Source organism: Streptomyces yangpuensis (assembly GCF_001005295.1).
Taxonomy (GTDB): Bacteria; Actinomycetota; Actinomycetes; order Streptomycetales; family Streptomycetaceae; genus Streptomyces; species Streptomyces yangpuensis.
In genome coordinates, this window is the sequence record NZ_LBMK01000002.1 from 938,026 (window position 1) to 980,186 (window position 42,161).

Here is a 42,161-nt window from a genome sequence, read left to right on the forward strand (position 1 = left end):
CCTCGCCGAGACCAGCCGCGTCATCAACTCCGCCGCCATCATCATGATCTCCGTCTTCCTTGCCTTCGTGCTCAGCGGCGACCGGATCATCGCGATGTTCGGCATCGCACTCGCCGCGGCCGTGGCCCTCGATGCCTTCGTCCTGCGCACCCTCCTCGTCCCGGCCCTGATGCACATGCTCGGCGGCGCCAACTGGTGGCTGCCGGCCTGGCTCGACCGGCGGCTCCCCCGGATCAGCATCGAGCCCCCCGAACGCCGTTCGCATGCGAAACTTCCGGCACAGCGGTCCGGCACCGTCCCCACCACGAGCGAGGACGAGGCCGAGCCCGCCACAGCCTCCCGGTGATCCGGCGAACCGCCGCACGAGACCCAAGGAAGAAGCCGCATGTTCTCGATAGACCTCGCCGAAGGCGCCCAGCTGTTCCCGCTGGAGGCCCGGCACGCCGAGGAGTTCTTCGCGCACATCGAGCGCGGCCGCGAGTACATCGGCCAGTACGTCGGCTTCCCGGACCGGTCCCCGGACGTCGACTCCGCCAGGGCCTTCCTGGCCAAGTACGCCGTGAAGGCCGGTGAGGACGGCGCCCGTTTCTTCGGCATCCGCCTCGACGGCACCCTCGTGGGCGGCGTCCTCTTCCCCAACTTCGACGCCGACGGCGGGAACTGCGAGATCGGCTGCTGGCTGGAGCCCGCCGCGGCCGGCCGCGGCCTGGTGACCAAGGCATGCCGGATCCTGATCGACTACGCCTTCGGCGAGCGCGGCATGCACCGCGTCGAATGGCACGCCGCCACCGGCAACAAGAAGAGCCTCGCCGTCGCCGAACGCCTCGGCATGACCCGCGAGGGCGTCATGCGGGAGAACTACTTCCACCGGGGCGTCCGCCAGGACACCGAGGTCTGGTCGATCCTCGCCCACGAGTGGGCCGCCACCCGCTCCTCCTGAGGCACGCCGCCCGGGCCCCGCCGACCGCGGGGCCCGATACGGCCACGACCACCGGATTCTCAGAGAACTCTCAGACACGGCCCCTACGGTGCCCCGCATGGACACCACGAAGACCCCCGCCCCGAACGCCGCCGAGGCGGACACCACACCGGTCGACCTCGAGAAGACCGGGACCGCCCAGGACGCCGCGACCGAGGCCACGGCCGACGCCAACCTCGACGCCGCGACCGGCACCGGCTCCGCCCTCGCCGACGCCGACCTCGACGACGACTTCGCCGAGGACCCCGCGGACTACGAGCAGCCGAGCCACGTGGGCTCCGCGGCCTTCGCGATCGTCTCCGCCGGTCTCTCCGTCGTCGCCCTCAGCGGAAGCTGGGTCGCCGGCATCGTGTCCGAGCGCGCGAGCGTCGCCGCCCGTCTGGAGCTGAGCCAGGCCGCCGACGCCAACGCGCAGATCGCCGCCCAGTTCGTCAATCCGTGGCACACCACCGCGATGGTCAACGGTGTCTTCTCCGCCCTCGCCCTCATCATCGCCACCTTCGTGCTCGCCCTCCCGGCCTTCAGCACCCCCGAGCGCACCCTCCCCACCTGGGTGCGGTCCGTCTCCTGGGCCGGCATCGGCCTGGGCGCCCTCGGCGTACTGCTCTTCGTCCTCATGTACTTCGACCTCCTCCTGGCCGTCCCGAAGGCAGGAGCCGTCTAAAGGGCTGCCTCGCCCCTGCGGTGGGCGCCCGTGCCCCGTCCCGGGCAGCCCGCGCCGGCGACTGAGGCCCCCGGCCCCCGCCGGATGCGGCATGCGACCGATGCGCCGGTACCCCCTGGGAGGCGAATCTCGGATCACACCGAACGAGGTGCCGAGAACCGCAACCAGGGAGTACGAGATGTTCGAGCACGAGATCGCCGCGGCCGCCCGCACCAGCCACCCCGGCCGGCCCGCCCGGTACGGGGCCGGTCAGTGACGGTCGGCGGACTCCTCGTCCAGGCGTATGAGCACCCTGCCGGAGTCGAGGTCTATCGGGCCCCGTCCCGGATCGTTGTCGCCCACATCGGTCCGGGACAGCTCCAGCCGCTTCTTCTCGTCGTTCGTGTGCTTGCGTCCCGGGTTGAAAAGCTCCTCGATCATGTTGAACACCGTGTCCACGCACCCCTCGCCCCCGCCCGGGGGCACGCCGGTCACCGCACCGTCAGTGTCAGGATCCTGTCGTCGCCCGCCTCCGGCGACCCGCGCCCGTCCGTTTCGCTCGTGACCAGCAGCAGCCGGTCACCCCCGAGAGCGATCACCGACCGCAGCCGGCCGTACTTGCCCGTCAGGAAGGCCTCGGGCTCGGCCACCGGCGCCGTCCCGGACAGCGGGATCCGCCACAGCCGCGCGCCCCTCAGCCCGGCCATCCATATCGACCCCTCCGCCCAGGCGATACCGCTCGGCGAGGCCTCGTCCGTCTTCCACACCGCCACCGGATCCCGCATGCCAGGCCTGCCGGCCTTCCCCTCGGCCTCGGGCCAGCCGTAGTTCGCACCGGGCTCGATCAGATTCAGCTCGTCCCAGGTGTTCTGGCCGAACTCGGCCGCCCACAGCCGTTTTTCCTTGTCCCAGGCGAGGCCCTGCACATTGCGGTGCCCGTAGGAATAGACGACCGAATCCGCCTCCGGATTGCCGTGGACCGGATCTCCGTCCGGAGTCATCCGCAGGATCTTGCCGCCGAGCGACTTCCTGTCCTGCGCGAGCCCGGTGACACCCGTCTCTCCCGTCCCCGCATACAGCATCCTGTCCGGGCCGAAGGCGATCCGTCCGCCGTTGTGGATCAGCCCCTTGGGGATCCCCCGGAACACGGTGTCCGGCGCGCCCAGTTGCTGCCCGGGAGGTCTCTGCTCGTCATAGCGCAGCCGTGCTATCCGGTTGTCGGACGCGGTCGTGAAGTAGACATACACCAGACGGTCCGAGGCGAAGTCCGGCGACAGCGCGAGGCCCAGCAGTCCGCCCTCGCCGCCCGGCTCCACGCCGGGCACCTCGCCGATCTGCGTCACCGTGCCCGACCCGGCGGCGACCCGGCTGATCGTCCCCTTGTCCCGGGAGGCGACCAGCAGGTCGCCCCCCGGCAGCGGGGCCACGCCCCAGGGCGACTCCAGGCCCTTGGCGACCTCGCCGGTGACCGTCACCGCCCCCTGCGCGGGCGGCCCGGACGCCGACGGCGAGGCGGCGCCGCTCCCGGAGGGGCCCGGTGACCCCGTCCCCGCCGATGTCGCTCCCGGTGGGGAACCCCCGCGCCCGGCATCGGGGGCGCCCTCCGGGGAGCACCCCGTCACCAGCAGCGCACCGCACCCGGCCAGTGCCACCGCCGCCAGCACGCTCCGGCGCCGCCCGTCGGGACCCTCGCACCCCGCCTGCCCGGGAGAACTTCCGTATCGCATCGCCCTGCTCCCTTCCGGTCCTCCGATCCTGCCCTTCACCCGTCTCAACAGCCGGGGCAGTGCCCGAAGTTCCACCACTCGTACACCCGATCGAGTGGTTGTGGGCGGTCAGTCCCAGGCTCCCACGTCCACCGGAAGGTCCGCGATCTCGGCCAGGTCCGCAGCCGTGAGTCGCAGCTGGGCCGCCCGCGCGTTCTCCACCGCCCAGTGCGCACGGTCCGCGCCGGGCACCGGCACCACCTGCGGCCCCTGCGCCAGCACCCAGGCCAGGGCCACCTGCCCGACCGTGACCTCGGGCCCATGCCGCAGCGCCACCCGCCGCAGCCCCGCCACCAGCACCTGGTTCGAGGCCATCGCCTCCGCCGTGAACCGCGGGTGCCGGGCCCGGACGTCCTCCGGCTCGAAGCCCTCGCCCGGCCTGAGGGTCCCGGTCAGGAACCCGCTGCCCAGCGGCATCGCCGCCAGCAACCCCACCCCGCGCGCCGCGCACCACGGCAGCAGCTGCCGCGCCGCCTCCGGCGACCACACCGACAGCTCCGCCTGCACCGCGCTCACCGGGAACACCTGCTGCATCCGCTCCAGGTGCCGCAGTGTCGTCCGGTACCCGCGATCACCGCGCCGCCCCGCCCCCGGCCCGGCCCCGGCCCCCAGCGCGCAGAAACCGAGCGCCCGCACCTTCCCGGCGCCCACCAGCTCCGCCATGGCCCCCCAGGTCTCCTCCACCGGGACCTCCGGGTCCACCCGGTGCAGCTGGTAGAGGTCTATGACGTCGGTGCGCAGCCGCCGAAGCGAGGCGTCGCAGGCCCGCCGCAGATAGCCGGGCCGCCCGTCCGCCACCACGTGCTGGTCGCCCGCCCGCAGCCCGACCTTGGCCGACACGAACGCGTCGGACCGCCGCTCCCGCAGCACCCGCCCCAGCAGCAGCTCGTTGGTGAACGGCCCGTACACATCGGCCGTGTCCAGCAGGTTCGACCCCAGGTCCAGCGCCGCGTGCACGGCGGCCAGCGACTCATGCCCCCGTCGCCGCGAAGGCGTGTACGCCCAGCTCATCGGCATACAGCCGAGGCCGACGGCGCCCACGCTCAGCGTCCCCGCCCCGATCGACCTGCGCTCCACCCCTGCGTCCCCCTCCGCTCCGGCAACCAAACTAACGGCTTGATCAAGACGGCTTGGCATAGCCTCGTGATCATGACTGCAACGCCCGGGGACGTCTGGCTCCCCTTCCCCGCCGAAGAGGTCGCCGGCCTCCCCGACTCCTTCCGGTACCGCCAGTGGGACGGTGAGGACGCCTTCCCGGCCGATCCGGCCGACTGCGTCTTCTACGTGGCCCCCTACATGAAGTCCGCCGAGGTCACCGTGCGCCCGCTCGCCGCGATGCCGGCCGTCCGGGTCGTCCAGACCCTGACGGCCGGCATCGACCACATGCTGGGCGGCCTCGGAGACCTGTGCCCCGGCGTACGGCTGTGCAACGCCGTGGGGGTCCACACGGCCAGCACCGCCGAGCTGGCCCTCGCGCTGACCCTCGCCTCCCTGCGCGGCATCCCCGGCATGGTCCGCGGGCAGGACCGCGAGGAATGGCGCTCCGGCTTCTACGACGCCCTCGCCGACAAGTCAGTTCTGATCATCGGCTACGGATCCATCGGCTCGGCCATCGAGGACCGCCTCGTGCCGTTCGAGTGCGAGCGGATCGAACGGGTGGCCCGCTCTGCGCGGACCACCGAACGGGGGCCGGTGCACGCCATGGCCGCGCTGCCCCAGCTCCTGCCGCAGGCCGACGTGGTGATCCTCGTGACGCCCCTGACCGACGCCACCCGAGGGCTCGTGGGCGCCGAGTTCCTCGCCCGGATGAAGGACGGTGCCCTGCTGGTGAACGTCTCGCGCGGCCCTGTCGTCGAGACCAAGTCCCTGCTGGCGGAAGTGGAGTCGGGCCGGCTGCGCGCGGCCCTCGACGTCACCGACCCGGAACCGCTGCCCGCCGGCCACCCGCTCTGGCACGCTCCGAACGTCCTGATCACGCCTCATGTCGGCGGCAGCAGCTCGGCGTTCGAGCCGCGGGCCAAGCGCCTGCTGGTGCGCCAGCTCACCCGCTTCGCCGCCGGAGAGCCCGTGGAGCACACCGTGCTGATCACCGAATGACACCCACGGAATGACACCCGTGATGTGTACGCTCCGCAGTCGTCCGAACGCGAGCAGTCGCCACAACTCCCTGATTGGTAACGGAGCGTAGGCCAACTATGTCCCTGAGTGACGAAAGTGGTGTATCGTCCGGAAGAAGGGGCTGCGCCAGGAACGTCTGGCGCTGGGGAGTGATCGGACACTTGGGGGGCGACGGGCGATGCACGGCCAATGGACGAAGGATCCGACGCGGCTCGGCCGCAGAAGGCGACGCTGCCGGGACTGGGCCGCGCCGGAACCGGCCGGCGAGGGGGACCGGTGAGCACCCCGGGGGCGGCGCTCCTGGACCGGCCGTCCGTATCGGGCGGGGGCAGGTGCCGGGCGATGCAGGTGATCCTCGCGGTCGTCTGCGGCGGGTATGCCGTCGGTGCCGCCCTCAACTGGGGGTCCGAGGAAGTCGCAGAGATCATGGGCGACTTCGGACTGAGCGCGGCCGGACTGCTGGCAGCAGTCTCCTGCTACACCTACTCGCGGACGATCGACAACCGGGAGCGCCCCGCCTGGCTGCTCTTCGCCTTCTCCTCCCTCATGGGCGCCTGCGGCAACGCCGTCTGGGGCTGGTACGAGGTGGTCCTCGGCCAGGACGTGCCGAAGCCCTCGCTCGCCGACTTCGCCTTCCTCTGCTTCGCCCCGCCCGCCATCGTGGGCCTGCTCGTCCTCGCCAAACGCCCGGTCACCCGCGCCGGCTGGGTCTGCCTCGGACTCGACTCCTGGCTCATCGGCGGCTCACTGCTCACGCTGTCCTGGAGCCTCGCCCTGGCCCATGCCGCGCGCACCGCGCAGTCCGGCGCCCCGGGCAGCGTCCCGCGCGCCGCGCTCTCCCTCGCCTACCCCCTGCTGGACATCGCGCTCGTCTCGATGGTCCTCGTCCTGCACTTCCGGCGGAGCGAGACCAACCGCTCCGCCGTGAACACCGCCATCGCGGCGCTGGCCCTGACCGTCCTCAGCGACGCCCTGTTCACCTCGCCCCTGCTCAGCGCCGAGTACGAGTCCGGGCAGCTGCTCGACGCCGGCTGGTTCGCCGGCTCGCTGCTGCTCGCGTACGCGCCCTGGGGCGCCCGGCGCATCCACCACGGCCCGGTGCCGGCCGGCCCCCCGCGCCGGGACCGCCCGCACAGCCGCCCGATCACCGGGTCGCTGCCCGCCCTCACGCCGTACCTCGCGGCCGCCGTGTGCACCCTCGGCATCCTCTACAACGTCGTGGACGGCCGGAAGGTTGACCGGATGGTCGTCTTCACCGGTTGCACGGTCGTGCTCGCCCTCGTCATCCGGCAGGGCATCATGCTCCTCGACAACATCGCGCTGACCCAGGAACTGGCCCAGAAGGAGAACCACTTCCGCTCCCTGGTCCAGGGCTCCAGCGACGTGATCATGATCGCCGCACCCACCGGGACCCTGCGCTACGTCAGCCCGGCCGCCGCCGGGGTCTACGGCCGCGAGGCGGAGGAGCTGGTCGGCACGGAACTGGCCGCCCTGATCCACCCCGACGACCTCGGCAGGGTGGTCCACGAGGTACGCCGCTTCCTCGCCGCACCGCCCACCGAGGAACCCACCACCCGCATCGAATGCCGCTTCAAGTCGGGCGGCGGCGAATGGCTGAACGTGGAGTCCACCGTCAACCGCCACCAGGGCGGACTCATCCTCAACAGCCGGGACGTCACCGAGCGCGTCCGGCTCCAGGCCCAGCTGCAGCACAGCGCCGAGCACGACCCCCTGACCGACCTGCCCAACCGGGCCCTCTTCACCCGGCGCGTACGCCAGGCCCTGACGGGCCGCCGCGCCGGCGACCACAGCACCGCCGTCCTCTTCATCGACCTCGACGGCTTCAAAGCGGTCAACGACACCATCGGCCACCAGGCCGGCGACGAACTGCTCGTCGAGGCCGCCCGCAGGCTCCAGGACTCGGTCCGGGCCGGGGACACCGCCGCCCGGCTCGGCGGCGACGAGTTCGCCGCGCTGATCCTCGGCGACGGCAGCCGCGACCGCAGCGCCCGCGAGTACCAGGCCCGCGAGATCGCCGACCGGCTGCGCGCCCGGCTCTCCCAGCCGTACCGGATCAGCGGCAACGAGGTACGGGTGGCCGCCAGCATCGGCGTGGCCTTCGCCGACCCCGGGATCACCCCTTCGGACCTGATGCGCAACGCGGACCTCGCGATGTACCGGGCCAAGGCCGGAGGCAAGGACCGGGTCGAGGTGTACGCCCCCCAGATGGAGGCCGAGGTGGTGCGCAAGGCCGAGCTGGCGGGCCGGCTGCGCACCGCACTGCACGAGGGCGAGTTCGCTCTGCTCCACCAGCCCGTGGTATCGCTGGCCACCGGAGAGATCGCGGCCGTCGCCGCGCAGGCACGGTGGCGGTCGGCCCAGGGGATCCTCTTCACCCCGGCGGAGTTCCTCCGGGTGGCCGAATACAGCGAGGGCGTGGCGGGCGGCGCGGCCGGCACCGGCCCGGACGCCTCGCGCACCGCCGAGCTGGGCCGCTGGCTGCTGGAGGAGGCCGTCGAGCAGGCCGCCGACCGGCACCGCGCCGGACACGACGTGCCGGTGGCCGTGCGGATGACCGCCCAGCGGCTCCTGGACAGCGCCATGCCGCTCGGCTCCGTGGAAGCCCTCCTGACCCGGCACGGCCTGCCCTCCGGGGCCCTGGTGCTGGAGCTCGCGGTGTCCGACCCCAGGGTCCCCTTCGACGACCTGGAGCGCCGCCTCGCCGCCCTGCACCGGCTCGGGGTGGGGATCGCCCTGGACGGCTTCGGCAGCGGCTACGCCGCCATCAGCGCCCTGCGCCGGCTCCCCGTGGACATGCTCAAGCTGGACCGGGGGCTGGTGGAGGGGGTGGTCGAGTCGGCCCGCCTGCACAAGATCACAGCAGGCCTCTTGCGCATCGCAAGCGACCTCGGCATGCGGTCGGTGGCCGACGGTGTGGACCTGCCGGAGCAGGTGGCCGCCCTGCGCGCCATGGGGTGCACACACGGCCAGGGGATGGCCTTTTCCGGCCCCCTCGACGAGTACAGGCTGCGGCGCGCGCTGGTGCGCGGTACGTTCCCAGTACCGGGCGGAGCGGCCCAGCCTGCACTGGCGGTCGGTTCCTCCGGGGGCTCCATGGTCATCCGCAGAGGCTCACATAATGAGACGCCCGTCCCACCTACTTGACATCACCCTCCCGCCGGAGGGAGGGTCAGTGCCATGCGCACCCGAATTCTCGTACTTGGAAAGCGCGTCGGCTGAAGCTGGGGCCTGCATGTCCCCGCTCAACACACCCGACGCGCTCCCCTCGCTTGCCTCCTGGCACGAGGGGTTTTTTGTTGCACTGGCACAGAGTCGAATCCGCGTAAAACCCTCAGCTTCGAGAAGAGAATGCCGATGACCGAGCAGGCCACCGGGGCCCACCATCCGCAGCCGCGGCCCCGTTCCGGCGGACAGCAGTCCGCCGCAGTTGAGCACGTCACGGGTGCGCAGTCCCTCATCCGCTCTCTCGAAGAGGTGGGGTGCGACACCGTCTTCGGGATTCCGGGAGGCGCCATCCTCCCCGCGTACGACCCGATGATGGACTCCAAGAAGGTCCGTCACATCCTGGTCCGCCACGAGCAGGGGGCCGGCCACGCCGCCACCGGCTACGCCCAGGCCACCGGCAAGGTCGGCGTCTGTATGGCCACGTCCGGCCCGGGCGCCACCAACCTGGTCACCCCGATCGCCGACGCGCACATGGACTCCGTCCCGCTCGTCGCGATCACCGGCCAGGTCTCCTCCAAGGCGATCGGCACCGACGCCTTCCAGGAGGCGGACATCGTCGGCATCACCATGCCGATCACGAAGCACAACTTCCTGGTCACCAAGGCCGAGGACATCCCGAGGACGATCGCCGAGGCGTTCCACATCGCCGCCACCGGCCGCCCGGGCCCGGTCCTCGTCGACATCGCCAAGGACGCCCTGCAGGCGAAGACCACCTTCGCGTGGCCGCCCTCCCAGGACCTCCCCGGCTACCGGCCGGTCACCAAGCCGCACGCCAAGCAGATCCGCGAGGCCGCCAAGCTCATCTGCCAGGCCAAGCGCCCGGTGCTGTACGTCGGCGGCGGCGTCATGAAGTCCGGCGCCACCGCAGAGCTGAAGGTCCTCGCCGAGCTGACCGGCGTCCCGGTCTGCACCACCCTGATGGCGCTGGGGTCCTTCCCCGACAGCCACCCGCTGCACGTCGGCATGCCCGGCATGCACGGCAGCGTCACCGGTGTCACCGCGCTCCAGAAGTCGGACCTGCTGATCGCGCTCGGCACCCGCTTCGACGACCGCGTCACCGGCAAGCTGGACAGCTTCGCCCCCTTCGCCAAGATCATCCACGCGGACATCGACCCGGCCGAGATCGGCAAGAACCGCGCCGTCGACGTCCCGATCGTCGGTGACGCCCGCGAGGTCATCGCCGACCTGATCCTGGCGGTCCAGGCCGAGCACGCCGAGGGAAGCGCCGGCGACTACACCGCCTGGTGGAACGACCTCAACCGCTGGCGCGAGACCTACCCGCTGGGTTACGACCTGCCCGAGGACGGCAGCCTCTCGCCGCAGCAGGTCATCGAGCGGATCGGCGCGCTCGCGCCCAAGGGCACGGTCTTCGCGGCCGGTGTCGGCCAGCACCAGATGTGGGCCTCGCACTTCGTCAAGTACGAGGAGCCCCGCACCTGGCTGAACTCCGGCGGCGCCGGAACCATGGGCTACGCGGTCCCGGCCGCGATGGGCGCCAAGGTCGGCATGCCGGAGCGCACCGTCTGGGCGATCGACGGCGACGGCTGCTTCCAGATGACCAATCAGGAACTGGTCACCTGCGCCCTGAACAACATCCCGATCAAGGTCGCGATCATCAACAACGGCGCGCTGGGCATGGTCCGCCAGTGGCAGACGCTGTTCTACAACCAGCGGTACTCCAACACCGTCCTGCATGCCGACGAGACCGGTCACGACACGGTCGGCTCCCAGCTCGGCGAGTCCATCGCGCCCCGCAAGGGCACGCGCGTCCCGGACTTCGTCAAGCTCTCCGAGGCCATGGGCTGCGTGGCGCTGCGCTGTGAGGACCCGGCCGACCTGGACAAGGTCATCGCCGAGGCCAACGCCATCAACGACCGTACCGTCGTCATCGACTTCATCGTCCACGAGGACGCCATGGTGTGGCCGATGGTCGCCGCCGGCACCTCCAACGACGAGGTCATGGCAGCCCGGGGCGTCCGTCCCGACTTCGGCGACAACGAAGACGACTGAGCCGAGAGAGCCGAGAGAGAGAACGCCTCACATGTCCAAGCACACGCTCTCCGTCCTGGTCGAGAACACGCCCGGCATCCTCGCCCGGATCGCCGCCCTGTTCTCCCGCCGCGGGTTCAACATCGACTCCCTCGCGGTCGGCGTCACCGAGCACCCCGACATCTCCCGCATCACCATCGTCGTCAACGTCGAGGACCTCCCGCTGGAGCAGGTGACCAAGCAGCTGAACAAGCTGGTCAACGTGCTCAAGATCGTCGAGCTGGAGCCGCACAACGCCATCGAGCGCGAACTCGTCCTGGTGAAGGTCCGCGCCGACAACGAGACCCGTTCGCAGATCGTCGAGATCGTCCAGCTGTTCCGCGCCAAGACGGTCGACGTCTCCCCGGAGGCCGTCACCATCGAGGCGACCGGCGGCTCCGACAAGCTCGGCGCCATGCTCAAGATGCTGGAGCCCTTCGGCATCAAGGAGCTCGTGCAGTCCGGCACGATCGCCATAGGGCGTGGCGGACGGTCCATCACGGACCGCAGCCTGCGCGCGCTCGACCGCAGCGCCTGACCCGTACCGGCGCGGCGGCCGAGGCCCGGCGCCCGAGGTACGACGCCCGCCCGGGCCGGCGCAGACACGCTCGGCCCGCATAGCGAGACCGACAGACTCAGATTCCGTTCCCCGCCGTACGGTGGGGGCAACACCAGCGCACCAAGGAGATATCCCAGTGGCCGAGCTGTTCTACGAGAACGACGCCGACCTGTCCATCATCCAGGGCCGCAAGGTCGCGGTCATCGGTTACGGCAGCCAGGGCCACGCCCACGCGCTGTCGCTCCGTGACTCCGGCGTCGATGTCGTCGTCGGCCTGAAGGAGGGCTCGAAGTCCAAGGCCAAGGCCGAGGAGCAGGGCCTGAAGGTCGTCCCCGTGGCCGAGGCCGCCGAGTGGGCGAACGTCATCATGATCCTCACCCCGGACCCGCTGCAGGCCGAGATCTACGAGGAGTCCATCAAGGACCACCTCAAGGAGGGCGACGCGCTCTTCTTCGGCCACGGCTTCAACGTCCGCTACGGCTTCATCAAGCCCCCCACCAACGTGGACGTCGCCCTGGTCGCGCCGAAGGGCCCGGGCCACCTGGTCCGCCGCCAGTACGAGGAGGGCCGCGGCGTTCCGTGCATCGCCGCCGTCGAGCAGGACGCCACCGGCAAGGCCTTCGACCTGGCGCTCTCGTACGCGGCCGGTATCGGCGGCACCCGCGCCGGTGTCATCAAGACGACCTTCACCGAGGAGACCGAGACCGACCTGTTCGGTGAGCAGGCCGTCCTCTGCGGTGGCGCGTCCGCACTGGTCAAGGCCGGTTTCGAGACCCTGACCGAGGCCGGCTACCAGCCGGAGATCGCCTACTTCGAGTGCCTGCACGAGCTGAAGCTCATCGTCGACCTCATGTACGAGGGCGGCCTGGAGAAGATGCGCTGGTCGGTCTCCGAGACCGCCGAGTGGGGCGACTACATCACCGGCCCGCGCGTCATCACCGACGCCACCAAGGCCGAGATGAAGAAGGTCCTGGAGGAGATCCAGAGCGGCAAGTTCGCCGAGGAGTGGATGGCCGAGTACAAGGCCGGTCTGCCGAAGTACAACGAGTACAAGAAGGCCGACTCGGAGCACCTGCTGGAGACCACCGGCAAGAAGCTGCGCAAGCTGATGAGCTGGGTCGACAACGACGAGAGCTGATCTCGTGGCGGCGGGGCCGGGACGGTGTGCGTCCCGGCCCCGCCGCCCATCACGCGGCCGGGCGGCACCGGCCGCACCGGTGACCGGGGCGCCCGGACCGGGCCCTCGCGGGCGTGGCTTGTCCACCCCGGCCAACCACGGAAGAGTGATCCTTCCGTACAGGCGGAAAACCGGTCCGTCCGCGCCACTACACTGCTCAACACATACGCGTCAGGCCCACAGTGTCGTGCGTCTTCCACGCGGCTACCCCCTCCACCGCCTGCGGCCGTCGGGACGGCCGTCCGCACTGGACTTGTGAGGATGACCCACGTGAGCTCGAAACCTGTCGTACTCATCGCCGAAGAGCTGTCGCCCGCCACGGTGGACGCGCTCGGTCCGGACTTCGAGATCCGGCACGTCAACGGAGCCGACCGCGCGGAGCTGCTGCCCGCCATCGTCGACGTCGACGCGATCCTCGTCCGCTCCGCGACGAAGGTCGACGCCGAGGCCATCGCCGCGGCGAGGAAGCTGAAGGTCGTCGCCCGCGCCGGCGTCGGTCTGGACAATGTCGACGTCTCCGCCGCCACCAAGGCCGGTGTGATGGTCGTCAACGCCCCGACCTCGAACATCGTGACCGCGGCCGAGCTCGCCTGCGGCCTGCTGGTCGCCACGGCCCGCAACATCCCGCAGGCCAACACCGCCCTGAAGAACGGCGAGTGGAAGCGGAACAAGTACACGGGCGTCGAGCTCAGCGAGAAGACCCTGGGCGTCGTCGGCCTCGGCCGCATCGGCGTCCTCGTCGCGCAGCGCATGTCGGCCTTCGGTATGAAGATCGTCGCGTACGACCCCTACGTGCAGCCCGCCCGCGCCGCCCAGATGGGCGTCAAGATGCTGACGCTGGACGAGCTCCTCGAGGTCGCCGACTTCATCACGGTGCACCTGCCCAAGACCCCCGAGACCATCGGTCTCATCGGGGACGAGGCCCTGCACAAGGTCAAGCCGTCCGTCCGCATCGTCAACGCCGCGCGCGGCGGCATCGTGGACGAGGCCGCCCTGTACTCGGCCATCAAGGAGGGCCGCGTCGCCGGCGCCGGCCTCGACGTGTACGCGAAGGAGCCCTGCACGGACTCCCCGCTCTTCGAGCTCGACCAGGTCGTCTGCACCCCGCACCTCGGCGCGTCCACGGACGAGGCCCAGGAGAAGGCCGGTGTCTCGGTCGCCAAGTCGGTGCGCCTCGCCCTCGCCGGTGAGCTCGTACCGGACGCGGTCAACGTCCAGGGCGGTGTCATCGCCGAGGACGTCCGTCCGGGCCTGCCGCTCGCCGAGAAGCTCGGCCGCATCTTCACCGCCCTCGCCGGCGAGGTCGCGGTCCGCCTCGACGTCGAGGTCTGCGGCGAGATCACCCAGCACGACGTCAAGGTGCTCGAACTCTCCGCGCTCAAGGGTGTCTTCGAGGACGTCGTCGACGAGACCGTCTCCTACGTCAACGCCCCGCTCTTCGCGCAGGAGCGCGGCGTCGAGGTGCGCCTGACCACCAGCTCGGAGTCCCCGGACCACCGCAACGTGGTGACCGTGCGCGGCACCCTGTCGGACGGTCAGGAGGTCTCGGTCTCCGGCACGCTCGCGGGCCCGAAGCACCTGCAGAAGATCGTGGGCATCGGCGAGTACGACGTGGACCTGGCGCTCGCCGACTACATGGTCGTCCTGCGCTACACCGACCGTCCCGGCGTGGTCGGCACCGTCGGCCGCGTCCTCGGCGAGGGCGGCCTGAACATCGCGGGCATGCAGGTCGCCCGTGCGGAGGAGCACGGCGAGGCCCTCGCGGTCCTCACCGTCGACGCCGAGGTGCCGGCGAACGTCCTCGCGGACATCGCCGCCGAGATCGGCGCCGCCTCGGCGCGCACCGTCAGCCTCGCCTGACGCCGCCACGGCAGGGACAGGCAGAAGGGCCCGGGGGAGACCCCGGGCCCTTCCGCGTTCCACCGGACGCGCCGCGCCACGCCACGCGCGTCGTGAACACTCGAATATGACGCTTGTATGGAACGGCTGTATGGGACAGGCGTCCAGGACAGCTACGGTGAGGCCATGGGACACCGCGAAGATCTGCTCGAGGGCGCCAAGAAGTGCCTGGTGGAGAAGGGGTTCGTACGCACCACCGCGCGCGACGTCGTCAGCGCGTCGGGGACGAACCTGGCCTCCATCGGCTACCACTACGGCTCGAAGGACGCCCTGCTCACCCAGGCCTTCATCGGGCTGATGGAGGAGTGGGGGGCGGTCTTCCAGGACGGCCTGGCCGGTCAGGACGGCTCGCTGGAGCGCTTCCGGGCGCTCTGGGAAGGAGTCCTCGGGCAGCACGAGAAGTCCGCGCCCGTCTGGGCGGCGGGCCTGGAGGTGGCGCTCGGCCGGGACCGGCGGCCGGAGCTGCGGGCCATGCTCGCGGCCTCGCAGGCCGAGGGGCGCCGCAGGCTGGTCTCCCTGCTCACCGGTACCCCGGAGGACGAACTCGACGAGCGGGACGTGCGCACCCTGGGCTCCTTCTGCCAGGCGCTGCTCAACGGCCTGATGGTCCAGTGGCTCTTCGACCCGGAGTCGGCCGCCACGGCCGAGGAGTTCACCGAGGGCATGCGCCGGGCCGCCGAGGCGGTGACCCGGGCGCAGGCGTAGCCCGGACGAGGCTCGCAGTGCAGCCGGTCCCCGACATGCGCCTCAGGCCAGGCGGGAGGCCTTGAGGGCCATGTGCAGCAGCAGGCGGTCCTCGCCCGCGTCGAGGTCGAGGCCGGTCAGCTGCTCCACACGGCCGAGGCGGTAGTAGAGGGTCTGGCGGTGGATGCCGAGGGCCGCGGCGGCGCGGCCCGCCTGGCCGGCGCAGTCCAGGAACACCTCGGCGGTACGGGCGAGTTCGCGGTGGGCGGGCGCGAGCAGCGGCCGGGCCGCCGGATCGTCCACCGGGTCGGCGCCCAGGCTCGCCAGCAGCCGGTACGGCCCGATCCGCGACCACTGGGCGACCGGGCCGAGCCGGGGCTCGGCGACCGCCGCCCGCGCCGCGGCGACGGCCTGCTCCCAGGCGGCGGGCAGGTCGGCGAGCCCGCGGACGGGGTCGGCGACTCCCGCGGTCATCCGGTACGGGCCGGCCGGAAAGGCGCCCGCCGGGCCCCCCGCCGCCCCGGGTACGGCCGACGCGAGCCCGGCCGTCCCGGGTACGGCCGACGCGGACCGGGCCGCCCCCTGCCCGGTCGTCGCGGGCCGGGCCGTCGTGGCGCCGGCCGGTCCGGCCGCCCCCGCCGCCGGCGTGGAGGCTCCGGCCGAGGTCCTGGCCGCCGCCCGTTTCTGCGGCCCGGCGCCGCCCGCACCCGAGGCGGCGCCCACTGCGGCCGCCGCCGGTTCCGGCGGGCGCGGCAGCAGCCGTGCCACCGCCGTCAGCGCCGGCGCCAGCGCGTCCGTCGAGCGCAGCCGCAGCAGTACGGCCAGGGCCGGGCCCGCCGCCCCGCCGGAACCGGGCGCCTCGCCCGGCTCGCCCGCCCCGCCGCCCCGCCGGGGTACGACGCAGACCGCCGCGGCGCCCGGCACCGACGCCGGGGCCTCGCCGGACCACGGCGCCACGCAGACCGCCGCGTGCAGCCCGTCCCCGGCCGGGCCGAGGACGGCCCGCAGCGCGGCCACCGCCATGTCCTGCTGCCACCCCCGCTCCGCGGTGAGGACCGCCTGGAACTCCCGCGACAGGTCCGCCCCGGCCTTCGCCTCCTCGGCGAGCAGCACCCCGATCCGCTGGGCCACCTCCATGGCCGCGTCCAGCGCCGCGGCGCCGGGGCCGGGCGTTCCGGGCTCCTGGTCGAGCAGCCACACGTACCCCTGCACGATGCCCCGGTAGCGCACGGGAAGGCAGATCCGGCCCCGGAACACCCCCGCGTCGGGCGCCGCCGGGATGCGGACGGGGCCGGTGGCGCGGGCGATGCCGAAGCCCTCGAACCAGGACCGCACGGCCGCCGTCGACTGCCGGGTCAGGATCGAGCGCGTGCGCACCGGGTCCATGGCGAGGTCGTCGTCGCTGTCGTGGGCACCGAAGGCGATGAGGCGGAAGTCCCGGTTCTCCAGGGTCGCCGGGGCGCCGAGCAGCGCCGAGATCTCGTCCACCAGGTCCTGGTAATCGCCCTTCACCCGGACATTCTCCCACCTCCGGCCCTGCTCTTCAGACAGATGTATGAGATCGCGGACACGGATGCGTGACAGCTGTCGATGGCAGAGGATCAAAGCGATCCTTAGGTTTCACGGTGGTTTTACTTGAGCTTTTCTTCTGCCACCCGCTGGAGGTGCCCCGTGCTGGGTCCCGTGATCCTCGCCGCTTCGCGCAGCGACAAGATGCGCCGTATCGTCTCTGCCGCCCCGGTGACCAAGCCCGTGGTGAACCGGTTCATCCCCGGCGAGACGGTCGATCAGGTCATCCCGATCGTCGAGGACCTCACGCGGGCCGGCCTCGAGGTCACCCTGGACGTCGTCGGTGAGGACATCACCGAGGTGGAGCAGTCCCACGCCGCCCGCGACGCCTACCTCCAGCTCATCGAGCGCCTCGCGGAGCTCGGCCTCGGCGAGAAGGCCGAGATGTCCGTGAAGCTGTCCATGTTCGGCCAGGCGCTGGAGGGCGGCCACGAGCTGGCGCTCGCCAACGTCCGCCCGGTCGTCGAGGCCGCCGCAGCCATCGGCACCACCGTGACGCTGGACGCCGAGGACCACACCACCCTCGACTCGATGTTCGCCATCCACGAGGAGCTGCGGAAGGACTTCCCGCAGACCGGCTGCGTGATCCAGGCCTACCTCTTCCGCACCGAGGCCGACGCCCGCCGCCTGGCCGCGAACGGCAGCCGCGTGCGGATCGTCAAGGGTGCCTACAAGGAGCCCGCCGAGGTCGCCTACCTGGACAAGGCGGAGATCGACAAGGCCTACGTCCGCATCCTGAAGATCCTGATGGACGGCGAGGGCTACCCGATGATCGGGTCCCACGACCCGCGCCTGATCGCCATCGGCCAGGAGCTCGCCCGCAAGGCCGGGCGCAAGCTGGACGAGTACGAATTCCAGATGCTGTACGGCATCCGCAGCGAGGAGCACCTGCGGCTCGCCGCCGAGGGCCACCGGATGCGCGTCTACACCGCGTACGGGACGGACTGGTACGGCTACTTCATGCGCCGCCTCGCGGAGAAGCCGGCCAACCTGCTCTTCTTCGTCCGCTCGATGATCACCAAGAACTGATACGGAGTGTGAGAGCGGCGGCTGTCCCCATCCAGGGGCACCCTGGGTGACGGCAACCGCCGCTCAACTGGCCGGCCGAGCCGGGCCCGACTGGTGACAAGGAGTTACCAGCCCCGTGACTCCGCCCCCGATGGGGCTTCTCACTCACCGCGATGGCGGACTCGTGACGGTCAAGCCCTGACCACTGCCCAACATATGCCACCGCTTCAGCTCTGCTCGGCTGAGGTGAAGATCACTCGGAAGAGGAGCTCTCATGGATGCTGTGACCCAGGTCCCCGCGCCGGTCAACGAGCCGGTCCACTCGTACGCCCCCGGGACCCCGGAGCGCACGCGGCTCGAGGCGCAGCTCAAGCTGCTCGCCGAGAACCCGGTCGACCTTCCGATGACGATCAACGGCGTCAAGCGGATGGGCGGCGGCGAGCGTTTCGACGTGGTCCAGCCGCACGACCACAAGTCGGTGCTCGGCACCTACGCGAACGCCACCCAGGCCGACGCCCAGGAGGCCATCGACGCCGCCCTGGCCGCCGCCCCGGCCTGGCGCGCGATGTCCTTCGACGACCGCGCCGCGATCATCCTGCGCGCCGCCGAGCTGCTGTCCGGCCCGTGGCGCGAGAAGCTCGCCGCCTCCACCATGCTGGGCCAGTCGAAGACCGCCCAGCAGGCGGAGATCGACACCCCGTGCGAGCTCGTCGACTTCTGGCGCTTCAACGTCCACTTCGCCCGCCAGATCCTGGCCGAGCAGCCGGTCGCGAACTCCGCCGGCGTGTGGAACCGCAGCGACCACCGCCCGCTCGAAGGCTTCGTCTACGCGATCACGCCGTTCAACTTCACGGCCATCGCCGGCAACCTGCCGACCGCTCCCGCCCTGATGGGCAACGTGGTCCTGTGGAAGCCGTCCCCGACGCAGACCCACTCCGCGGTGCTCCTGATGGAGCTCCTGGAGGAGGCCGGCCTGCCCAAGGGCGTCATCAACCTGGTGACGGGCGACGGCATCGCCGTGTCCGAGGTGGCCCTGAACCACCCGGAGCTCGCCGGTATCCACTTCACCGGCTCGACCAAGACCTTCCAGTACCTGTGGAAGACGGTCGGCAACAACATCGAGAAGTACAAGTCCTACCCGCGCCTGGTCGGCGAGACCGGCGGCAAGGACTTCGTCGTCGCGCACCCGTCCGCGGACCGCGCGATCCTGAAGACCGCCCTGACCCGCGGCTCCTTCGAGTTCCAGGGCCAGAAGTGCTCGGCGTCCTCGCGCGCCTACGTTCCGGCCTCCATCTGGAACGACGGCTTCAAGGAGGCCTTCGCGGCCGAGGTCGACGGAATCACCATGGGCCCGGTCACCGACCTGTCCAACTTCATCGGCGCCGTCATCGACGAGCGGTCCTTCGCGAAGAACAAGGCCGCGATCGACCGTGCCAAGGCCGACCCGACCTGCGAGATCGTCGCCGGTGGCAGCTACGACGACTCCGAGGGCTACTTCGTCCGCCCGACGGTCATCGTCTGCACCGACCCGGAGAACGAGGTCTTCACGACCGAGTACTTCGGCCCGATCCTGGCGATCCACGTCTACGAGGACGAGAACTACGACGCCATGCTGGCGCAGATGGAGTCCGTCTCGGCCTACGCCCTGACCGGCTCGATCATCGCCGCGGACCGCTACGCGGCGGCGGACGCGATGGAGAAGCTCCGCTTCGCGGCGGGCAACTTCTACATCAACGACAAGTCCACCGGCGCCGTCGTCGGCCAGCAGCCCTTCGGCGGCGGCCGCGCCTCCGGCACCAACGACAAGGCCGGCGCCGCGTCGAACCTGCTCCGCTGGACCTCGACCCGGTCCATCAAGGAGACCCTGGTCCCGCCGACCGAGTACGGCTACCCCCACATGGGCTGATCTCCGGCCCCTGCTGAACCCCGCCCCCGTTCCGGTACCCCCAAGTCCGGAGCGGGGGCGGTATCCATTTCCCCACCGGACCGGGATGCGGCGCGCGGAGGCCGTCACACCTCGGTCATGACCTGGTCGAGGGACTTGCGGACCAGGTCCGGGACCTCGCAGTCGGCCGCGGGGTAGCCGACCGGGACGACCGCGAAGGCCTTCTCGTTCGCCGGCCGGTCCAGTACGTGGGAGAGGAAGCGCATCGGGCTGGGGGTGTGGATCAGGGCGGCGAGACCGCTCAGGTGCAGCGCGGACAGGAGCATGCCGACGGCGATGCCGACCGACTCGTCCACGTAGTAGTGCTTGCGCTTCGTGCCGTCCGGACCGAGCCAGTACCGCTGCTGGAACACCACGATCAGCGCGGGGGCGTCCGTCAGATGGGTCTTCACGGCGTCCGTGCCGAGCGGGCGCAGGGCCGCCAGCCACTCGTCGCCGAGGCGCCCGTCGTAGGAGAGCTCCTCCTCCTGTTCCGCGGCCGCGCGGATCTGCCGGCGTACGGCCGCGTCCTTGACCAGGACGAAGGTCCACGGCTGCTGGTGCGCCCCGGACGGCGCGGTCGCGGCACAGGCGATGGCGTCGCGGACGACCTGCTCGGGCACAGGGTCGGCCGAGAAGTGGCGTACGGTCCGCCGCTCGTCCATCCGGGCCCGCAACTCGGCGGCCCGGACCAGGGATTCGTGCTGCGGCATCCGCTCGGGCCGGTAGGCGGCCGGACGGTACGGCTGGCCGTGGGTGGGGGTCCACTGCTGGGTATCGGGCGACATGGGCCGAGTCTGCCGGGGCATTGGTCCAGACCGCTAGAGCCGCTTCGGCCGATGGCGGCCGGAGTACGGCGTTCGGCGTCCGCAATGCGGTCCTGCGGTTCTGCGGCCCTTGGTACGTTCGGGGGATGGGTGACTGGGACGCGCAGGCCGTACGGGCGCGGTTGCACGCGAAGACCGTCCGGTACGAGCTGAGGCCGCCGCTCCCGGAGGCGGACGTCCGGGCCTTCGAGGAGGAGCACGGCATCCGGCTGCCCGAGGAGTACCGGACGTTCGTCACGACGGTCGGCGACGGCCCGGCGGGCCCCCGGCACGGACTGATGCCGCTGATCACCCCGCGCCCCGAGGCCGACGACGACTGGGCGGTGGACGACGAGTGGCGGGAGGACCGCCGCCCGGGCCGGCTGGCCGCACCCTGCCCGATCCGTACGCCTCGTCCGTTCGACGAGAACGGCCGGTTCGACGAGGCCGAGGGGCTGACCCTGGGCACGCTCATGCTGGCCGACGAGGGCTGCGGCATGTACGCGAGGCTGATCCTGGGCGGGCCCCTGGCCGGCCAGGTCTGGCACGTGGACCAGGACTTCGGCTGCCACGTGCCCGAGAGCCCGGACTTCCGCACCTGGTACACCGACTGGCTGGAGCAGTGATGGACACGCGGGCCGCGCACACCTCGGAGCTGACCGCCGGCGAGCTCGGCGCGGTCCGGGCGCTGCTTGACGACGCCTTCGAGGGCGACTTCGCCGACGAGGACTTCGAGCACGCGCTCGGCGGGATGCACGTCCTGATCGGCGTGGACGGCCGGCTCGCCGCCCACGGCAGCGTCGTGCAGCGGCGGGTCGTGCACCGCGGGCACGCCCTGCGCACGGGATACGTCGAGGCCGTGGCCGTACGGGCCGACCTGCGTCGGCGCGGTCTCGGCGGGCGGGTCATGGCCGGGCTGGAGCAGATCGTGGCCCGGGCCTACGTGCTGGGCGCGCTGTCGGCGTCGCAGGAGGGGGCCGGGCTCTACCTGGCCCGCGGCTGGTCGGTGTGGCCGGGCGAGGTGGGTGCGCTCTCGCCGGACGGGCCGGTACGGCTGCCCGAGGAGGAGGGCTCCACCTACGTGTGGACGCCGCCCGGCGGAGCCCGGCCGGACCCCGCCGCGCGGCTCGCCTTCGACTGGCGCGACGGGGACGTCCTGTAGGCACGGGCCGTCTCCGAAAGAGACGGCCCTAGCCGGAGACGCTCGCCGCCCCCGTCTCGATGTGGCCCGTGTAGCGGCGCGACCAGGTGCCGTCGGAGTCGGCCAGGATCGTGAAGTCGTACCAGCCCTTGTGGTAGGCCACCGCGTTGAAGAAGTCCTCGCGGGAGGAGTTCGCCGGGACGGTGTACGTCCACGGGCCGTCCGTGCGGTAGGCGTTGGAGCGGATCGTGAAGGTGACGGGGGAGGCGGAGGAGTTCGTCATCCTGAACCAGACCGCCGTCTTGCCGGTGCCCGGCTCCATGGCGTACCGCGCCGCCACCTCGATGGCCCTGCCCGCCTTGGACGCGTCGCCGATGAACCGCCGCAGGAAGCGGTTCGGCCCGTACATCGAGATGTCGTACTTGCCGGAGCCGTGGCCGAGTCCGATGTGGAGGTAGTCGGTCGACGTGCCGCCCGGGTCCACCGTGTACTGCCAGGCCGCCGTGTCCCGGTGCTGGTGGGGGTGGATCGAGAAGTGGGCGGGCCGCTTGGCCTGGGCGCCCTGGTTGGTCATCGAGAACCAGGCGGTGATCTGGCCGGCCGGCCCGAACTCGAAGCGGTCCAGGTTGCCGTTGACCTGGTACGGCAGGGCCCGTGCCGGGCGCGTACCGGGCTCCTGCGCCGGGAGGGCGTTGTCCTGCGGCACCGGATTGGGCAGCGGGGCGCAGGTCGCCTGACCGATCACCTTCGCGGTCGACGGGAGGCCGGCGGGTACCCCGTACACCGGGTGCGCGAAGTCGAAGACCCCCGTCAGGTCGCCCACCACCCGGCGGCGCCAGGCGCTGATGTTCGGGCAGGTGGCGGGGGTGCCGAGGGCGGCCGTCCAGGTCTCCATGAAGCGGAGCACCGAGGTGTGGTCGAAGACCTCGGAGCTGACCCAGCCGCCGCGCGTCCAGGGGGACATCACCAGCATGGGGACGCGGAAGCCGAGCCCGATCGGGATGCCGTCCAGGTACTCGCCGGGGGTGCCGGGCGGGGCGACCGGCGGCGGCACGTGGTCGAAGAAGCCGTCGTTCTCGTCGTAGTTGAGGAACAGCACGGTGGAGTCGAACACCTCGGGGTTCGCGGCGAGGGCGCGGTGGACGAGGTCGACGAAGTGCGCGCCGTCGCCGGGCGGTGCGTAGGGGTGTTCCGAGAAGGCCTCGTTCGCGACGACCCAGGACACCTGGGGCAGGGTGCCGGCGATGACGTCGGCGCGGATCGCGGCCGCGATGTCGTCCGGGGTCGAGCCGGTGACCTTGGGGACCGAGCCCATGCCGCGGTCCCACAGCGGGTTCCCCGGGGCCGCGTCGGTGAACTTCCTGAAGTAGGCGAGCCCGTTGTCGCCGTAGTTGTCCTGGGCGTTCTGGTAGACCCTCCAGCTCATGCCGGCGCGCTGGAGTGCCTCCGCGTACGTCTCCCAGGTCAGCCCCGACTCCTCGCCGCCGTCCTTGCTGGCGGCGTCGATCGTGCCGCTCCACAGGAACGTGCGGTTCGGGCCGGTCGCGCTGAGGGCGGAGCAGAAGTAGGCGTCGCAGACGGTGTAGTGGTCGGCGAGGGCGTAGTGGAAGGGGATGTCGCCCCGGTCCAGGTGGCCGAGGGTGCGGGTGTTGCCGACGCCCAGGACCCAGTTGTCCATCCGCCCCTTGTTCCAGGCCGCGTGCTGGGAGGTCCAGCTGTGCGGGAGGTCGCCGCTGCACTGGGCCAGGGTCGCGCCGTCCGCGCCGCCGGCCGGCGGGGTGGCGGACAGCTTCCACGGGTACTGACGGCCGCCCCAGTTGGGCTGGTTGAAGGTGCCCCAGCCGCCCGGGATGTTGCCGGCGGCGCGGTCGCCGAAGCCGCGCACGCCCTTCAGCCTGCCGAAGTAGTGGTCGAAGCTGCGGTTCTCCTGCATCAGGATCACCACGTGCTTCACGTCGGTGATGGTGCCGGTCGCGGCGGCCGCGGCCGCCGACGAGGGCGCCACGGCGGGCAGGGCCGCCCCCGCCATCAGCCCGGCGCCGATCCCCACGAAACCCCGTCGGCTGATCGGTGTCACTGGCCCCTCGCCTCCCACTGTGGTGCCCCGGCGGCACATCGACGGCAAGGGTGGCGGCGGCGGCCGTAAAGGTCTACATCCGTGCGGTAATTGTTCGGTGAACTTCGAGGTGGCCGGAATCAGTCGTTGATCCGTACGAGCATCTTGCCCACGTTCTCGCCGCGGAGCATGCCCCGGAAGGCGTCCACCGTGCGCTCGAATCCCTGCACGACGGTGGTGTCGGTGCCGATCCGGCCGCTGCGCAGATGAGGGACGAGGAAGTCCTCCAGCTCGTCCTGCAGATTGGTGTGATGGCGGACCAATACGCCTTCCATGCGAAGCGACTTGTGGACGACCTCGAAGAGGTTGCGGGGTGCGGCGGGGGACCGGTCGCCGTTGTAGGTCGAGACGGCGCCGACCCAGGCGATCCGCCCGAACTCGCGCAGCGCGCCGATCGCGCCCTCCAGGTGCTCGCCGCCCACGTTGTCCACGTATACGTCGATGCCCTCCGGGGCGGCCTTCGCGAGCTGCTCGCCGACGGGGGCGTCGTGGTAGTCGAAGGCGGCGTCGAAGCCGAGGACGTCCGTGAGGTGGCGGACCTTCGCCGCCGAGCCCGCGCTGCCGATGATCCGCCGCGCGCCCAGCAGCCGGGCGATGTGTCCGGTGGCGGTGCCGACCCCGCCCGCGGCGGCGGAGACGAACAGGTCTTCGCCCTCGCGCAGCGCCGCCGTCCGGGTCAGTGCGGCGTACGCCGTCAGGCCGGTGCCGCCGAGGATCGAGAGGTACGCCTCCAGCGGGACGCCCGCATGGTCGCGCAGCCGGCGCGTCCCCGCCTCGCCGAGGGTGACGAGGGCGTGCGTGCGCCAGCCCTCGCGGTGGAAGACCAGGTCGCCCTCGCGCAGCTCCGGGTCGCGGGAGGCGATCACCCGGCCCACCGAGCGGCCCTCCAGGGGGGTGTTCAGCCCGAAGCCACCCTCCCCGCCGTCCATCAGACCGCGGTGGTACGGGTCCACGGAGAGCAGCAGGTTCTCCACCAGGGCGGTGCCGGGCCGCGGTTCGGGGACCGGGGAGGTGACGTACGCGAAGTCGGAGGCGGCGGGGAAGCCCTCGGGGCGGGCGATCTGGTGGACGGCGTGAGCGGTGTTCGTGGTCATGGCCACGACGCTAGGAGGGAATCCGGCGGCCGGGCAGGGGGTTGGGTTCATGGAAGTCACGCATCCATGAACAGCACTCATACGTCGAGGTGGGCCCCGGTGTCCGAACTGCTCCCGCAGGAACTGCGGATCCTGGTCGCCGTCGCGGAGGCCGGTGCCTTCTCCGCCGCGGCCGCGGCGCTCGGCGTCACCCAGTCGGCCGTGTCCCACTCGGTGCGCGGCGCTGAGACCAAGCTCGGCGCCGTGCTCTTCGAGCGGGGGCGGTCCGGGGCGTCGCCCACGCCGGCGGGGGAGCGGGCGGTCGGCCACGCCCGCCGCATCCTGCGGTCGTACGAGGTCATGGGCGCGGAGGTGCGCGGCGCGGCCCGGGAGGGGGGCCGCGACGCACTCGGGGGCGTCCTGCGGATCGTGGCGTTCCGCAGTGCCGCCCTGCATCTGCTGCCGCCGGCCCTGGAACGGCTGGCCGCCCGGCACCCCGGCATCCGCCCCGAGGTCCGCGTGGTGCGCGAGATCGGCGCGGGTGCGGCCGGGGAAGTGGCGGCGGGCCGCGCGGACCTGGGCATCGCCACCCTCGGCGGTGCCCGGGACGCGGCGCCGCCCGGCCTGCTGACCGGGGTGCTCGCGCAGGAGGCGTACCGCCTGGTGCACCCGGCCGGCCATCCGGACCCGAGGTCGCTGCCCCTCATGGACTGGGACGAGAACTGCGGCTCCTACACGCGCGCCTGGTGGCGGGCCCAGGACTGGATCCCGCGGGCGACGGTGAAGGCGGAGGACGACGCGATGGTGCTGACCATGGTCGGCCGCGGACTCGGCATGGCGATCATGCCCGAGCTGTCGCTGAGGGACGCGACCGAGGCGGTGGAGATCACCGGTCTTGGCCCGCAGGGGCCCGTGAGACAGGTGGGATACGTCACTACGACGGAATCCGCCGCAACTCTCGCCGTTAGGGCTCTGATCAGGGAACTTCGCTCGGAGAAGGGCTGAAACGGACCCTCGGAAGGAAGCTTTTCGAGAGGATTCGCGTCTCAGATAGTAGGAAGTCCGAGTAATTGCCGAGACATACAGCGGGACCTGGCCTAGCTTTGTAGAAGCCGAACGTCTCGCCGATCGGGCGAATGGCGGTCGAGAGCGCGTGCCCCTGGCAGGCAACCCCTGCGGCGCGCTGCTCCCCGCCTCTTCCGGCGCCTTGAAGGAACCCCTCATCCGTGGCCCCGCCACGCCGTGATCTCAAGGAGTCGATCACCATGACCGCAACCACCGCCACCCGCCGCGTCCGCCACGCCTCCGCCTCGGCCGACGAACGCAAGAACGCCGCCGCGGCTCTGCAGCGCGCCCTCGACCGCCGTGACAACGGCGGCTCGACCGGCCACTGACCCCCCCCCGGCACAACGCCCGCCCGGGACATTTCACGTCCACATCGTGGACGTGAAATGTCTGAAGGCTGGACACGGAGTACGGTTTCGCCATGTCGACCAGCATCAATCTCGCAGTGATCCCCGGTGATGGCATCGGCCAGGAAGTCGTGGCTCAGGGACTCAAGGTCCTTACCGCGGTCCTGCCCCAGGATGTGAAGCTGGAGACCAGGCAATACGACCTCGGCGCCCAGCGCTGGCACCGCACCGGTGAGACCCTCCCGGACGCGGAACTCGAAGCCCTGAGGCACCACGACGCGATCCTGCTGGGCGCCATCGGCGACCCCTCGGTCCCGTCCGGCGTGCTGGAGCGCGGCCTGCTGCTCAAGCTGCGCTTCGCCTTCGACCACTTCATCAACCTGCGGCCGTCGAAGCTGTTCCCCAACACCGCCACCCCGCTGGCGGGCCGCCCGGACATCGACTTCGTCGTGGTCCGCGAGGGTACCGAGGGCCCGTACACCGGCAACGGCGGCAGCCTGCGCACCGGTACCCCCGCCGAGGTGGCCACCGAGGTCAGCGTCAACACCGCGTACGGTGTCGAGCGTGTCGTCCGTGACGCCTACGAGCGGGCCAACTCCCGCCCCCGCAAGAAGCTGACGCTGGTCCACAAGAACAACGTCCTCGTGTACGCGGGCCACATGTGGAAGAACATCTTCGACAAGGTCGGCCAGGAGTACCCCGAGGTCACCACCGACTACCTGCACGTCGACGCGGCGACGATCTTCTTCGTCACCCAGCCGGAGCGCTTCGACGTCATCGTCACGGACAACCTCTTCGGCGACATCCTCACCGACCTGGCCGCGGCCGTCACCGGCGGAATCGGCCTGGCCGCCTCCGGGAACATCAACCCGACCGGCGCCTTCCCGTCCATGTTCGAGCCCGTCCACGGCTCGGCCCCGGACATCGCCGGCACCGGCAAGGCCGACCCGACCGCGACGATCCTCTCCGTCGCCCTCCTGCTGCGCCATCTGGGCTACGAGGCCGAGGCCGTCCGCATCGAGGACGCGGTCTCCGCCGACCTCGCGGAGCGCGACGGCACCTTCCGCTCCACCGACGCGATCGGCGACGCCCTCGCCGCGCGAGTAGCCGGCTGACCCGGCCGCTCCACCTCAGGAAGCCGCCGGGTCACAATGGGACCTGGCGGCTTCTCCTGTGCGGCCCCGGGTGCCACCATCTCCCCTGGGCCGCAATCTCCCGCTTCTCCGAAGCCTGCCCGCGCGCGATAATCGAACGCGAGGCCGCGGATTGCGGGGAAGCTCGGACGTCCTGGTACGCCGTGAGCGCGGTCCGCCATACACAACCGGTGAAGGACAAGCACTCATGACGACGCCCACGATCGAGCTCAAGCCCTCCTCGAACCCGCTGTCCGACGCGGAGCGCGAGGCGATCCTGGCCAGCCCCGGCTTCGGCCGCCACTTCACCGACCACATGGTGACGATCAAATGGACTGAGGGCCGCGGCTGGCACGACGCCGAACTGGTCCCGTACGCGCCGCTCTCGATCGACCCGGCGAACATGACCCTGCACTACGCGCAGACGATCTTCGAGGGGCTCAAGGCCTACCGTCAGCCCGACGGTACCGTCGCCACCTTCCGCCCCGAGGCCAACGCCGAGCGCTTCCAGGCCTCGGCGCGCCGCATGGCGATGCCGGAGCTGCCGGTCGAGCTGTTCATCGAGGCCTGCGACGCGCTGATCAAGCAGGACCGCGCCTGGGTCCCGGACTCCGGCGAGGCCTCCCTCTACCTGCGGCCGTTCATGTTCGCCTCCGAGGTCGGCCTCGGTGTCCGCCCGGCCAACGAGTTCCTCTTCATCGTCATCGCCTCGCCGGCCGGCGCGTACTTCCCCGGCGGGGTCAAGCCCGTCTCCGTCTGGCTCTCCGAGGACTACGTCCGCGCGGTCAAGGGCGGCACCGGCGCGGCCAAGACCGGCGGCAACTACGCGGCCTCGCTGGTCGCGCAGGCCCAGGCCGCCTCTCACGGCTGTGACCAGGTGGTCTGGCTCGACGCCGTCGAGCACCGCTGGATCGAGGAGATGGGCGGGATGAACCTGTACTTCGTGTACGGCGACCGCATCGTCACCCCGGAGCTCACCGGCTCGCTGCTCCCCGGCATCACCCGCGACTCCCTCCTCACCATCGCCCGCGACCTCGGCTACACCGCCGAGGAGGGCCGCCTGACCACAGAGGACTGGCAGCGCGACAACGCCAACGGCACCCTCACCGAGGTGTTCGCCTGCGGCACCGCCGCCGTCATCACCCCGGTCGGCTCGGTCAAGTCCGAGCGTGCCGACTGGACCCAGGGCGACGGCGAGCCGGGCGAGGTCACCATGCGCCTGCGCAAGGCGCTGCTGGAGCTCCAGACCGGCCACGCCGCCGACACCCACGGCTGGATGCACCCCCTCGGCTAGTCGTCACCCGCGTACGGGAGCGGGCCCGCACTCCGGATCTCCGGGGTGCGGGCCCGCTCGCGTACGGGGAGGGGCGTCAGGCGTTCGCGGGCTCCTCGGCGGCGGCGACCGCCGCCGCCGAGGCCGGAGCACGGCGGGCGGTGAGCGCGGTGTACACGAGGCCGCCGGTGAGGCCGGAGAGGACGAAGGAGCAGTCCACGCCGCCGGTGAGGGCGAGCAGCGGGCCCTCGTGGAACGGGGTGGTCACGGCGAGCAGGCCGACGGCCGCGCCGATCACCCAGGAGGCGGTGGCCGCGACGTTCCAGCCGGAGCGGTACCAGTAGGCCCCGCCCACCGAGCGGCGGTTGAAGACCTGGAGCGCGTCGGCGTCGTAGACCCCGCGGCAGCGCACGTGGCCGATCAGGGTGATCACGGCCCACGGGGTACCGATCGCGGTCAGCACCAGCACGAACGAGGTCATCGCGGACTGCACGTCCCACTCGAAGGACCCGACGAACACGAAGGCGGTCGCGACGGCAGCGGCGATCACGGTGGCGGTGGTGCGCGTGGCCCGGGGGACGATCGCGTCCAGGTCCAGGCCCATGGAGTAGAGCATCAGCCCGGCGTTGCCGACCGAGCCGGCCGCGGCCGCCACCAGCAGCGGGAGCAGGTACCAGAACGGCGCGGCCTCGACCAGCGGACCGGCGTAGTCCAGGCCCGCCCGGGCGGCCAGCGCGGTGAAGGTGCCGAAGAGCTGCGGGATCAGCAGGCCGATCAGCAGGCCGAGGGCGGTGGCCCACAGGACCGTGCGCGAGGTGTGCCGGCGCGGGGAGATGTAGCGCGTGTAGTCGCCCAGCAGGGTGATGAAGGCGACGGGCCCGCTGAGCCCGGCGGCGACGGCGGCCAGCAGCCACGTCGGCCAGAAGGAGCCGAGCAGGTAAGGGGTCTCGGGCGGCGCGGCGGTGGTGAAGTCCGGGGCGTAGGCGACGAAGCCGGCCGCCAGCAGCAGCACCATGGCGATGGACAGCACCTTGCTCATGCGCAGCAGCAGCCGGTAGCCGAAGACGGCCGCGACGACGGTGCCCACAGCGAGCAGGCCGTACATGACCGCCCGCGAGAGGCCTGTGTCCGGGAGCCCGGTGAGCCGCGCGAGGGTGCCGACCATGACGTCGCCGCCGATCCACAGCGTGAGCGCGGTGTAACCGAGCGAGAGCAGCAGCCCCACCACCGACCCCACGAGCCGGCCGCGCACACCGAACTGCGCGCCGCTGGAGGTGGAGAGGTTGGTCGCGGTGCGCAGGGAGACGAGGGCCAGCGGCGCGGTGAAGGCGATGCCGGCGAGGGTGCCGGTCACGATGGCCGTGACCGAGGGCCGCAGGCCCAGTCCGAAGGACGGGGGCAGCCAGCCGAAGACGATCACACCGAGGCACAGGTTGGAGCCGAGAAGGATCGAGACCAGGTCACGGGGACCGCTGGTCCGTTCCTCCTCGGGGATGGTGTCGACTCCGCGCTGTTCGATGGGCATGGGGGACTCCCTTGGCAGGGCGGGGGGTGGTCGGGCTTGTGTTTGAGCGACACTCAATGTGACTCAAGCCCTGTGTTCCGGTCAATGATTCCCAGCCGTGAAATGAAGAGTTAGAGTGATGCTCTAACCCATCGACTCAAGAGGTGGTGGATCGGCGTGCGGCTGACCCCTACGGAGCGCGACCGGCTGCTGCTCCGCAGCGCTGCGGAACTGGCCAGGGCCCGGCGGGCCCGCGGCCTGAGGCTCAACGTCCCGGAGGCCACCGCGCTGATCGCGGACACGGTCTGCGAGGCGGCGCGCGACGGCAAACGGCTCGCCGAGGCCATCGAGGAGGCCCGCGGCGTGCTGGGCCCCGACGACGTCCTGCCGGGCGTCGCCGACGTCGTCACCGAGGTGCACGTGGAAGCCGTCTTCGACGACGGATCCCGCCTCGCCGTGGTCTCGTCCCCCGTGCGGGGCGCGGTACCGCTCGGCGACGACGCCCCGGGCGCCGTCGTCCCCGGCCCCGGCGTCCCCCAGCCGGAGCCGGCCGTGCACCTGCACGTGCGCAACACCGCCGCCGTCCCGGTGAGCGTGACCTCGCACTTCCACTTCTTCGAGGCGAACCCGCGCCTGGACTTCGACCGCGCCGCCGCCTACGGCATGCGGCTGTGCGTGCCGGCGGGCTCCTCCGTACGGTTCGACCCGCACGGCGAGGGCGACGTCGGCCTCGTCCCCATCGGCGGCGACCGCATCGCGATCGGCTTCGCGGGCCTGGTCGACGGCCCCCTCGACGCCCCAGGAGCCCGGCAGGAGGCCCTGCGCCGCGCTGCCGCCTGCGGCTACCTGGGCGCCACCCCGGCCGGGGACGGCCGGCCCGGAACCACCGACCGCCCGGAAGGGACGACGGCATGAGCAGGCAGACGCCGCACACCGATCACAGTGCGCACTGCGCGCCCGGCAGCCGGCACATCGATCCGCACGAGTACGCGGCCGTCTTCGGCCCCCGCGCGGGGGACCGGGTGCGGCTCGGCGACTCCGGGCTGACCGTCCGGGTGGAGTCGGACGCGCAGAAGCCGGGGGACGAATTCCTGGCCGGCTTCGGCAAGACCGCCCGCGACGGCCTGCACCTGAAGGCGGCCGCCGTCCGCGAGACCTGCGACGTCGTGATCAGCAACGTCCTGGTCATCGATGCCGTCCTCGGCATCCGCAAGGTCTCCATCGGCATCCGCGAGGGCCGCATCCACGCCATCGGCCGGGCCGGGAACCCCGACACCCTCGACGGCGTCGACGTCGTCGTCGGCACCGGCACCTCGATCGTCTCCGGCGAGGGCCTGATCGCCACCGCCGGTGCCGTCGACACCCACGTGCACCTGTTGTCCCCGCGCATCATGGAGGCCTCGCTCGCCGCGGGCGTCACCACCGTCATCGGCCAGGAGTTCGGCCCGGTGTGGGGCGTCGGCGTCAACTCCCCGTGGGCCCTGAAACACGCCTTCAACGCCTTCGACGCCTGGCCCGTCAACATCGGCTTCCTCGCCCGCGGCTCCTCCTCGGACGCCGCGCCCCTCGTCGAGGCCCTCGCCGAAGGCGGCGCCTCCGGCTTCAAGGTGCACGAGGACATGGGCGCGCACACCCGGGCCCTGGACACCGCGCTGCGGGTGGCCGAGGAGTACGACGTCCAGGTCGCCCTGCACTCGGACGGCCTCAACGAATGCCTCTCCGTCGAGGACACCCTGCGGGTGCTGGAGGGCCGGACCATCCACGCCTTCCACATCGAGGGCTGCGGCGGCGGGCACGTCCCGAACGTGCTGAAGATGGCGGGCGTGCCGAACGTCATCGGCTCCTCCACCAACCCGACACTGCCCTTCGGCCGGGACGCCGTCGCCGAGCACTACGGCATGATCGTCTCCGTCCACGACCTCAAGCCCGACCTGCCCGGCGACGCCGCGATGGCCCGCGACCGGATCCGGGCCGGGACGATGGGCGCCGAGGACGTCCTGCACGACCTGGGCGCGATCGGCATCACCTCCTCCGACGCCCAGGGCATGGGACGCGCCGGCGAGACCATCCGCCGCACCTTCGCGATGGCCGCGAAGATGAAGGGCGAGCTCGGCCCGCTGGAGGGCGACGGCGAGGGCGACGACAACGCCCGCGTGCTGCGCTACATGGCCAAGCTGACGATCAACCCGGCCATCGCCCACGGCCTGGCGCACGAGATCGGCTCCATCGAGGTCGGCAAGCTCGCCGACATCGTGCTCTGGCGGCCCCCGTTCTTCGGCGCGAAGCCACAGCTCGTCCTGAAGTCCGGGTTCCCCGCCTACGGCGTCACCGGCGACCCCAACGCCGCCACCGACACCTGCGAACCCCTCGTCCTCGGCCCGCAGTTCGGCGCGTACGGGGCCACCGCGGCCGATATCTCCGTCGCCTTCGTCTCGGCTGCCGCGGCCGCCCTGGGCGGCGACGCCATGCCGACCCGCCGACGCCGGGTCGCCGTCCGCGGCACCCGCGGCATCGGACCCGCCGACCTGCTCCTCAACTCCCGGGTGGGCGCGGTCGACGTGGACGCGCGCAGCGGACTCGTCTCCCTCGACGGGGAACCCCTGCGCTCCGAAGCCGCCGCATCGGTCTCGCTCAACCGCCTGTACTTCCTGTAAGCCAGCACAGCGTTAAGGACCTGCCTGCCATGACCGCCAAGCCCGTGCACAACGGATTCCGGATGCCCGCCGAGTGGACGCCCCACGAGCGCACCTGGATGGCCTGGCCCAGCCCGAACCCGACCTTCACCACCGAGCAGGAGCTCGCCGAGGCCCGCGAGGCCTGGGGAGCCGTTGCCCGCGCGGTGCGCCAGTACGAGCCCGTGACCCTCGTGGTCTGCCCGGGCGACGCCGAGAACGCCCGGGCGATCGCCGGCGCCGGGGACGGCCACGCACTCGACGTGGTCGAGCGCGAGCTCGACGACGCCTGGATGCGCGACATCGGCCCGACCTTCGTCACCGACGACGCCGGCGAGCTGGCCGCCGTCGACTGGACCTTCAACGGCTGGGGCGCCCAGGAATGGGCCCGCTGGGACCACGACTCGAAGATCGCCCGCCAGATCTCGGACGTGCTCGGCACCCGCACCTTCAGCACCCCGCTGGTCAACGAGGGCGGCGCCATCCACGTCGACGGCGAGGGCACCGTGCTGCTCACCGACACCGTCCAGCTGGGCAAGGGCCGCAACCCCGACTGGACCCGCGAGCAGGTCGAGGCCGAGATCCACGCCCACCTCGGCACCAGCAAGGCGATCTGGCTGCCGTACGGCCTGGCCGGCGACTACGGCACCTACGGCACCCAGGGCCACGTCGACATCGTCGCGGCCTTCGCCCGGCCCGGCGTGGTCATGGTCCACAGCCAGCCCGACCCCTCCCACCCGGACCACGAGCGCTGCAGGACCATCGCGGCGATCCTGCGCGCGTCCACCGACGCCGCCGGCCGACAGCTGCAGGTCGTGGAGATCCCCGCGCCGACCGTGCTGGAAGAGGACGGTGAGTGGGTGGACTACTCCTACATCAACCACTACCTGTGCAACGACGGCGTCGTGCTGTGCTCCTTCGACGACCCCCGCGACGAGGAGGCGGCCGAGATCTTCCGCGGCCTGTTCCCCGAACGGACCGTGACCCTCGTCGACGCACGTACGATTTTCGCCGGGGGTGGCGGTATCCACTGCATCACCCAGCAGCAGCCGAAGGTCTGACCTACGGCGGACCTCACGAAGGAGCGGCGCATGGCGGCGGGCGGAGTACCGGTACGGGCGGCGCGCAAGAACGCGCCCCCGCGCGAGGACGTACTCGTCGCCGCCATGGCCACGATCGCCGAGCGCGGCCTGGACGGCCTGACCATGGCCGGCCTGGGCCGCGAGGTCGGCATGAGCAGCGGCCACCTCCTCTACTACTTCCGCAGCAAGGACGAGCTCCTGCTCCAGACCCTGGAGTGGAGCGAGGCCGAACTGGGCAGCGCGCGGCGGGCCCTGCTCGCCCGCCGCGGCCCGGTGGCCGAGCGCCTGCAGGCGTACGTGGACCTGTACGTGCCCACGCAGGCCCGCGACCCGCACTGGACGCTGTGGCTGGAGGTGTGGAACCGCTCCCAGAACGCCGGCCCCCAGGAACGCGACCGGCAGGCGGCCATCGAGGGCGCATGGCACCGCGACCTGGTGGCGCTGCTCGCCGAGGGCATCTCGCGCGGGGAGTTCCGCCCGGTGGACGCCGAACGCGTGGCGACCCGCATCCGGGCCCTCCTCGACGGCTTCAGCATCCAGCTGGCGGTGGGCCTCCCGACGCTCGACCGGACGGCCATCCTGGCCCACGTCCGCGAGTTCCTCACCGACACCCTGTCCGTGCGGCCGTAGCCGCTCCGCCACGGACAGGCACTGCCCGCATCGTGAGATGGCCGTCCATCCGCGGCGAGGGGTGTGGCAGACTGCCAGCGTGCCTGCTCAGCTCATGATTATCGCCAGCAGCGCGCCGGTCCCCAGTGGCCGCTGAACCGTGGAAGAACTTCGCGGAAGCGGCCACCGTGCCTCGGACCCGCGTGCAGACCTCTCGCTACCCGCGAGAGGTTTTTTCGTTTCCCGGACCATCCCAGCCGGGACCGTACTGCGCGCGATGATGGGGGCAGTGACGGCGGCCTTCCCATGGGCGGGTTTTTCGGAACCACTCATCCGACAGGAGTCAGATCAGCATGACGACGACACCAGAGGCGGCGACAGCGCTGTCCGGAGGCCTGGACGACAGCTTCCACGTCTTCGACACCACCCTGCGCGACGGCGCCCAGCGCGAGGGCATCAACCTCACGGTCGCCGACAAGCTGACGATCGCACGCCATCTGGACGACTTCGGAGTGGGCTTCATCGAGGGCGGCTGGCCCGGTGCCAACCCCCGCGACACCGAGTTCTTCGCCCGCGCCCGCGCGGAGATCGACTTCAAGAACGCCCGGCTGGTGGCGTTCGGCGCCACCCGCCGCGCCGGCGGCTCGGCCGACCAGGACCCCCAGGTGCGGGCCCTGCTGGAGTCCGGCGCCCCCGTGATCACCCTCGTCGCCAAGTCCCACGACCGCCACGTCGAGCTCGCCCTGCGCACCACCCTCGACGAGAACCTGGAGATGGTCCGGGACACCGTCTCCCACCTGGTGGCCCAGGGCCGCCGCGTCTTCGTCGACTGCGAGCACTTCTTCGACGGCTACCGCGCCAATGCCGAGTACGCGAAGTCCGTCGTGCGCACCGCGTACGAGGCCGGCGCCGACGTCGTCATCCTCTGCGACACCAACGGGGGCATGCTGCCCGCCCAGGTGTCCGCGACCGTCGCCACCGTCCTCGCCGACACCGGCGCCCGCCTCGGCATCCACGCCCAGGACGACACCGGCTGCGCCGTCGCCAACACCCTGGCCGCCGTCGACGCCGGCGCCACCCACGTCCAGTGCACCGCGAACGGCTACGGCGAGCGCGTCGGCAACGCCAACCTGTTCCCCGTGGTCGCCGCCCTGGAGATCAAGTACGGGCGCAAGGTGCTCCCCGACGGCGCGCTCGCCGAGATGACCCGGATCTCGCACGCCATCGCCGAGGTCGTCAACCTCACCCCCTCCACCCACCAGCCCTACGTGGGCGTCTCCGCCTTCGCGCACAAGGCGGGCCTGCACGCCTCGGCGATCAAGGTGGACCCGGACCTCTACCAGCACATCGACCCCGAGCGGGTCGGCAACACCATGCGGATGCTGGTCTCCGACATGGCCGGCCGCGCCTCCATCGAGCTCAAGGGCAAGGAACTCGGCGTCGACCTCGGCGGGGACCGCGCGCTGATCTCCCGGGTCGTGGAGCGGGTCAAGGAACGCGAGCTCCAGGGCTACACCTACGAGGCGGCCGACGCCTCCTTCGAACTGCTCCTGCGGGCCGAGGCCGAGGGGCGGGCCCGCAAGTACTTCCGCATCGAGTCCTGGCGGGCGATCGTCGAGGACCGCCCGGACGGCACCCACGCCAACGAGGCCACGGTGAAGCTGTGGGCCAAGGGTGAGCGGATCGTCGCCACGGCCGAGGGCAACGGCCCGGTCAACGCGCTGGACCGGGCCCTGCGGGTGGCGCTGGAGCGGTTCTACCCGCAGCTCGCCAAGTTCGAGCTGGTCGACTACAAGGTCCGCATCCTGGAGGGCACGCACGGTACGGAGTCCACGACCCGCGTGCTCATCGCCACGACGGACGGGGTCCGCGAGTGGTCCACGGTCGGAGTCGCCCCCAACGTGATCGCCGCCTCCTGGCAGGCCCTGGAGGACGCGTTCACCTACGGCCTCCTGCACGCGGGCGTCGAACCGGCCGAGTAGCCGCCGCCGGCCCGGGCCAGTACTTCGGGCCGGGATACCTTATGTCCTGCTCACACGGGAAAGTACCGGTTCGGGTAGCGTCGTGGATATGAGGACCAGGCTGATATCCATACGTTGGGGATCGCTGCTCTCCGGTGTGCTGCTGGCCCTCGGCGCGACCGCCCTGGCGGCCGCGCCGCAGGCATCGGCCGACACCGGAGTCGCCGCCGTGGCGGAGGCCCTCAAGGAGGGCCCCGTGTACGTCGACCCCCGGGCCGCGGCACAGCTGCCGCAGGCCGAGGCCGACGCGCTCGCCGAGAAGATCAAGGACGCCGGGAAGCCGGTCTTCGTCGCCGTGCTCCCGGCCACCGCCGACTTCCCGCAGGACAAGGTGCTCGCCGCGGTCCGCGCGGAGACCGGCATCACCGGGCTCTACGCGATCCGGCTCGGCGACGGCTTCAACGCCGGCGCCGACCGCGCGGTCATGCCGGCCAACGCCGTCCGCAACCTCACCGAGGCGGTCAAGACCGGCGCCCCGGTCGACGCGAGCACCCAGCTCAACAACTTCGTGGACCAGGCCCTGACCCAGACCAGGGGCGGCGCCCCCGCCTCCTGGGGCACCACCGGCGCCGAGGAGGGCGTCCCGGTCGGCGGTCTGGTCACCCTCGGCGCGGTGGCCGCGATCGGCGGCGGCAGTGCGTACGCACTGGTCCGCCGGAACCGGAGGAAGAAGGAAGAGGCCCGGCGCGAGGCCGTCGAGCGGCTGAGCGTGGTCGTCGACGAGGACATCACGGCCTTCGGTGAGGAGCTGGAGCGCCTCGACTTCCACCCGGGTGAACCCGGCGCCGACGACGCCATGCGCGCGGACTACGAGCGGGGGCTCGACTCGTACGAGAAGGCCAAGCGGATCATGGCCTCCGTCGAGCGCCCGGAAGAGGTCACCGGGGTGACCCAGGCCCTGGAGGACGGCCGGTACGCCCTGGCCTGCCTGGACGCGCGCCGGAGGGGCGAGCCGGTGCCCGAGCGGCGCCTGCCCTGCTTCTTCGACCCGCGCCACGGGCCGAGCACCGAGGACGCGGCGTGGGCCCCGGCCGACGGGGCGGCGCGTACGGTGCCCGTCTGCACGGCGGACGCGGTGAGGCTGCGCGACGGACTCGACCCGGCCGTGCGCACGGTCGACACCGAGCGCGGACCGCGGCCGTACTACGACGCCGGCCCGGCGTACGGGCCCTGGGCCGGCGGCTACTTCGGCGTCGGCATCCTGCCCGGCCTGCTCATGGGCACGATGCTCGGCTCGATGATGTCCACCCCCGCCTACGCCGCGGACTACGGCGGCGGTATGGACGGCGGGGACTTCTCCGGGGCCGACTTCAACCCGTCCGACTTCGGGGGCGGGGACTTCGGCGGATTCGGCGGTGGCGGATTCGACGGGGGCGGTTTCTAGGGGGCGCCGCCCCCGGGCGCCCCACGGCCGGTCAGGCCTGCTTGATGGCGGAGATGTCGAAGGTCAGCTTCACCTTGTCGCTGACCACGACGCCGCCGGTCTCCAGCGCCGCGTTCCAGGTCAGGCCCCAGTCGGAACGCAGGATGTCGGCGCTGCCCTCGAAGCCGACGCGCTGGTTGCCGTACGGGTCGGTGGCGGAGCCGTTGAACTCCAGGTCGATGGAGAGCGGCCGGGTGACGTCCTTGATGGTGAGGTCGCCGGTGATCCGGTAGGTGTCCCCGCCGAGGAACGCGGCCTCGGTGGAGCGGAAGGTCATCAGCGGGAAGGCCTCGGCGTCGAAGAAGTCGCCGCTGCGCAGGTGGCCGTCACGGTCGGCGATGCCGGTGTCCACGGAGGCGATCTTCACGTCGATCGACGCGGTGGAACGGGACGGGTCCGAGCCGTCCAGGTGCAGGGACCCCTCGTGGTCGGCGAAGGAGCCGCGGACGTTGGTCACCATCGCGTGGCGGACGGTGAAGCCGATGCTGCTGTGCGCCGGGTCGATGGCGTAGTCGCCGGTGAGGGCGGCGAGCGCCGGGTCCACCTCCAGGGTGGCGACGGCGGCGGTGTTCTCCTGGGTGCGGCGGTTGAAGAGGCCCATGACCTGCTCCTCGATAGTGGTTCCTGTGCGGGGGAGGCCGAAGCTGTTGAATGTTCAACGACTTCGACACCAGAGACACTAGAACCATTCTGTTCAAATTTCAACCACCTGTCGGCGGGGCGGGGGTTTCTGTGAAGGTCCTACAACCGCGGATGGCGCCATCTGGCGGAGTCCTTACTTCCACCGGTGGTTCTGTGCGGGCCGGACAGCGGAAGACTCCCGAGACTGTGCGGAATGAACGGAGGTTTTTCATCACGATCTTCGTAAGGTCGGTACATGACCGTTGTGGACCAGATCCCGAGCGAGCCGACGGACGCCCGTGGGCGCGTGGCCGAGCTGCACTCCCTGCGCGAGCAGGCGCGGCGTGGACCGAGTGACCGTGCGACCGAGGCCCAGCACGCGAAGGGCAAGCTGACGGCGCGCGAGCGCATCGCACTGCTCCTCGACGAAGGTTCCTTCAGGGAGGTCGAGCAGCTGCGCCGCCACCGCGCGACCGGCTTCGGCCTCGAGAGCAAGAAGCCGTACACCGACGGTGTCATCACCGGCTGGGGCACGGTCGAGGGCCGCACGGTCTTCGTCTACGCCCACGACTTCCGGATCTTCGGCGGCGCCCTCGGTGAGGCCCACGCCACCAAGATCCACAAGATCATGGACATGGCCATCGCGGCCGGTGCCCCGCTGGTCTCCCTCAACGACGGCGCCGGCGCCCGTATCCAGGAGGGCGTCTCGGCCCTCGCCGGCTACGGCGGCATCTTCCAGCGCAACACCAAGGCCTCAGGCGTCATCCCGCAGATCTCGGTGATGCTCGGCCCGTGCGCCGGCGGAGCCGCGTACTCCCCGGCCCTGACCGACTTCGTCTTCATGGTCCGCGACACCTCGCAGATGTTCATCACCGGCCCCGACGTGGTCCGCGCGGTGACCGGCGAGGAGATCACCCAGAACGGCCTCGGCGGAGCCGATGTGCACGCCGAGACCTCGGGCGTCGCGCACTTCGCGTACGACGACGAGGAGACCTGCATCTCCGAGGTGCGCTACCTCATCTCGATGCTCCCCTCGAACAACCGCGAGAACCCGCCCGTCCACGAGACGAGCGACCCGGCGGACCGCCGCAGCGAGGTCCTCCTGGACCTGGTCCCCGCGGACGGCAACCGCCCGTACGACATGCACAAGGTCATCGAGGAACTCGTCGACGACGGCGATGTCCTGGAGATCCACGAGCGCTGGGCCCGCAACATCATCTGCGCCCTGGCGCGCATGGACGGACAGGTCGTCGGCATCGTCGCCAACCAGCCCGCCCACCTCGCCGGCGTCCTCGACATCGAGGCCTCCGAGAAGTCCGCGCGCTTCGTCCAAATGTGCGACGCCTTCAACATCCCGATCATCACGCTGCTGGACGTCCCCGGCTTCCTGCCGGGCGTCGACCAGGAGCACGGCGGCATCATCCGCCACGGCGCCAAGCTGCTGTACGCGTACTGCAACGCCACCGTCCCGCGGATCTCGCTGATCCTGCGCAAGGCCTACGGCGGCGCGTACATCGTCATGGACTCCCAGTCCATCGGTGCCGACATCACCTACGCCTGGCCCACCAACGAGATCGCCGTGATGGGCGCCGAGGGCGCGGCCAACGTCATCTTCCGCAAGCAGATCGCGGACGCCGAGGACCCCGAGGCCATGCGCGTACGCATGGTCAAGGAGTACAAGTCCGAGCTGATGCACCCGTACTACGCGGCCGAGCGCGGCCTCGTCGACGACGTCATCGACCCCGCCGAGACCCGCGAGGTGCTCGTCAGCGCCCTCGCGATGCTCCGCAACAAGCACGCCGATCTGCCGTCCCGCAAGCACGGCAACCCGCCGCAGTAACCGCGAAGGAGATCTGCCACCCCATGACCAACACCTCTGACACCCTGCTCCGCGTCGAGAAGGGCTCCGCAGCGCCCGAGGAGCTGGCCGCGATCACCGCGATCCTGCTCGCCCGTGCCGCCGCCACCCCCGAGCAGGCCGCGGCCCGCCTGCCGCGCCAGGCCGGCTGGCGCCGCCTGGAGCGCACCCCGGGCTTCCGCGCCCCGCACAGCTGGCAGGGCTGAGCCCCCGGCTCACGCAGTCGCCGAGAAGGCCCCGCACCCGTCCAGGGTGCGGGGTCTTCCGCGTACCGTCCCGTGCGTACCCCCCCCGTGCAGGCGCCCCGGGGGAGGCCGCCCATGGCGAAGGCCCCCGCGTCGTGGACACAGGGGCCTGTCGGGATGCGCGACGGTCCTACCGCAGGCGCGCCATGAGGGCGTGCTCGACGAGCGTGATGAGCGCGCTCTTGGCGTCCGCGCGGTGGCGGGCGTCGGTGGTGATGATGGGAGCGTCCGGGCCGATCTGCAGGGCCTCGCGGACCTCCTCCGGCGTGTACGGCTGGTGACCGTCGAAGCCGTTGAGGGCGATGACGAACGGCAGGCCGCTGTTCTCGAAGTAGTCGACCGCGGGGAAGCAGTCGGCGAGGCGGCGCGTGTCGACCAGCACGACGGCGCCGATGGCGCCGCGGACCAGGTCGTCCCACATGAACCAGAAGCGGTCCTGGCCGGGCGTGCCGAACAGGTACAGGATCAGGTCCTGGTCGAGCGTGATGCGTCCGAAGTCCATGGCGACCGTGGTGGTCGTCTTGTCACCGGTGTGGGTGAGGTCGTCGATGCCCGCGCTCGCGGACGTCATGACGGCTTCGGTGCGCAGCGGGTTGATCTCGGACACGGCCCCGACGAACGTGGTCTTGCCCACGCCGAAGCCGCCCGCCACCACGATCTTCGCGGAGGTGGTGGAGCGGGGAGCCGCTCCGCCGTTAGAGCTTGCGAAGTCCACTGAGCACCCTTTCGAGCAGTGTCACGTCTGGCTGGCCACCGGCAGACTCGTCGCCGCCGGGCTGGTGAATGGCGACAAGGCCCGCCTCCGCCAGGTCGGCTACGAGGATGCGGGCGACACCAAGAGGAATGGAGAGAAGTGCCGAGATCTCCGCGACGGATTTGATCTCCTGGCACAGGCGGCAGATGCGCTGGTGCTCGGGCAACTGCCCTTGCAGACGCGCGGGATCCGCCGTGGTACTGACCAGCGCCTCGATGGCGAGCTGGTAGCGCGGCCGAGTACGGCCGCCGGTCATCGCGTACGGGCGCACCAGCGGGTTGTGGGCCTTCGGGGCCGGCTGCCGCGCGGCGCGCGGAGGCGCCTGCGCGGGCATCTGGGGCTGCTGGGGCTGCCCGTACTGCTGGTAGGGGTTCTGCTCCGGCATGGGCCGGCTTGGCGCGGAGGGGAAGTTGAAGCGGTTCTGGTCGTGCCCACCCTGCGGCTGCTGCGAGCCGCCATAAGGATGTCCTCCGGGTGTTGTCACGTCTCCTCCTCCGACTCCAAGAACGCAGTACTCCCTGTGGAACCGCGCCACCGCACCCTACGGTGCGATGGCGCGAAACGCACTGCCTGTTTGCTAGTTGAGAAGGCTTCCCTGCAGTTCGGCGCGCAAGTCCGGGGTCAGGACACTGCCCGCACGATCCACCAGAAGGGCCATCTCGTAGCCCACGAGGCCGATGTCGCACTCCGGGTGCGCCAGCACCGCGAGGGACGATCCGTCGGAGACGGACATCAGGAACAGGAAGCCCCGGTCCATCTCGACCACGGTCTGGTTGACGGCGCCACCCTCGAAGATGCGGGAGGCACCGGCGGTCAGC

Annotated in this window: 38 protein-coding genes (1 of these 38 running past the window's edge); 26 read left to right on the forward strand and 12 right to left on the reverse strand. The window is 71.4% G+C overall.

The genetic code is table 11. The features are described 5' to 3' along the window. From AAT21_RS09585 to AAT21_RS09595, 3 genes are all read left to right on the forward strand, one after another. Positions 1-346, forward strand: the final stretch of a protein-coding gene (locus AAT21_RS09585; RefSeq protein ID WP_046776255.1) for an MMPL family transporter. The gene continues 1,904 nt to the left of window position 1, outside the view; the window shows 346 of its 2,250 coding nt (coding positions 1,905-2,250); its start codon lies beyond the left edge, outside the window; it ends in the stop codon at positions 344-346. 39 nt (positions 347-385) lie between these two features. Beyond that, positions 386-940 (forward strand): GNAT family N-acetyltransferase, encoded by a 555-nt coding sequence (locus AAT21_RS09590; RefSeq protein ID WP_046776256.1) that lies wholly within the window; start codon positions 386-388, stop codon positions 938-940. A gap of 97 nt (positions 941-1,037) precedes the next feature. Continuing rightward, on the forward strand, positions 1,038-1,643 hold the full coding sequence (locus AAT21_RS09595) for a hypothetical protein (protein WP_046776257.1): 606 nt from the start codon (positions 1,038-1,040) through the stop codon (positions 1,641-1,643). A gap of 249 nt (positions 1,644-1,892) precedes the next feature. Here the strand turns inward: AAT21_RS09595 and AAT21_RS09600 are convergent, their stop codons facing one another. The 3 genes from AAT21_RS09600 to AAT21_RS09610 all read right to left on the reverse strand — a co-directional run bounded on the left by AAT21_RS09600 (position 1,893) and on the right by AAT21_RS09610 (position 4,465). Beyond that, a complete protein-coding gene (locus AAT21_RS09600) occupies positions 1,893-2,063 on the reverse strand; it encodes a DUF6191 domain-containing protein (protein WP_235438729.1) in 171 nt (56 codons plus the stop codon). A 50-nt stretch (positions 2,064-2,113) separates the two neighbouring features. After that, complete coding sequence (locus tag AAT21_RS09605; protein ID WP_079025537.1) at positions 2,114-3,349, reverse strand: PQQ-dependent sugar dehydrogenase; 1,236 nt, start codon at positions 3,347-3,349, stop codon at positions 2,114-2,116. Positions 3,350-3,457: 108 nt separating this feature from the next. Then, positions 3,458-4,465: an aldo/keto reductase gene (locus AAT21_RS09610; protein ID WP_046776258.1), complete on the reverse strand. Its 1,008-nt coding sequence runs from the start codon at positions 4,463-4,465 to the stop codon at positions 3,458-3,460. A 72-nt stretch (positions 4,466-4,537) separates the two neighbouring features. Between AAT21_RS09610 and AAT21_RS09615 the strand changes: the two genes are divergently transcribed. The 7 genes from AAT21_RS09615 to AAT21_RS09645 all read left to right on the forward strand — a co-directional run bounded on the left by AAT21_RS09615 (position 4,538) and on the right by AAT21_RS09645 (position 15,120). Then, complete coding sequence (locus AAT21_RS09615; RefSeq protein WP_046777211.1) at positions 4,538-5,485, forward strand: 2-hydroxyacid dehydrogenase; 948 nt, start codon at positions 4,538-4,540, stop codon at positions 5,483-5,485. Positions 5,486-5,782: 297 nt separating this feature from the next. Next, positions 5,783-8,671 (forward strand): putative bifunctional diguanylate cyclase/phosphodiesterase, encoded by a 2,889-nt coding sequence (locus AAT21_RS09620; protein ID WP_046776259.1) that lies wholly within the window; start codon positions 5,783-5,785, stop codon positions 8,669-8,671. 204 nt (positions 8,672-8,875) lie between these two features. Next, positions 8,876-10,762: an acetolactate synthase large subunit gene (locus AAT21_RS09625; protein ID WP_079025538.1), complete on the forward strand. Its 1,887-nt coding sequence runs from the start codon at positions 8,876-8,878 to the stop codon at positions 10,760-10,762. Positions 10,763-10,793: 31 nt separating this feature from the next. Beyond that, complete coding sequence (ilvN, locus tag AAT21_RS09630) at positions 10,794-11,318, forward strand: acetolactate synthase small subunit (RefSeq protein WP_030027475.1); 525 nt, start codon at positions 10,794-10,796, stop codon at positions 11,316-11,318. Between the two features lie 157 nt (positions 11,319-11,475). Beyond that, entirely contained in the window at positions 11,476-12,477 is a 1,002-nt protein-coding gene (gene ilvC, locus AAT21_RS09635; RefSeq protein ID WP_030664757.1) for a ketol-acid reductoisomerase, read from the forward strand. Between the two features lie 309 nt (positions 12,478-12,786). Further along, positions 12,787-14,376 (forward strand): phosphoglycerate dehydrogenase, encoded by a 1,590-nt coding sequence (serA, locus tag AAT21_RS09640; protein WP_046776261.1) that lies wholly within the window; start codon positions 12,787-12,789, stop codon positions 14,374-14,376. Positions 14,377-14,541: 165 nt separating this feature from the next. Next, positions 14,542-15,120: a TetR/AcrR family transcriptional regulator gene (locus AAT21_RS09645; protein ID WP_046776262.1), complete on the forward strand. Its 579-nt coding sequence runs from the start codon at positions 14,542-14,544 to the stop codon at positions 15,118-15,120. 42 nt (positions 15,121-15,162) lie between these two features. Here the strand turns inward: AAT21_RS09645 and AAT21_RS09650 are convergent, their stop codons facing one another. Further along, positions 15,163-16,611 carry a PucR family transcriptional regulator gene (locus tag AAT21_RS09650; protein ID WP_046776263.1) on the reverse strand — a complete coding sequence of 483 codons (1,449 nt, stop codon included), beginning with the start codon at positions 16,609-16,611 and terminating at the stop codon, positions 15,163-15,165. A 159-nt stretch (positions 16,612-16,770) separates the two neighbouring features. Between AAT21_RS09650 and AAT21_RS09655 the strand changes: the two genes are divergently transcribed. Continuing rightward, the gene (locus AAT21_RS09655) at positions 16,771-17,697 is read left to right on the forward strand and encodes a proline dehydrogenase family protein (protein WP_046776264.1); all 927 of its coding nucleotides are present in this window, start codon (positions 16,771-16,773) and stop codon (positions 17,695-17,697) included. Positions 17,698-17,950: 253 nt separating this feature from the next. Then, positions 17,951-19,582 carry an L-glutamate gamma-semialdehyde dehydrogenase gene (pruA, locus tag AAT21_RS09660; RefSeq protein ID WP_046776265.1) on the forward strand — a complete coding sequence of 544 codons (1,632 nt, stop codon included), beginning with the start codon at positions 17,951-17,953 and terminating at the stop codon, positions 19,580-19,582. Between the two features lie 104 nt (positions 19,583-19,686). Here pruA and AAT21_RS09665 read toward each other — a convergent pair whose 3' ends face one another. Continuing rightward, positions 19,687-20,388, reverse strand: a complete 702-nt coding sequence (locus AAT21_RS09665; RefSeq protein ID WP_046776266.1) for a nitroreductase family protein — start codon at positions 20,386-20,388, stop codon at positions 19,687-19,689. A 125-nt stretch (positions 20,389-20,513) separates the two neighbouring features. Here AAT21_RS09665 and AAT21_RS09670 point away from each other — a divergent pair, with 125 nt between their 5' ends. Both AAT21_RS09670 and AAT21_RS09675 read left to right on the forward strand, forming a co-directional pair. Continuing rightward, on the forward strand, positions 20,514-21,032 hold the full coding sequence (locus tag AAT21_RS09670; RefSeq protein ID WP_046776267.1) for an SMI1/KNR4 family protein: 519 nt from the start codon (positions 20,514-20,516) through the stop codon (positions 21,030-21,032). Continuing rightward, positions 21,032-21,568 carry a GNAT family N-acetyltransferase gene (locus AAT21_RS09675; RefSeq protein ID WP_046776268.1) on the forward strand — a complete coding sequence of 179 codons (537 nt, stop codon included), beginning with the start codon at positions 21,032-21,034 and terminating at the stop codon, positions 21,566-21,568. The genes AAT21_RS09670 and AAT21_RS09675 overlap by 1 nt, the downstream gene beginning before the upstream one ends. Positions 21,569-21,596: 28 nt before the next feature. Here AAT21_RS09675 and AAT21_RS09680 read toward each other — a convergent pair whose 3' ends face one another. Both AAT21_RS09680 and AAT21_RS09685 read right to left on the reverse strand, forming a co-directional pair. Then, positions 21,597-23,624 (reverse strand): phosphocholine-specific phospholipase C, encoded by a 2,028-nt coding sequence (locus tag AAT21_RS09680; RefSeq protein WP_046776269.1) that lies wholly within the window; start codon positions 23,622-23,624, stop codon positions 21,597-21,599. Between the two features lie 119 nt (positions 23,625-23,743). Further along, positions 23,744-24,757 carry an NADP-dependent oxidoreductase gene (locus tag AAT21_RS09685; RefSeq protein ID WP_046776270.1) on the reverse strand — a complete coding sequence of 338 codons (1,014 nt, stop codon included), beginning with the start codon at positions 24,755-24,757 and terminating at the stop codon, positions 23,744-23,746. Positions 24,758-24,856: 99 nt separating this feature from the next. Here AAT21_RS09685 and AAT21_RS09690 point away from each other — a divergent pair, with 99 nt between their 5' ends. From AAT21_RS09690 to AAT21_RS09700, 4 genes are all read left to right on the forward strand, one after another. Then, a complete protein-coding gene (locus AAT21_RS09690) occupies positions 24,857-25,741 on the forward strand; it encodes a LysR family transcriptional regulator (protein ID WP_200904361.1) in 885 nt (294 codons plus the stop codon). 260 nt (positions 25,742-26,001) lie between these two features. Further along, positions 26,002-26,130 (forward strand): hypothetical protein, encoded by a 129-nt coding sequence (locus tag AAT21_RS39645; RefSeq protein WP_257856696.1) that lies wholly within the window; start codon positions 26,002-26,004, stop codon positions 26,128-26,130. 92 nt (positions 26,131-26,222) lie between these two features. Further along, positions 26,223-27,263, forward strand: coding sequence for a 3-isopropylmalate dehydrogenase (locus AAT21_RS09695; RefSeq protein WP_046776272.1), 1,041 nt, complete (start codon positions 26,223-26,225; stop codon positions 27,261-27,263). Between the two features lie 226 nt (positions 27,264-27,489). Beyond that, the gene (locus AAT21_RS09700) at positions 27,490-28,575 is read left to right on the forward strand and encodes a branched-chain amino acid aminotransferase (RefSeq protein WP_046776273.1); all 1,086 of its coding nucleotides are present in this window, start codon (positions 27,490-27,492) and stop codon (positions 28,573-28,575) included. Between the two features lie 76 nt (positions 28,576-28,651). On the opposite strand, the gene AAT21_RS09705 is transcribed toward AAT21_RS09700, so the two are convergent. Then, complete coding sequence (locus AAT21_RS09705; RefSeq protein ID WP_046776274.1) at positions 28,652-30,079, reverse strand: cytosine permease; 1,428 nt, start codon at positions 30,077-30,079, stop codon at positions 28,652-28,654. 156 nt (positions 30,080-30,235) lie between these two features. Between AAT21_RS09705 and ureA the strand changes: the two genes are divergently transcribed. The 6 genes from ureA to AAT21_RS09735 all read left to right on the forward strand — a co-directional run bounded on the left by ureA (position 30,236) and on the right by AAT21_RS09735 (position 37,826). Then, on the forward strand, positions 30,236-30,973 hold the full coding sequence (gene ureA / locus AAT21_RS09710) for an urease subunit gamma (RefSeq protein ID WP_046776275.1): 738 nt from the start codon (positions 30,236-30,238) through the stop codon (positions 30,971-30,973). Next, positions 30,970-32,712 carry an urease subunit alpha gene (locus AAT21_RS09715; RefSeq protein WP_046776276.1) on the forward strand — a complete coding sequence of 581 codons (1,743 nt, stop codon included), beginning with the start codon at positions 30,970-30,972 and terminating at the stop codon, positions 32,710-32,712. Before ureA ends, AAT21_RS09715 begins: the two co-directional genes overlap by 4 nt. A gap of 29 nt (positions 32,713-32,741) precedes the next feature. After that, positions 32,742-33,791: an agmatine deiminase family protein gene (locus AAT21_RS09720; RefSeq protein ID WP_046776277.1), complete on the forward strand. Its 1,050-nt coding sequence runs from the start codon at positions 32,742-32,744 to the stop codon at positions 33,789-33,791. Between the two features lie 30 nt (positions 33,792-33,821). Beyond that, positions 33,822-34,442 carry a TetR/AcrR family transcriptional regulator gene (locus AAT21_RS09725; protein WP_046776278.1) on the forward strand — a complete coding sequence of 207 codons (621 nt, stop codon included), beginning with the start codon at positions 33,822-33,824 and terminating at the stop codon, positions 34,440-34,442. A 332-nt stretch (positions 34,443-34,774) separates the two neighbouring features. Beyond that, entirely contained in the window at positions 34,775-36,403 is a 1,629-nt protein-coding gene (gene cimA / locus AAT21_RS09730; protein ID WP_046776279.1) for a citramalate synthase, read from the forward strand. An 88-nt stretch (positions 36,404-36,491) separates the two neighbouring features. Further along, positions 36,492-37,826: a hypothetical protein gene (locus AAT21_RS09735; protein WP_046776280.1), complete on the forward strand. Its 1,335-nt coding sequence runs from the start codon at positions 36,492-36,494 to the stop codon at positions 37,824-37,826. 31 nt (positions 37,827-37,857) lie between these two features. Here the strand turns inward: AAT21_RS09735 and AAT21_RS09740 are convergent, their stop codons facing one another. After that, positions 37,858-38,466 (reverse strand): YceI family protein, encoded by a 609-nt coding sequence (locus AAT21_RS09740; protein ID WP_046776281.1) that lies wholly within the window; start codon positions 38,464-38,466, stop codon positions 37,858-37,860. Between the two features lie 276 nt (positions 38,467-38,742). Between AAT21_RS09740 and AAT21_RS09745 the strand changes: the two genes are divergently transcribed. Together AAT21_RS09745 and AAT21_RS09750 are read left to right on the forward strand one after the other, a co-directional pair. Next, a complete protein-coding gene (locus AAT21_RS09745; RefSeq protein WP_046776282.1) occupies positions 38,743-40,326 on the forward strand; it encodes an acyl-CoA carboxylase subunit beta in 1,584 nt (527 codons plus the stop codon). A 23-nt stretch (positions 40,327-40,349) separates the two neighbouring features. Continuing rightward, the gene (locus tag AAT21_RS09750; protein ID WP_046776283.1) at positions 40,350-40,550 is read left to right on the forward strand and encodes an acyl-CoA carboxylase subunit epsilon; all 201 of its coding nucleotides are present in this window, start codon (positions 40,350-40,352) and stop codon (positions 40,548-40,550) included. Between the two features lie 169 nt (positions 40,551-40,719). On the opposite strand, the gene AAT21_RS09755 is transcribed toward AAT21_RS09750, so the two are convergent. From AAT21_RS09755 to AAT21_RS38740, 3 genes are all read right to left on the reverse strand, one after another. After that, complete coding sequence (locus tag AAT21_RS09755) at positions 40,720-41,304, reverse strand: GTP-binding protein (RefSeq protein WP_007266770.1); 585 nt, start codon at positions 41,302-41,304, stop codon at positions 40,720-40,722. Continuing rightward, positions 41,285-41,827 (reverse strand): DUF742 domain-containing protein, encoded by a 543-nt coding sequence (locus AAT21_RS09760; protein ID WP_079025539.1) that lies wholly within the window; start codon positions 41,825-41,827, stop codon positions 41,285-41,287. The genes AAT21_RS09755 and AAT21_RS09760 overlap by 20 nt, the downstream gene beginning before the upstream one ends. Before the next feature lie 93 nt (positions 41,828-41,920). Beyond that, on the reverse strand, positions 41,921-42,161 hold a 241-nt coding region (locus AAT21_RS38740), incomplete at its 5' end, for a roadblock/LC7 domain-containing protein (protein WP_412180305.1).

What these genes read in the sequence shown, in the direction of transcription:
- AAT21_RS09665 (WP_046776266.1), bottom strand. Translation starts at nt 20,388, where the DNA reads ATGTCGCCCGATACCCAGCAGTGGACCCCCACCCACGGCCAGCCGTAC.
- ilvN (WP_030027475.1), top strand. Translation starts at nt 10,794, where the DNA reads ATGTCCAAGCACACGCTCTCCGTCCTGGTCGAGAACACGCCCGGCATC.
- AAT21_RS09625 (WP_079025538.1), top strand. Translation starts at nt 8,876, where the DNA reads ATGCCGATGACCGAGCAGGCCACCGGGGCCCACCATCCGCAGCCGCGG.
- AAT21_RS39645 (WP_257856696.1), top strand. Translation starts at nt 26,002, where the DNA reads ATGACCGCAACCACCGCCACCCGCCGCGTCCGCCACGCCTCCGCCTCG.
- AAT21_RS09615 (WP_046777211.1), top strand. Translation starts at nt 4,538, where the DNA reads ATGACTGCAACGCCCGGGGACGTCTGGCTCCCCTTCCCCGCCGAAGAG.
- pruA (WP_046776265.1), top strand. Translation starts at nt 17,951, where the DNA reads ATGGATGCTGTGACCCAGGTCCCCGCGCCGGTCAACGAGCCGGTCCAC.
- AAT21_RS09590 (WP_046776256.1), top strand. Translation starts at nt 386, where the DNA reads ATGTTCTCGATAGACCTCGCCGAAGGCGCCCAGCTGTTCCCGCTGGAG.
- AAT21_RS09685 (WP_046776270.1), bottom strand. Translation starts at nt 24,757, where the DNA reads ATGACCACGAACACCGCTCACGCCGTCCACCAGATCGCCCGCCCCGAG.
- AAT21_RS09605 (WP_079025537.1), bottom strand. Translation starts at nt 3,349, where the DNA reads ATGCGATACGGAAGTTCTCCCGGGCAGGCGGGGTGCGAGGGTCCCGAC.
- cimA (WP_046776279.1), top strand. Translation starts at nt 34,775, where the DNA reads ATGACGACGACACCAGAGGCGGCGACAGCGCTGTCCGGAGGCCTGGAC.
- AAT21_RS09595 (WP_046776257.1), top strand. Translation starts at nt 1,038, where the DNA reads ATGGACACCACGAAGACCCCCGCCCCGAACGCCGCCGAGGCGGACACC.
- AAT21_RS09700 (WP_046776273.1), top strand. Translation starts at nt 27,490, where the DNA reads ATGACGACGCCCACGATCGAGCTCAAGCCCTCCTCGAACCCGCTGTCC.
- AAT21_RS09740 (WP_046776281.1), bottom strand. Translation starts at nt 38,466, where the DNA reads ATGGGCCTCTTCAACCGCCGCACCCAGGAGAACACCGCCGCCGTCGCC.
- AAT21_RS09695 (WP_046776272.1), top strand. Translation starts at nt 26,223, where the DNA reads ATGTCGACCAGCATCAATCTCGCAGTGATCCCCGGTGATGGCATCGGC.
- AAT21_RS09645 (WP_046776262.1), top strand. Translation starts at nt 14,542, where the DNA reads ATGGGACACCGCGAAGATCTGCTCGAGGGCGCCAAGAAGTGCCTGGTG.
- AAT21_RS09725 (WP_046776278.1), top strand. Translation starts at nt 33,822, where the DNA reads ATGGCGGCGGGCGGAGTACCGGTACGGGCGGCGCGCAAGAACGCGCCC.
- AAT21_RS09675 (WP_046776268.1), top strand. Translation starts at nt 21,032, where the DNA reads ATGGACACGCGGGCCGCGCACACCTCGGAGCTGACCGCCGGCGAGCTC.
- AAT21_RS09720 (WP_046776277.1), top strand. Translation starts at nt 32,742, where the DNA reads ATGACCGCCAAGCCCGTGCACAACGGATTCCGGATGCCCGCCGAGTGG.
- AAT21_RS09600 (WP_235438729.1), bottom strand. Translation starts at nt 2,063, where the DNA reads ATGATCGAGGAGCTTTTCAACCCGGGACGCAAGCACACGAACGACGAG.
- AAT21_RS09745 (WP_046776282.1), top strand. Translation starts at nt 38,743, where the DNA reads ATGACCGTTGTGGACCAGATCCCGAGCGAGCCGACGGACGCCCGTGGG.
- AAT21_RS09750 (WP_046776283.1), top strand. Translation starts at nt 40,350, where the DNA reads ATGACCAACACCTCTGACACCCTGCTCCGCGTCGAGAAGGGCTCCGCA.
- AAT21_RS09705 (WP_046776274.1), bottom strand. Translation starts at nt 30,079, where the DNA reads ATGCCCATCGAACAGCGCGGAGTCGACACCATCCCCGAGGAGGAACGG.
- AAT21_RS09670 (WP_046776267.1), top strand. Translation starts at nt 20,514, where the DNA reads ATGGGTGACTGGGACGCGCAGGCCGTACGGGCGCGGTTGCACGCGAAG.
- AAT21_RS09735 (WP_046776280.1), top strand. Translation starts at nt 36,492, where the DNA reads ATGAGGACCAGGCTGATATCCATACGTTGGGGATCGCTGCTCTCCGGT.
- AAT21_RS09715 (WP_046776276.1), top strand. Translation starts at nt 30,970, where the DNA reads ATGAGCAGGCAGACGCCGCACACCGATCACAGTGCGCACTGCGCGCCC.